Below are 57,671 nucleotides of genomic sequence, written 5' to 3'. Positions count from 1 at the left end.
GCCAGACCTTGAAGGCCTACGACGACAATCCGATCTGGAAGGCCGATCCAAACTATGCGCCCTATGCCAAGGCGTCAGCGACGCTGCGCAACAACGGCTACGCAGGGCCGCTCGGCTACGCGTCCGCCGCGACCATGGCCGACTATGTGCTGGTCGACATGTTCGCCAAGGCGGTGACTGGTCGGGCGACACCGCAGGAGGCAATGGAAGAGGCCGAAAAGCGCGCCAACAGGTATTACCGGGTGTAGTCTGGACGTGTTCTTCCATTCGCGGGGGAAGACGCTTGTTGTTTTCCGGTCGACCCCAGCAGGCGCCGCGACGTGCCGCCGAAAGGCACGCGCCCGCAAGGAGAGAGCGCGGACCAATGGGCCCGCGCGCCTGTAATCCACGAAGGTCGAAGGACTGCTGCAACTCGATACCCGCCACAGGAGCCTTTCATGGCCGTGACAACCGCCACCCCGCCCCGCCCTTCCTTCTTGTCGCGCATTGCCGAAAGCCGTGGCCTGCTCAGCTTTGGCTTTATGCTGCCGACAGTGGTGCTGCTGCTGGTCTTTCTGACCTATCCGCTCGGGCTGGGCGTCTGGCTCGGCTTTACCGACGCCCGCATCGGCAGGCCGGGCGTCTTCATCGGCCTGGAGAATTATGAATACCTCTGGGACGACAGCGTGTTCTGGCTGTCCGTGTTCAACACGCTTCTCTACACGGTGAGCGCGTCTATCCTGAAGTTCGCCCTCGGCCTTTGGCTGGCGTTGCTGCTCAACGAGAACCTGCAGTTCAAATCGTTTTTCCGCGCCGTGGTGCTTCTTCCCTGGGTGGTGCCGACGGTGCTATCGGCGATCGCCTTCTGGTGGATCTACGATTCGCAATTCTCGATCATCTCCTGGGCCCTCAAGCAGATGGGCCTCATCGACCACAACATCAACTTCCTTGGCGATCCGCAAAACGCGCGCGCTTCGGTGATCGCCGCTAATGTCTGGCGCGGCATTCCCTTCGTCGCCATAACGCTGCTTGCCGGCCTGCAGACGATCCCGCAATCACTCTACGAAGCCGCCACGCTGGACGGCGCCGGTCGATGGCAGCTGTTTCGTTATGTCACCTTGCCGCTGCTGACGCCGATCATCGCCATCACGATGACCTTTTCGGTACTGTTCACCTTCACCGATTTCCAGCTCATCTATGTGCTGACGCGCGGCGGCCCGGTGAACGCCACACATCTCATGGCGACGCTTTCTTTCCAACGTGGCATTTCGGGCGGGCAGCTCGGCGAAGGCGCAGCCATCGCCGTGGCGATGATCCCGTTCCTACTAGGCGCGATCCTGTTCAGCTATTTCGGCCTGCAGCGACGCAGATGGCAGCAAGGCGGCGGAGATTGAGATGGCTCTGACCGACCCCAAGGCCAACGCAGCCGGCGGCGACGAAGGTGGCATGAGCTATCTGCAAAGCATGCCGCGTCGCGTGGTCACGATCTATGTCCCGCTGGCCATATTTGTCATCGTGCTGCTCTTTCCCTTTTACTGGATGACGATCACCGCCATCAAACCCAACGCAGAAATGACGAGTTACGATACATCGAGCCCGTTCTGGGTCGTCCACCCGACCTTGCAGAACATCCGCTATCTGCTTTTCGAGACCTCCTATCCCGGCTGGCTGCTCAACACGACGATTATTGCGGTCGCCGCTACCGTGCTGTCGCTTGTCGCCGCGGTGTTGGCTGCGTATGCGATCGAGCGACTGCGTTTTTCCGGCTCGCGCCAGGTCGGGCTGGCCGTGTTCCTCGCCTATCTGGTCCCACCGTCCATCCTGTTCATTCCGCTGTCGGTGATGGTGTTTAATCTCGGGCTTTATGACACGCCCTTTGCCTTGATCCTGACTTATCCGACTTTCCTGGTGCCTTTCTGCACCTGGTTGCTGATGGGCTATTTCCGTTCCATTCCCTTCGAACTGGAGGAGTGCGCCCTCATCGACGGCGCCAGCCGCTGGCAAGTGCTAACCAAGATCGTGCTGCCGCTGTCGGTACCAGGGCTGATCTCGGCGGGTATCTTCGCCTTCACGCTGTCGTGGAATGAGTTCATCTACGCCCTCACCTTCATCCAGTCGTCCGAGAATAAGACCGTGCCGGTGGGCGTGCTGACCGAGCTGGTCCGCTCCGACGTTTACGAATGGGGTTCGCTTATGGCAGGCGCCCTGATAGGCTCGCTGCCGGTGGTGATCCTTTATTCCTTCTTCGTCGAGCACTACGTGTCGTCAATGACCGGCGCGGTCAAAGAGTAGCCCACGGCAGTGACCGGCGGCCATGGCACCTTATCGCGTGCGCCACGGCGCACCGGAAGCATTATATTCGCTTAAACTAACGCTTGCCGTTCGTGGCCCGCCGATTATGGTGAGGTTCCTGAGCCGGCACGGGATATGGACTTGCCTCGTCGATCAGTTCGATCGCATCTGCTTGCTTTGACCGCCGCCGCAGTTGTCCCGGTGTGGCTGTTTGCCGGCTATCTGCTAGGCCAATATGCCCTGCATGAACGATATCGTTTTGAGCAGGATGCCGTGCAAACGGCTCGCCAGGTGTCGCTCGTTGTAGAGGGCGAGCTGGCGAATCTCAAAACCATCCTCGACGGCCTGTCCAAATCCGCCGCGCTCGCCAGTGGCGATCTGCAAGCCTTTCACCGCGAGGCGCTCGATCTTGTCCACGGGACGGACCGGACGATCGTCCTGCGCGATCTTGGCGGCAATCAGCTGATGAACACCGAAATAGGCTACGGTGCCGCCTTGCCGTCAGTCGCACCTATAGCTTCTGTCGAGCGCGAGAAACTCAGCCGTTCCGGTGTTTTCGTCAGCGATGTCTTCAGCGGCAAAGGCTCGGGCGAATACCGCGTAGCTGTTGCCGTTCGGGTGCCCGCCCCGAAGGGGGAGGACCTGCTTCTTACGCTTTCTGTGCCGACTGCCCGGATCCGCGATGTTCTGATGCCGGCGGTCCCGCAAGGATGGACTGTGGGCGTGGGAGATCGCGACGGAAATTACGTTGCACGTTCCAGGTTCCACGACGAATGGACCGGGAAGCGCGGATTGCCCGAATACGTGGAAAAGATAGTCGGGCGCTCGGGCTCATTCACGTCACGCAATTTCGAAGGGGAGACGCTGCTGGCGGGCTACTACAGGTCTCCGGACTCTGATTGGTTTTACACAGCAAACGTGCCGCTTGCAGCAGCGCAGGCGCCGCTCTGGCGCTCGCTTGCGGCGATCTGCGGGATAGGTCTCCTGTCGCTTCTTGTCTCGGTTGCTCTGGCATATTTCGTCGGCAAAGGATTCACCCGGGCCACCGCTGAACTGGCGACACGGGCCGAAGCGCTGGGTCACGGCCGCAGCGTCGAAGCCTTGTCGACCTCGGTTACGGAGTTCGCTGCCATCGCCCAGGCGATGGTGGATGCGGAGCGGGCGATCGCCGAACGGCGCTACGAGCTGGAGGCGGTGTTGGAGACAGCGCCGGCGGCAGTCTGGTTTACCTATGATCCGAAGGCTCTTCAGGTCATCCGCAACCGCTTCGCGGCAGAACTCATGGGCCTGCCGACAGACGCGCACAAAACCTTCGGCAGCCCCGACCTTGTCATCGACACGGTGGCCGTCAAGGACGGGCACATAGTGAGCCGCGAAGACCGCCCTCTTAGCCGCGCCATGCGCGGGCAGCTGACGGATCACGAAGAGTTCGTCTACACGTTGCCGTCAGGTATCGAGCGCCTTCTACTTTCCAGCGCACGTCCAATTCGCAACCCCAGTGGCAGCATTATTGGCGCCGTTCAAATCAGCCTCGACATAACGGAACGCAAACGCGGCGAGGAGCAGCTCAAATTGCTGACCAATGAGCTGAACCATCGCGTGAAGAATATCCTTGCCGTGGTTCAGTCCATTGCCTCCCAGACACTTCGCAACGCCACAAGCCTGGCTGAAGCAGGACGCACGCTCTCCAGCCGTCTCGTCTCGCTGGCCAAGGCCAACGATCTGCTTATTCAGCAGAACTGGAGTGGCGCCGACGTCAGGGATCTGATTGCCACATCGGTCAGCTCACACGCACCGATCGACCGCTTCGGGATTAGCGGCGAGTCGGTCTGGCTATCACCGAACGTCGCTCTTTCGGCCGCTCTGGCTTTTCATGAGCTTACGACGAATGCGCTCAAGTATGGAGCACTGTCGAACGAAACCGGCACGGTGTCGATTCATTGGAAGCTCGTCGGTCAAAAACAGCATCGCTGGCTCAATTTAGAATGGCGCGAACGGGGAGGTCCGCCCGTCGAACCGATCGAGCGAAAGGGCTTCGGCACGCAGCTCCTCGAGCGCGTGTTTGCGTCCGGCACGTCCGGACGCGTCACTCTGAAGTTCCACAAATCGGGACTGATCTGCACCATGCGAATGAATGCTGCGTCTGAGGTCAATCCCGCGGTGGACAACGGCGACAGCCGCAGAGGCGAAATGTAGAGATCTTCCTAGCGAAGCTCTCCCGGCTGCGCAGGAACGCGAAAGATCAACCCGTCTTTCGCATAGTCGGTCGGCTGCCCAATCCGACGCATACACGATTGGTAAGGATGGGCCGGATTGAAATTAACGACCGCTTCGAGGCCAAGGTGTGCGGTCTTTCAGGTCGTGGACAAGTCAAACCACCCCGGCAAAGGCGCGAACGGATTAATGAGAGGGGGTCGATCACTGCTCCTCGTCTTCTTCCTGCGCACAGCTGTTCCAATCGAACGTTGCCCATTTCATGCATGTCGGTCGTGCACCGAACCGCCGCGATCACAGGCTTGCGCGCAGTGTGTGCCACCGTCGCCCGGCTCCCTGTCGAACGAATAGCCATACCGACTTCGATCTGGTCGCCAGGATTGGTCTTGAAAGCTTGCTCGATGGCGAGGTGCGAACCTAGCCACCCGAAGCGATTCGGTCGGCATCTATAGCGTTTCTTGCAATGATTTTGCCGCCTAAGTTTCGAGGCGTGACATTGACAAGCTGGTTTTGCGATCGCCGACTTCGCTGGTGGCCTGCTTTGCGGTCGCGCTCCTCGCCACGAGGCGCCCGTTGTCCGTCTCCGAGCCACCTTTCGGAACAGGAGCTCTGGGCGAACCCGGAGACGGTCCTTCTCGTCGGTGAAACTGGAGAATACCTGCTTTCCGCCCCCTCTTTGAAAAGCGCCCTTGCGTGATGTGATTTGGCGAAGGCGAGCAGCTGGCCAGACGTACCTGATGAATCGGTAAGCCGAAGGCGGCCGGCGCCGGGTGGGAGCTGGGTGGCGTGGTTGGCGCCGGCCGAGCGGAATCAGGTCCGCCGCCAAAGCAATATCGCCCATATCGAGGCCCCCGGCTATTACGTGAACGCGCAAGGCCACGCTATCGCCAACTGGGATGCTAGGGTGGAGCGTTCACCTGCATGCCAGCTAAGCGGCGCTGGCTGCCGACAATTTTTGCCAGTCGAATAGCACACCGACGCCCGCCTCGTCGGGTGCCACTGCTAGCCCGCCATGAAGCACCAAGGGCCTGGTTGTATAGGAGTCGATGTCGAAACTGTGCGCTTCGACCCACCCGGCATTCTCCTGGCCAGCGACGAGGCTGACGTGAAGTTCCTGCATGCCGTGGCTGCACACCGGCACCCCGGCCTTGCGTGAACGGTGAGCGACCCGCAGCCAGCCGGTGACGCCACCGCAATTCGAGGCATCCGGTTGGATATAGGACAGCCTCGACCACGCAAAGGCGTGCTCGAACTCCTCAATCACGTGCAGATTCTCTCCCATCGCGAGCGGCATGCCAGTTGCCTGCGCGATGGTCGCGTAACCTTCATAGTCGTCGGGAATGATAGGCTCCTCGAACCATAATATGTCATAGGGCGCGAAAGCCTTTGCCGCTTCGATCGCGCGCGGAACATCCAACGCGTAGTTCGCATCCACCATCAACGGCGTATCAGGTCCGATACGCTCCCGGACGGCTCTCACGCGGGCCACATCTTCGGCAAGGTTGTCCTTACCTACCTTGATCTTCACTGCCGTGAAGCCTGCCTGGAGATAAGATTCGATGTTGGAAAGGAGCTGATCAAGGGTGAGATTCAGGTCGATGCCGCCGCGATACACCTTCGCAGTTCGGCCTGCTCCGCCTGCCATCTTCCAGAGCGGAAGGCCCGTCCGCAGGCCCTTGAGATCCCATAAAGCTATATCGACCGCCGAAATTGCAAAGGAAGCGATGCCGCCGCGCCCGACATAGTGAATATGCCACAACATGCCGTCGTAGACGGCATCGATGTCAGCGGCGTCGCGCCCAAGCAAAAAGGGCGTCAGATCACGCTCGATGAGGGCGCGGATGGCATGGCCGCCCTTGCCGCCCGTGTAAGTATAGCCGGTACCCTCGCTGCCATCGGTAAGCCTGACAGTCACGGTCACCAGTTCGAAATGGGTGTGGGCGCCATGCTTGGCATCGCTCATCTCTTCGCGCAGTGGCACACGGAACAGCCGTGTCTCGACGCCCTGGATTGCCGTGCTGCTCACATCGGAGTCCTCTTGTGCGTGTGGATTTGGTACGACCATAATTGCATCAGAAATGGCCTAACTGCAACGTTAAAGCCGGGCAGCCGCCATTTTGGTCCGACGAAATATCGTAGCTGCTTGTGCTTTGGTCCGATTTGCGCCTTAATGGAGGTGCGACATGGAGATCAGGCTTGCTGCAGACGGAACAGCATCGGGGAGCGCCGGCGATGGTCGGATCTGCTCGCGCGGCCGACATCATGGTAGCGGGCATCGAGCGCGACATCATTTCCGGAAAGCTTGATGATGGCAGCTATCTGCCGGCTGAGCGGGAACTCATGGCGCTATACGGCGTGGGACGTGGCGTGGTGCGCGAAGCAATCGCCCGGCTGGCAAGCCGGGGGCTAGTCGAAGCGCGCCCCCGCTTTCGCCCGGTGGCCCGTCGTCCGGGGCTCGATACAGCTCTTGGCGCGCTGGAAGGCATCGTCGGCCACTTGTTGGTCGATAAGGCCGGCGTGAAAACCCTGTACGACATGCGCGTCTTCCTGGAAGCGGCCTTGGCTCGCAGTGCCGCCATCAGCGCCCGCAAGGACGATGTCGCAGCGCTCAGGGCGGCACTTGCGGTGAACGAGGCCGCGATACCGGACTCCGAGAACTTCTATGCCACCGATGTGGCGTTTCACGCGGTGCTTTACGACATCGCGCGCAACCCGGTGTTGCCCGCCGTGCATAAGGCGTTTACCGCCTGGCTCTCCCCGCATTGGCTGCGCATGCCGAGATCGCCTGAGCGCAATCGGGTGAATTTCCTCAGCCATCGTGACATCTGTGCCGCGATCATCGAGCGTGACCCCGATGGTGCCGAGCGGGCCCTGCTCAACCATCTTGCCTCGGCATGGGAATATGTCCGCGGAACCTTCGAAACACCTGACGGACAGGAAGGATGACGAGGTCCTACGATCATATTGTCGTGGGCGGCGGAGCGTCGGGCTGCGTTGTAGCGGCCAGACTGGCGAGAGCGGGCCGGCGGGTTCTCTTGCTGGAGGCTGGGCATTCGCACCGCCATCCGCTGCTCGACATGCCGCCCGGCATTTTTAAGATGATCAACGGCTCAAAATTCATGAGCTATCATCGCACCGAACCTCAGGCGCACCTCGACGGCCGCGTACACGAAATCTCGCAAGGCAACGTGCTGGGTGGCGGTACTTCGGTCAACGCCCAGGTCTACATGCGCGGCCGGCCCGCAGATTATGACGAATGGGATGAATTGCTGCGTGGCAACAATGCCGGTATCCGCTGGAACTGGCAGGCCGTGCTGCCGCATTTCACCGGCATGGAAGGTAACAACCGCCTTGGCGGCGAGTTGCACGGAACCGCCGGCCCCCTGCTTGTCTCCGACCCCGGTTATATTGACGATGTTTCGCGCTGGTTCGTGCAGGCGCTGCAAGGGCTGGGACTGCCCTACAACCATGATTTCAACGGAGCTTCGCAGCGCGGCGTAGGCTTCTACCAGTTCACGAACCGCGGTGGAAAACGCAGCAGTGCCGCCTATGCGTTCATCGAGCCTCTATTGCGTGATCCCAGGCTCACCCTGAGACTGAATTGTGCGGTCAGCCGCGTGATGATCGAAAACGAGCGCGCCAGAGGAGTCGCCTATGTGGATTCCTCTGGCACAGAACACACCGCCTATGCCGACGGCGACGTCATCATCTCATCAGGCGCGCTGATTTCGCCGAAACTTCTCATGCTGTCGGGCGTCGGCCCCGCCGATGCGCTTGCGCAGCATGGCATCGCCTGTACAGCCGACTTGCCAGGGGTCGGCGAGAACCTGATCGACCATCCTGAGGTGCCGATCATCGCCACCACCAACGGATCCTATGGCTACTTCAAGCAGGGCCAAGGCTGGCGAATGGTCAGAAACGGTCTGCAGTTCAAGCTTTTCGGCACCGGCACGATCCTGTCTGCTGGCGTCGAGGCGGGAGCTTTCGTCAATCCTGCCGATCCCGAAGGCGAGCCGACGATCCAAGCATTTTGCGTGCCGCACGTGTACCTGGACCGCGACATCCTCACGCTGGTCGCCAATACCTATGGGCTGACCGTAACGACGGTGGTTGTGAAGCCAAAGTCGCGCGGCTTTGTGAAGCTTCGTTCGGCAAATCCAAAGGACATGCCGGTCGTTTCTCCTCATTTGCTCGCACACCCAGAGGACATGAAGGAGATGATCTCGGGCCAGCGCTATTTCCTCGAGGCATTCCGAACGAAACCGCTGGCTGATCGCGTGAAGGCCATAGCCGTGCCGGCAGGCAATGAAGACAGTGACGAGGCTTTAGCGAAGCACTGCAAGCGGTTCGTCAAGACGAACTACCATCCGGCCGGGACCTGTCGGATGGGCCCCGACAGCGATCGGATGGCGGTGCTGGACGCTGCGATGCGCGTGCGCGGGATTGACAATCTGCGGGTCGCGGACATGTCGGCCTGTCCTAACATCAATGCCGGCAACACGGCCGCGCCGGCGATGATGCTGGGCGACCGCTGCGCCGACTTCATCCTGGAGGCGGCATAGCGGCCAAGGAAATCCAAAGGCAAAGCGGGCAGCCGCCAATGCAAGGATGGTGAGGAACATTCACAGTCGTCAAAAACGACAAATCAAGGAGGAAAGAGCATGATCATTACCCGTCGGAAATTGTTAATAGGCTCCGCCGTTGGCGCCGCGGCACTCACACTAGGATCGCGGGCCTTCGCGGCGCTTCCGCCACTTGCCAAAAAGGACAAGTACAAGGTCGGCTTCGCGCAGACGGAAAGCAACAATCCCTGGCGGCTGGCCGAGACCAAGAGCATGCACGACGAGGCCGCGAAGCTCGGCCATCAGTTGGTCTACACCGACGCAGCCGGGTCGTCTGCAAAGCAGGCCGCCGACGTAAACTCGATGATCGCACAGGGCGTCGACGCTATCTTCTTGCCTCCGCGCGAGGACAAACCGCTGGTGCCGGTCGTCCTAGCCGCCCGCGATGCCGGCATCCCGGTCTTCCTGATCGATCGGGACGTCGACCATACGATGGCAAAGCCCGGCGAGGACTATGTCTGCTTCATCGGTTCCGATTTCATCGAGGAGGCAACCCGCATCGGCGAATGGCTGGTCAAGAACGCCAACGGTAAATCGAAGATCATCGAACTCGAAGGCACGACTGGCGCGTCGGCAGCGACCGACCGAAAGAAGGGCTTCGACGATTTCATCGCGAAGCACTCGGAATTCAAGATTTTGGCGTCCCAGTCGGGCGACTTCGCCCGCGACAAGGGCCGCCAGGTGGCCGAGACGCTGCTCCAGGCGCATCCCGACGCCGACATTATTTATGCCCACAACGACGAGATGGCCCTGGGGGCCATTGCCGCCTTGGAAGCTGCCGGCAAGGCCCCGGGCAAGGACGTCCTGATCTTGTCGATCGACGGGGAAAAAGAAGGCGTGCAGGCGATCATCGACGGTAAAATCGGCGCTATTTGCGCATGCAGCCCACTGTTTGGGCCGAAGGCGTTCGCCACCATGGCCGACTACGCCGCCGGCAAGAAAATCCCGCCCTTCATCAAGAACGAAGATCACTTCTTTGACGCCACCAACGCCAAGAAGGATTTCGACATCGCGTTTTGATTGCACTTTCATGGCCTGCCCACATCCGCGGGCGGGCCATTCGGAGCTTGGCCCATGACCGCTCAGCCGGTTGAATCCGCTCGGTTGCTTTTGGATATGCGCGAAATCCAGAAGAAATTTGCCGGCATCCCGGCGCTGACCGAGGCCACGCTTCAGGTCCGTGCGGGTGAAGTCCACGCCCTCATCGGCCAGAACGGGGCGGGGAAATCCACCCTGATCAAGGTGCTTACGGGCTACCATCGCAAGGACGCCGGCGTGGCCCTTTTCCAAGGCCGTCCATTCGAGGCCGGCTCGCCGCACGAGGCGCAGCTCAGTGGCATCAGCACCATCTACCAGGAGGTCAATCTCGTCCCGCTGCGCTCGGTGGCCGAGAATATTTGCCTCGGTCGTGAGAAACGCCGCTACGGCCTCTTGGACTGGTCTGCCATGAACGCGGATGCGGAACGCCTGCTTAGCCGGTTCTCGATCCTCATTGACGTGCGCCGTCCGCTCGGCGATTTCAACACCGCCACCCAGCAGATGGTGGCGATCGCCCGAGCAATCGGCTTTTCGGCCCGGCTCGTCATTATGGACGAGCCGACCTCTTCCCTTGACGAGCGTGAGGTTGCGGTTCTGTTCAACGTGATCCGGCAGTTGAAGGCCGAGGGCGTCTCCGTCATTTTCGTCAGCCACAAGCTCGACGAGCTCTTCGAGGTTTGCGATCGGGTTACGATCATGCGCGATGGCCGGACGGTGCGAAGCGCTGAGATGGAGGACATCAGCAAGCTCGAGCTGGTGGCGGCGATGCTCGGCCGCGATGTCTCCGTGGTCGAGGGTCACGCAACAGCCTTCGGCGAGCGCGATCGCTCCAAGCTAGGCGATGTGTTGTTTTCCGCGCGCGGCCTTGCCGCCGGACAGTCGGTACGCCGTGTAAGCTTCGACGTACGTCGTGGCGAAATTGCAGGCTTTGCGGGCCTGCTTGGCGCCGGCCGCACCGAAACAGCGCGGCTTGTTTTTGGGGCCGACCCCCTCAGCGCCGGTGACATGACGATAGAGAACTCGCCTTACCGCCCTGCCGGCCCGGCCGATGCCATCGCCGCGGGCATGGGCTTCTGCACCGAGGACCGCAAGGCCGAGGGCATCGTGCCGGAAATGACGGTGGCGGAGAATGTCACACTTGCGCTGCTGCCGAAGATCAGCCGCAACGGTGTCCTGAACGAGACGCGGCAGCGTGAAATCGTCGAGCGGTTCATCCGCGAACTTGGCATCAAATGTTCCGGCCCGAACCAGAGGGTTCGCGAACTCTCCGGCGGAAATCAGCAGAAGGTCCTGCTTGCCCGCTGGTTGGCGATGAATCCGAAGCTGCTTATCCTTGACGAGCCGACGCGCGGCATCGACGTCGGTGCAAAGGGCGAGATCCAGCGTCTCATCCGACGGCTCGCCGATGAGGGATTGGGAGTTTTGATGATCTCCTCTGAACTGGAAGAAGTCATCGAGGGCGCGGACCGCATTTTCGTCTTGCGCGAAGGTATCAGCGTGGCCGAGCTAGAAGGCGATGCCGCCAACGAAAAGGACGTCATCGCAGCCATGGCGCATGGCGGTTCACCGGCGGAGGTGTAAGCGTGACCGAGCTGACGAGACCCTCAACGGCTAGCGACACCGGGACGCGCGGCTTCGATCTGTTCGGCTTTCTGGCACGCTACGGAATGGTGATCGTGCTGGCGCTGCTAATGGCCTTCAATCTTGCCTACACCCAGAACTTCGCGACGATGCAGACGCTCAACGTTAATCTCACGCAGGTCTGTACAATCGTCATCGTTGCGGTCGGAATGACGCTGGTGATCGCAACCGGCGGCATCGACCTCTCGGTCGGCTCGCTGATGGCCATTTCCGGCGCGCTGGCTCCGATGATCTTCATGGGCAAGATCTTTCCGATTGATAATATCGACGTAGCAGTGACGCTGGCTATGAGCGCGGCGATCCTTGTCGCCAGCTTGTTTGGTCTCTTCAACGGCTGGTTGGTCGCCCGCTTCCGCATCCAGCCTATAGTGGCAACGCTGGTGCTGTTCATCGCCGGGCGAGGGATCGCGCAAGTTATGACCAATGGCAACTTGCAGACATTTCGCGTGCCACAATTCCAATGGATTGGGCTTGCCCGCCCCTTCAATATACCTGCTCAGGTCATCATCATGATGATGCTTGTTGCGGGCGCGGCTTGGATCCTGAAACGCACCGTGTTCGGACGTAGTATCCTTGCGGTCGGCGGCAACGAAAAGGCTTCTGAACTCGCAGGCATTGACGTCCCCAAAATCAAGCTGTCCGTCTATGCCATTAGCGGGAGTTGCGCCGGGCTGGCCGGACTCATCGTCATCGCCATCAACTCCTCAAGTGACGCAAATCTTGTCGGGTCGGGCATGGAACTGGATGCCATCGCCGCGGTCGCCGTCGGCGGAACGTTGCTCAGCGGCGGCAAGGCAACCATTATCGGTACCCTGCTCGGCGCGCTCACCATCCAGCTCGTTCGATATACCCTGCTTGCCAACGGGGTGCCCGACGCTGCGGCGCTTGTGGTGAAGGCGATCATCATCGCACTTGCTGTCTGGCTACAGCAGCAGCATCGGACATAGGCCGTGAACCGCGCCCATCTTGTCCGCATCATCGGCACCTACGGTGTGCTGGTTGCCCTTGCGGGGCTCGTTCTGTTCGGATTCCTGCGCTACGATCGTTTCCTGGGCTTCTTCAACGTCATGAGCGTCATGCGCTATAACTCGATGTTCGCGCTCGTCGCCCTTGGGATGTGCTTCGTCATCATGACCGGCGGCATCGACCTGTCCGTTGGCTCCGTAGCCGCCTTGGGCAGTGTCGCCTCCGCATTGGCAAGTCCTTTTGGGATGCTCCCAGGGCTCGCGGCCGGCGTGGGCGTCGGGCTTGCCGCGGGCCTGATCAATGCCTTCCTCATAACCCGCGGCAAGCTGATGCCATTTATTGCAACCCTCGCCACGATGCTGGCAGCCAGCGGCTCGGCGCTGCTCCTTGCCGGCAATCAAACCGTCTCGGTATCTTACGCCTCAGGGTTCACCAGGATTGGTCAAGGAAATTTCTGGGTGTTTCCTGTCCCGGCGGTGATTGCGGTAACCGCCTATGTGATCGGCTCCGTCTGCTTGAACTATACCAGCGCAGGACGCACGGTGCTGGCAATTGGCGGTGGCGAGGACGCCTCACGCTTGATGGGACTGCGCACTGACCGGGTCAAGTTTCTCGTCTATGCCGCGAGCGGCGGCCTCGCGGGGTTGGCCGGCGTCATCCTTGCCTCGCAATTTGGCGCCGGCCAACCGATCGAGGGCGTCGGCTGGGAACTCTTCGCTATCGCGGCGGTGGTCGTGGGCGGGACGCTGCTCACCGGCGGCTCGGGCTCGGTGTTGACCACGCTTGCTGGCGTCCTCCTGCTGGGCATCCTTTTCAACATCCTGAACTTTGAGAACGGTATGGGCTGGATTTCGCTCTCAGCGTACTGGCAATCCGTAATCCGTGGACTATTCCTGCTTGTCGTCGTCCTTCTTCAAGCGAGGCTGGCGGGAAAGCGTGTTCGGGCGCCGTCGTGACAAGTTCCGCCATCGTGGATCCTCGTGTGGTTGCTAACTTACCCCTCGACCCTCTGAACGCGAGTCGGGGAGCCCCCCCCCGGACAGGAATTGCCTGTCGGGCCTCACGGCCGTGATCGCGGCTGTGCCTTGTACCCATAACTGGCTTTTGAGCTACCCATCTCTGCTGCGCGTTCCATCGTGCGACACGCCGACCCTCAAGCCAAGAGATCACTTCAGCTCTGACGACCAAGGAAAATTCACATACTCGTTGCGGCTGTCGTAACAGATATTTCCATACATCTTCAGGTAGTGATCACGGCGTGCTGGATCGGCGTAAACCGAGGCTGGATCCAGCAAGTCGGCATTGTACCACTCAAGGTTGGCGCGTGTCAGTGCAATGGGAAGGATATCCATAGCCTGCGGGATGCTTTTGCCGTCGAGCCAATCGGCCGCAAACTGCCCCATGGCATACCCGAAAACCGGTGATGACAAGGCGATGCTCGCCTTGTAGGGGCTGTCCGCTTTTCTGATTTCAGAAACCGCCTCTGGCTCGCCATCAATTCCGCCGAGAAATTGATCCGGCCTGTCTTTGCCGGCAGCGCGCAATGCTTCCAGCGCGCCCAGCACGACGGCATCGCCGCCAAGCACCACGTCGACATCGGGGTTGGCGACAAGGATCGTTTGCATCGTGGCGAACCCTCCTTCCTTGTTGACCGGCTTCGGTGCGATGTCGGCTACGATTGTCACGCCGGGAATGGCATTCAGGCCATCTCGCATTGCCGTGAACCGAGGGGCCAGGAACTCCATGGTGTCCTGGGTCAGCAGAACGACCTTGGCCTTCCCGCCGAGCTTGGCCTTGATGTGCTCGATCGCTGCGTCAGCTAGCACCTTGCCTGTACGATATTGCGGAGCATTGAGCAGCAACGTCGCGGGTGGAGGCACGATCGTGCCGACAAACGCTCCCGACCAGATCGCCTGCTGAAGCGAGGGGCCGAAAGCCACCGGATCCGAAGACGTGCCCACGATGGCGCCAACCCTCGCCGCGACGAGAGAGTGAACCTGGTCTATGGCCTTGCCGACGTCATTTTCAGCCAGAACTCTTCGATACCCCAAGCCGCGATTTACTGCCGCCAGGGATAGGCCGTGATCAACCCCCTGCAAAAAGTCCCGGTCGTTTTCCTGTACATAGGCCAAAACCTTGCTCAGGCCGACCGGGGCACTGCATGAGGGTGCATTTGGGTCGAAGACGGGAAACACCGCCCGCCTAGTGATGCCTGGGGCACCTTCCTGGGCGCGCGCCGAAGCAAGCCCGGCCATAGAGGAAATGAGCAGCAGAGCTATCGCTTGGCCGAGCAGCCGGGCAGTCCTCCTCTTTAGACCAAACACCGTTTCTCCTCTCGTCAACGCGCATTCGCTTGACGGTAACTTTCTACTGAGTGGCTCAGCTGTCTACAAAACCGCGGTAGCACGCCGTGGTTTTGTCGAAAACACCAAATGAGCCGCGGTCCCCGGTTGGAGATTGCGATACTCTATCTTGCCGCCAAGGCTGACACCCATGGCATTGATGATCCTGCTGCCCACCCCTGTACCTTTGGCGGGCAGGCCCTCGGCCCTCCCGATGCCGGCGTCCTCGACCAGCAGCTCCGCTTGTTCGCCCGGCAGTGCTGTGAGCCGTACCTGAATGTCTCCCGCCCCATCGGGGTAGGCATACTTGAACGCGTTTGTAACGAGTTCAGTGACCACCACCCCAAGGTTGATGCAGGCATCTGTCTCGAGTTTGATCGGATCTACCTCGTAGGAGAGCCTTACGCCATGTCCCTGGCTTCGAAGCGACGTTCGCAGGTGATCGAGCAGCCCAGCAAGGTATTCGTCGAGGGCAACCGAGCGGACATCGGAAGAACTGTAGAGCCTCCTGTGCACCAGCGAGATCGCGAAGATGCGGTCCTGGGTTTCGGCCAGTGCATCTTTTGACGCATTATCCCCGACTGCTTTTGACTGGAGAGTTACAAGCGATGAGAGCAGTGCCAGACTGTTCGCGACCCTGTGATTGACTTCCGATAGAAGCACCTCGGCCCGGTCGCGGGCCCTTGCCAGATCTTCAGTTCGGGTGCTGACACGTAGTTCCAAGTCGCTGTTGAGTGCATTGACCTCGTCGCGTGTCTTGCGAAGTTCTCTGGTGTAACGAGCGGCTGCATAGGCAGCCCCGGCAACGACGACGACGATGACAAGCCCGCCGACTGCAGAAACAAGCCGCAGCCATCCGCTGTTGGCACGCTGCTCGGCGACACCGGATGTAAGTCGGTCATCCGCCCGCCCGATAACACCCGAGAAGTACACATTGGCTTCGTCCGTCAGAGCCTTACCTCTGTTCGTTCGGAACAACGCTGAGATCTCTGCATCACGCTGGTCGCGCTTGAGTGCTATCGTCTGATCGAACTCTCCGAACTTGGCGGCAACGATTGCGGTGAGCCGGTGCAGCGTCGATTGGGAGTCGGGATAGGAAGTCAGCAACGTCTGCAGCGCTTCGAGGTGGCGCTGCGCTTGGGCTTTGGCTGTTTGATATGGTCCCAAATAGATTTCGTTGCCGGTGATCACGAAACCGCGTTCGGACGCCTCAGCCGTCTGCATTGCATTTCTCAATTCAACCGCCGCGACCCGGGTGTCGCGCGCCGCGATCGCATCATCGAAGTAGGATTGCGCTCTCTGGCCAAGCCAGAAATTTGTGACCACGATGGCCATGAGCGCAGCAAACCCTATGAGCAGGGAGGCGGACGTTAATCGGACAAGGTTACGGCTGGGAACTGACATCAGCACATTCCTGCCCGATTTCGCCTCCATGCGCCATCATGTAGTAACAGCCAATGAGGCGCTCGGCGAGCAAGCGATATCTCCCTCACCACACTGGGTAAGCCGCCTGTTCCGGGAGCCGACAAAAGGAGGACGAGGGCAGCATCATCGAGCCGCCCTCGCCGATTGGAAGAACAGTAATCGAGGTCTGCGCAGTTCACCTCAGTTGCTCGGTTGCAATTCTTCCGTCAGAACGCGCTCGTTCGGATCGATCGGACCCAGCTTCCTGACAACCCGGAATCGACCGCGCTCCGCCTGCGCAATGTACATGTTCATGCGAACATGGTGCTGACCGGGAACCATTTCGGCCGGTCCACCCGGTCCCTCGCTGATCCGAGCGTGATTGAGCGCCGCGATGACGGCGCCCTGCTGGAGGGTACCGGCTTCGGTCACTGCTGCTTCCCACATCTTGATCGCCCGGTAATGGCCGGTGCAGCCGCTGCCTGCTGTCAACATGGCGCTCCCGGCGAAGCGCGCTGTGTAGCGGTTCAAAAGCGCGCGGCCATATGGATCGTCGAGTTCCTGATAGTAGTCGAGGCAGCTGTAGAGGCCTTCGATCTGCTCGGACGGGACGAGGTTGAGAAAGTTCTCGTCAAAATAGGTACAGACGATCCTGCCGCCGCGTTTGCCGAACCCAGCTTTATGCAACTCATCTAGGAACGGCGTCAGCCCCGGCGGAACAATGGTGTTGAACACGACATCGGCGCCGCTGACCATGATCTGCTGCACCGTCCGTTGGAAATCGACGGTATCGAGCGGGAAGTACTCCTCGCCGACGATCTCGCCGCCATTGGCGCGCACGACCCGGCTTGCCGCCTTATTTAGAATGTGGGGCCAGATATAGTCGGCCGACGGCAAATAGAACCTCATTGCCCCGGTGCTCTTCATCAGCCATGGAATCAGCGGTTCCACCTGCTGCGCCGGCACCGGGCCCGTGCAGAAGATCAAGGGATCGTTTTCCTGTCCCTCATACTGCTCGGTGTAGATGTAGAGCGTTTTGCCGCGGGTGACCGCCTCGCTCTTGATGGCGAGGCGGGTCGAGCTGTAGATGCCGCCAACGACCAAGTCGACCCTGTCGACATCCACAAGTTTGGCGGCGCTTGCCTTGGCCGCGCTGTCGGTGGTCTCGCCATCCTCTATGATGAGCTTCACCGGCCGGCCGAGGAGGCCGCCTTTTGCGTTGATGTCGTCGACAAGCATGGTGGTGAGATTGGCATTGGCGATGCCCATGAAGGACAAGGGGCCGGTGAGTTCGGCGATGAGGCCGATCTTAATAGGATTCTGGTTCATCTAATCTCTCCGATATTGTAGGGTTCATCTCCGGGTCTTCGTCGGGCGCCGCCGTGCATGGCCGACGGCGCGTAGCGCGAAGATCAGGCCTCGTAGTGGCCCAGCAGCAGTGCCGCCTGCGGCTTGCCGACATGGCCGGCTTCCTGCAGGATCGCGGGAACCTCCGGATCCGACACGAAATTCTTCCAACCCTCGGCGTCCCAGTCGAAGATGGCCCAGATGCGGTCGGCCTCGCTTGGGTCGCGGAACACGGTTGCGCCGTTCGAGCCGTGCAGTCGGCGCTTGTCGGCGCCCTTGGTGGAAAAGATGTGGATGAAGCGGTCGACGTCCGCCACCTTCGTCGTTGCAAGAAGCATTGAATTTCCTCCTGTCGGTCGCGGCCACCATTGGTCCGTCGACAGGATTAGGATGCGCGCGCCGCAGGGGGCGCACATGGGGTGTATTCCCTATGGCTGCGTTTCGCCTGGCCTGACCAGCCCGTGCTCGACCGCGTAGAGCGCCGCGGCCGCACGGGTAGCCACGCCGATCTTGGAATAGACGCTCTGGATATGGTGATCCGCGGTCTTGGGTGAGATAAGCAGCTTGCGCGCGGCCTCCTTCGCGGTCAGGCCGGCGGCGATCAGACGCAGCACCTCGATCTCGCGCGGCGTCATGCCGGCCAGCGAGCGCGGGGCCGGGCGTCGCGACGGCTGTCCGGCGAAGGACAGTACAGCCTCGGCGGCGTCGGGGCAGATACAGCCCTCTCGAACAGCGATGCGCAGCTGCGCCGCCGCCGCCTCGCTGGACAACGCCTTGCGGTGTGGGCGCTCCTCCCGCGAAGTTTGGTACGCTTCGGCGGCGGCCAGGGTCCTCGCCGCCGGAGAGAGGTCGGAGCCGCCAACTTTGCGGTGATAGCCCGAGCCGTCCAGGCGCTCGTGATGGCGAAGCACGAGCCCAGCAATAGCATCGCCCTGGGGACCGAACGAGGCCAGCGCCCGCTCGCCGTAATAGGCGTGCAACTGTGCGGCGTCCCGCTCGCGGACGGATAGCGGCCCGTTCCGCATCCAGGTTGCCACCGGCACCACCAGTTCGCCAATGTCATGGATGCAGCCAGACCAGCGCAGTGCGCGGACATCGGGCTCGGGCAGCCCGAGGCGTCGTGCTCCACCCTCGGCCAGTTCCGCCACCATCCGCGAATGACCTTGTGTGAACGGCATGCGCATGTCGATCATGTCGGCGACGACAAGGAAAGCCTCGTCGCAAGCCGCCTCGTCCAGCGTCACCGGCGGATCGGGCTCCAGCGCCAGGATCGTCTCGCGGTCGACCGTCGCGCCGATGCCCTCCATCAGCACGGCGGCGTTGGCGGCGACGAGCCGGGCCAGCTCCGCCTCGTAGGCACCATCGCCACGACTGGCGATGGTCTCGGCCATCGCGTCGATGCCGGCCGCGTCGCTGAGCGCAATAGCATCCTGCGCCAAAGTAATCAGGCGCACGGCGGGCAAGACGTCTTCGCCGCTCAGCCCACGCGGTAGGCCCTTTCCATCCCAGCGTTCGTAGATTTGTCCAAGATTGCGCCGGATCTCGTCGGACAGGCCGAGGCGCACGCCGATCCGTTGCGCAACCTCGCAATGGGCGGTGAGTACCGGGCGGGCCACGGCGAGAGCCTGCGACATCGCGGCCTCGATCGCCTTGGCCTGCGCATCTGGGTCGAGATCATAGTAAAGCCGCTTGAAGGCCTGTACGAAGACCCTGCCTAGTTCCGCGCGGTTGCCCATGTCGAGACCGACGAGATCCTGGCGCAACGCAATTTCATCGCCGAAGGTGGCCGACAGAAGGTCCGTGTCGGCATTGCAGCCGACATAGCGCAGCATCGACTGGTGATACGCATTGCGCCGGATCTGCTCCGAAAGGCCGGCAAGCTCGGCGATCCGCATCGCAAGCACGCAGGATTTCAGGGCGAAGTCGCGGGAATGGCCTGTCGCGAGGTCCGATGCATAAGCGAGGACCATCATGAAGTCCGCTCGGCGTATCGAGACTTCTGGCATCGCATACCCCAATCCGCAGATATGCTATCCTAGCGCGCCCCTAACACCAAGGGCAAAAGTCTGAGCCGGATGTGCATGCTGGAGAGGGCGGGGCAGCGACCGTTTGGGGCCCGTCCGCGGCGGTCTGGGTCGTCGTTATCGGGTCAGTGAAATTTGACTTCGAATGTTCCGCCCATTGGGTATTTTCATGCGTAACGCCACGGACGTCTTGACGGACTCGCCGGTAGGTCTAATTTGCGCATTCTCATGTGCCTAGCCCGTCCTTCCCTGTGGCTTGGGTGCATCAACGGCGGTGATTGGGGAAAATCACCGCCGTTTGTATTGGAACCCCAAACAAAACAGGGTTAGCAACCCCTCTTGCCGGTCATGCTGTGCAGCGATTGGTCGGTGTAGAGCGTCGATTGCGGTTGGCATTGCGCAGCAGGATACCGCGCACAACGGCCTTGGTGGCGTGCTGGACGCGAACACGCGGGCTTTGCTACCACGCTCGACCAGACCGACAACAGCGCCCTTCGGCTTCATCTTGCGCTTCAAGCGGGCTGGCCGTTGCGCTGTGGCGAAAGGTAATCGCGGTCCCCGCGCCCCGATGTGGGTTTCGTTCTACGATCTTGCCTTCGCCGTCAAGCGGGCCACGGCTTAACCTTGTCCGACATCGGGTCGCGAATGCCGTGTATAGATGACGCCGAGTAGCTGGGGCGCGGACACGGCTTTCTTGGACGAGGCATTGAGGTGCCAACCCAGCATCCATTTGTGCGGGCCGATCTCGCTCAAACACCGTTCCGACCCTGATAGGGAATGGCAGGCCATTCGTTGCACTTGTAGACGCCGGGGATTTGGGGTCAAGCTTGGTGAGGCGCTCCGATGGCATTGGCGCATCTGGGAAAAACGGACATTGTGGCCAATGAACGGCCACCAAATGGTCGCGAGCCATCTCGGCGGCATGGTCAATTGGGTTGGTCTTGGTGGAACATTGCGAGATAAATGGAGGCCTTGGCGATCGACAAGCACAGGTCTTGCACACCCCACCTGCGGGCGGTGTGTTGCCAGCGATGGCATCCACTCGATTCTTACTGAAATTCCGGCTAGCTTGGGCGGCAGATGACTCAGTTCTGGTCGGTGAATCACAATCAGACCGCCCCTCAAGAGGTTGATGGGCAGCACCTTTGGTCCCCCCAGACCAAGGGCAATGGCGCGCGAAGTGAGTTCCACAACAGATTTGGGCCGTGCGACGCCTGGCGACCAATCAATCGGCTATACGGGCAGGATTGCGGAATTCGCCTTCACCGTTCCGATCCAATCGAGTTTGGAGACACCGAAACTTATTGGAATCAAGAGGGATGATTTCTGCCGATCTTTTGGATACCACGCCCCCTTCGATCCCTCCTCAAACTTCAACAGGGAGTCTCGGCCCGCTCCCGCAAGGCGACATTCCCTACCCGGCAGGTTTCGAAGTCAGACAATCGGGAGGCCTGTCTGACAGGCGTTCCACAGAAGCGATACATTTGAGAATGGCGACCTCATTTTTCACAGCCACGATGGTTTCGAAGCGGCGCGTCGCTCACGGTCCCTCAAGTCGAGAATTCTAAGAGACTTTCAACAATGACCCAGCACACAGAAAACGCTCGAATTCTCATGTACAGCCACGACACGTTCGGGCTTGGCCACTTGCAGCGCTGCCGGACCATCGCGCATTCGCTGGTGGAGGATTTCCGCGGACTTCAGGTGCTTATCATTTCGGGTGCGACTATCGCTGGCGCCTTCGACTACAGAGCCCGTGTCGACTTCGTGAAGATCCCCAGCGTCATCAAGTTGCGCAACGGCGAATACACCTCGCTGGAAAAGGATATTGATCTGCATGAGACGCTGAGGATGCGCCAGTCGATCATCCGCCACACCGCTGAGACCTTCCGGCCGGATATCTTCATTGTCGACAAGGAACCGCTCGGCCTGCGCGGTGAGATTGAGGATACTCTGTCCTACCTCAAGACGCGTGGCACCACGCTGGTGCTTGGCCTGCGCGAGGTGATGGATGCGCCGCACCTGCTCGAGGCAGAGTGGGCGCGCAGGGATGTGATGCGCAAGATTGGCCTGTTCTACGACAAGGTCTGGGTCTACGGGCCGCCGGATTTCTACGATCCGCTGACCGGCCTGGATGTGCCGCCGGCTGTCAGGGCAAAGATGAGTTTCGTCGGTTTCCTGCAACGAAGCTTGCAGCGGAACGAGTTGCCCGGCCACCGGCCCGAGGGCGATTATATCCTGGTCACCACCGGCGGCGGCGGCGACGGTGCCGAATTGATTCACGACGTCATCGATGTCTATCAGCAGGATCCGCAACTGCAGCACAGGGCGCTGATCGTGCTTGGGCCTTACATGCCGGCCCGCAAGCGCAACAAGCTGCTCAAAAAGGGGGCCAAGATCCCCTACATCAAGATGATCGAGTTCGACAACCGCATGGAAGACCTGATTGCCGGCGCTAAGGCGGTGGTGGCCATGGGTGGTTACAACACCTATTGCGAGATATTGTCTTTCGACAAGCCGGCGTTGATCGTGCCGCGCATCGAGCCACGTCAGGAACAACTAATTCGCGCTCGGCGCGCAGCCGAACTCGGCCTCATCGAGCTGCTTTTGCCGCACGAAGCCAAGGACTCCCAGCGATTCGCCGATGCACTCGTGGCGCTGCCGGATCGGCCCCGCCCCTCACAGAGTAATCCGCATCTGACGCTAGAAGGGCTGCCTCACATTTCCGAGATTGTCGCGGAATTGCTCGACCGGCGGGCCGGCCATCACCTTTCGGTCGTTGAAGGAACCAACTGACTTGCAACGTCGCAAGATCGTCGTGGTCCTGAAGGGCTATCCGCGGCTGTCGGAAACTTTTATCGCACAGGAACTGCTCGGTCTGGAACGCGCGGGGTTCGATTTGATACTCGTCGCACTCAGGCGGCCCACCGACGCAAAACGGCACCCCGTCCATGACGAGATCAAAGCGCCGGTCCACTACCTGCCGGAATATCTGCATGATGAGCCGCTACGCGTGCTTCGCTCGCTTTGTGCCTATTTGCCGCGGCCGAGCTTCTGGCGCGCGCTCGGTTCGCTGGTAGCCGATATCTCCCGCGACTTTACGCGCAATCGCGCACGCCGCTTCGGGCAAGCGCTCGTGCTGGCGGCCGAATGGCCGGAAGAAGCGGGATGGTTGCATGCGCATTTCGTGCACACGCCGGCATCGGTGACGCGCTACGCCAGCCAGCTTCGTAGCCTGCCCTGGAGCTGCTCAGCCCATGCCAAGGACATCTGGACTTCGGCGGACTGGGATTTGGCTGGCAAACTTTCCTCGGCCCGCTGGACAGTCACCTGCACGAAAACCGGCTTCGATCGTCTGAAAAAACTCGCCAAAGGCAACTCGTCTGTGCATCTGAGCTATCATGGGCTCGACCTTGATCGCTTCGGAAGTTTTGGCGACGCGCGACAACAGTATGACGGCTCGGAGCGCGGCGGAGCGGTTGTCGTTCTGAGTGTCGGACGGGCCGTCGAAAAGAAAGGTTACGATACCTTGCTGGAGGCCCTTGCCCTCTTGCCTGGCGATTTGGCCTGGCGTTTCGAGCATATCGGCGACGGCGAAGAACTGGAACGGCTCAAGGCGCTGGCGCAAAAACTCGGCCTGGATGATCGCGTCGCCTGGAAAGGGGCGCTTGCGCAGGAGCAGGTGCTTGAGCACTACCGCTGCGCCGACATCTTCGCCCTGGCCTGCAGGATCACCGCGAATGGGGACCGGGACGGCTTGCCAAATGTTCTTGTCGAGGCAGCTAGCCAGCGGCTCGCATGCGTGTCCACCGATGTTTCTGGTGTGCCGGAGCTTATATCGCCCGATGAAACCGGGCTGCTGGTACCGACAAACAGCCCAATCGCCCTGGCACAGGCGCTGGAGCGCCTGATCCGGGATCCCGTCCTGCGCGCCCGCCTGGGCGACGCCGCAGAGCGGCACGTGCGCGGCAATTTCGATCATACGGCGAGCATTGGACAACTCAAGGAATTGTTCGAGCGCGAGTGGCGGGCCATCGATTGAAGCAGCTCCGTGCCTTCCTCTATGTCCAGCACCTGCTCGGTATCGGACATCTCGCTCGCACCAGCCGCGTCGCGGCGGCTCTGGTCGATGACGGGTTTGACGTAACGATCGTGACCGGCGGAGCGCCGGTCGCAGGGTTTCCGGGACCGGGGGTAAAATCTGTAACCCTGCCACCTGTCACCTCCGGTGATGAAACATTTTCCGGACTTGTCGATCTGCAGGGCATACCCGTCGACGATGATTTCAAGAAACGCCGTTCAGAGATGCTGCTCCAAGCATTCCGGGATTGCAGGCCTGATGTCGTGATTGTCGAGGCGTTTCCATTTGGACGCCGGCAGATGCGATTCGAACTCTTGCCGCTGATCGAGGCGATCAACGCGACGTCGCCCAAACCGCTGCTGGCGACGTCCATCCGTGACATCCTTCAGGAGCGCGTGAAGCCGGGCCGAAATGAGGAAACGGTTGATCTCGTCAATACGCACTTCGACCTTGTTATGGTCCACGGCGACCCGGCTTTTGCAACCGTCGACAAGACATTTCCACTGGCCGGGGCGATCAAGGCCGAGGTCACCTACACGGGGCTCGTTGCCGCGCCGCCCTCGCCCCCGGCCTCCGAGCGCTTCGACGTTCTGGTGTCAGTTGGCGGCGGAGCTGCCGGAAGCAGCCTTGTAAGCTCCACCATCGCAGCGGCGCGGAATGCCAAGAACGGTTGGAAATGGTGTTTGATCACCGGCCCAAACCTGCCGAAAGACCAGTTTGACGCGATCGCACACGACGTCACGCCGGGCCTGTCCATCTTCCGGTTCCGCGAGGATTTCGCGAGCCTGCTGACAGCTGCCCGCCTGTCCGTCTCGCAGGCGGGTTACAACACGGTCTGCGATGTCCTGCGCGCGGGTTGTCGCTCCCTGCTCGTCCCATTTGCAGCCGGCGGTGAAACAGAACAAACGGTTCGCGCCCTGCTGCTTGAAGAACTCGGTCTTGCGACGGTTGTTATGGAAAGGGACCTAACGCCTGAAGGTTTGGCGAAAGCGATCGAAGCTGCGCTTGTGGCACCTAGACCATCCGCGCATCGCCTCAATCTGGACGGCGCCCGTCACTCGGCGCAAATCCTGCGCGACCGGCATCGAACATGGTCCCTAAAACAGGGCCCCGGCTTCAAGAAAAGCTCATGATCAACAGACGATGGATCCTAACGCGGTTCCTCGTTTCGCGTAAACCTTTGAACCGCTCTACCTCCTTGTTCTGCCGCAAGTCCGAACGGAGAGCCGTTCACATGTTCCTGGAATTTGCTCTAACGCGTGTCGCTTCTGGTGAGCTTCGTGCAAGGCGCTTCAAGGACGTGTATTAATGCCCCAAACCGCTACGCAATTTTGGGCGAAAAGCTAGACAGTTCCGATCAGCATGAAGCGCGTATAATTTTTGGTCGGCAGCTCGCCGGAGAAGCGCACCTCCCGCAGTGCCGCCATTGCTTCGAAGGCTGCCAGCGAAGCCACGCAGTTGACGTGCGTCGGCTCGCTGAAATAATCATTCGATTGCAGCAGAACATTCGTGCCCTGCGGAAGCAGCGCAAGCCAGGCGCGCAGATCGGCTATGTGTTCGCAGCTCGTATTGACGGTCAGGTCGGGACGCCCGGCCGCATAGTCGAGTGCGTACATATCTGCCGTCATGGCCCGGAACCGGTCGCCGGCGTCCCGGTTTAGCGTCAGGGCGACGGGCGCGACTTCGGGATCGATGTCAATGCTGTCGACCGCCGCAATGTCGAAGCGGACATCGTTGAAAAGCATCGCCGACAACACGCCATACCAACCACCCAGAACCCATATGCGCCCGAAGCGCCCGCCGCAGCTGTCGAACAGCCGATCGAGCGCCCACATCTTGCAGGCGACCTGTTTGTGGTTGAACGCGTTGCCCATATCGGCGTTCGGATGCTGGGCGATGACGCGCGCCAGCCCTGCCACGAGAGGTCGGTCGACATAGGCCCCAATTCCGCGCGTGAGGTCCAAGGCTTGCTCGCGCCAGTCCATGCCGGCATTGCGTGGTTGCGTGACATCCATCATATTCGTCTTGTATGGTGGGATTTCGGGCGACACAACGCAATCTTGCCCCCCGCAAGGCCGTTTTGATCCGCGGATTTGATTATGCTGTTAGCCGCTTCGCCATTGCCCGGTGCCGGAGAGAGCCGGCTGCATCTGTCGGGACCATCGGCGTCGTTCGTGCACTGCATCTTCGAGCTTGTCATTGGCGACGCAGAAATTGCCGATACGCCATGCGCCGGTAGCCGCTTCTTCGTCCCGCATCCTTCCAACTAAAGGGTCCACGGTCGCATATGGAACCCAGCCTAGCCCGCTATATCTGGACCCACACGAAAAAGCAGCAGCTTTGGATATTGATGATCGTCGTGCTTTCGATGGTCCCTTATTTCATGTCCTTCGACCTGCCGAAGCTGATCGTCAACGGCCCGATCCAAGGTAAAGGCTTCGACCAAGTGGGCGCGACCCAGCCATTCATGAGGCTGCATTATAGCCTGCCGTTCATTGGCGAGGTCCTGTTCTTCTCCGGTTTTCAGCTCGGCCGCAAGGCGACGCTGTTTGCCCTGAGCCTTGTGTTCCTCCTGCTGGTCGTCATCAACGGCCTATTTAAACTCTACATCAACACCTACAAGGGCCGTCTGGGCGAACGCATGCTGCGGCGTATCCGTTTCGATCTGGTCGATCGTGTGCTGCGGTTTCCGCCGATATATTTCAAGCGGGTGAAATCGGCCGAAGTGGCGACCATGGTGAAGGACGAGGTGGAGCCGCTGGGCGGCTTTATCGGCGATGCCTTTCTGCAGCCGGTACTGCTCGGCGGTCAGGCGCTGACCGCCATGCTCTTCATCATGGTCCAGAACGTCTGGCTCGGACTGATAGCGGTCGTGATCGTGACGATCCAGATCGTGCTCATCCCGCGAATGCGCCGGCGGCTGCTCGTGCTCGGGCGCCAACGGCAATTGACGGCGCGCGCACTTTCGGGCCGGGTTGGCGAAATCGTCGACGGTATCGGCGCGGTTCACGTCCACGATACATCAAACTACGAGCGCGCCGACATAGCTGCCCGGCTCGGGCTCATATTCAAGATCCGCTTCGATCTTTACCAATGGAAATTCATGGTAAAGTTCCTCAACAATTTTCTCGCGCAGCTCACGCCCTTTCTGTTCTACATGATCGGCGGTTACCTAGCCATTGAGGGTCGGCTGGACGTCGGCCAGCTCGTGGCCGTGATCGGCGCCTACAAGGACCTGCCCGGACCGATGAAGGAACTGATCGACTGGGACCAGGATCGGCAGGATGTCCAGGTCAAATATCAGCAGGTGGTTGAACAGTTCACTGTGGAGGGTCTCATTTCGCCTACAATCGGGGCGTTGGCGATCGACGATCCCGATCCGATGACCGCCCCCCTGTCGGCAATCGGTCTGTCCATAGCAGACGATGGCGGTGCGATCCTTCTCAACCGTGTCTCCCTCCAGGTCAAGCCGGGTGAGACGGTGGCGCTGGTCAGCACTGCAACAGGGGGAGCCGAAGCGCTTGCAGAGGCCTTTGCGCGGCTGAACTGGCCCGACAGCGGAAGGATCGTTTCGGGCACCCACGACCTGCTTGAACTCCCCGAAGCGGTGACCGGACGGCGCATGTCGTATGCCTCGTCGGATGTTTTCCTGTTCCAGGCAAGCCTCCGCGATAACTTGCTCTACGGGTTGAAACATGCGCCGCTGACACCGGTGACTTACGACGGTGCAGCGGCAGACCAACACCGCTGGAACATCGAAGAGGCGCGCCGGTCGGGCAATCCGGATCTTGATATCCGCAGCGACTGGATCAACTATGCTTCCGCCGGCGCCACCGGCCCGCACGACCTCTTTGAAGCCGTGCGCCGGGTGCTCGACGCGGTTGTTCTGTCGCGCGACATTCTGGACCTTGGCTTGCGCTCTTCGGCCGACCTCAAGCGTCACACGGAACTTGCCAAGCGCATCGTCGAACTGCGTGCGGCGTTGCGAACCCGGCTTGAACAGGAAGGGCTGAGCGGACTGGTGGTTCCTTTCGAACCGGGCGCCTACAACAAGGAAGCGACAATCGGCCAGAACCTGCTCTTCGGCGCTGCGGCCGGCCCTGAACTGGCGGATAGGGCGCTGGCTGCCAACCCCTATTTTGCTTCTGTGCTCAATGAAGCCGGTCTCGACCGCACGCTGTACGAAATGGGCATGGAGATCGCCGAACAGGCGATCGAGCTGTTTGCCGACCTGCCAGCCGATCACCAGTTTTTCCAGCAGCTCGCCTTCATGAGCGCCGAGGAGATACCGGCCTACGAAACCTTGCTGCAACGGCTCAAGAACCGTCCCTACGAGGCGGTTTCGGAGACCGACCGCGCCATGATCGTTAGCTTGAGCTTTGCCTATATCGAGCCCCGGCACCGCTTCGGCCTTTTGAGCGATGAGCTGATGAGCAAGATCGTCACTGCCCGCAACCGGTTCTATGAAAACCTGCCGACCGAGCTGCATGACGCGATCGAACGGTACGATCCGGGCAAATACATTGCCGCCGCTACTGTCATGGATAATGTGCTGTTCGGGCGTGTGGGCAACAATCACCCCGACGCGCCGGACCGCATACGCTCCATCCTCTATGACCTTCTTGACGAGCTGGGGCTTTATGGCGAGCTTCTCAATGTCGGCCTGGATTTCAACGTCGGCGCCGGCGGCAGGCGGCTGACCGGTGGACAGCGACAGAAGCTCGACGTTGCCCGAGCGCTGCTCAAGCGTCCCGATTTTCTCATTCTCAACCGGCCGCTGTCGGCGCTCGATCAGCGCATGCAAGATAAGGTGTTGCGGAACGTTCTCGAGGAAGCCAGACGCGACGACCATTCGCCGGCAATTGTCTGGGTGGTGACGAATCCGTCCATGGCGATGATGTTCGATCGCGTCATCGTGTTCGACTCGGGTGAATTGGTGGAAGACGGAACACACGAGACACTTTTGGCAGGCGACGGCGTCTTCAAGGAACTGGTGTCGTAGAGCGACGTCCCGGATACGGAACCAATTCCATCTGGGCGCGCGTTGCTCTAATCTGGCAAACGCGAATTTTGAGGTTTGCGACAATGCTGCTCAAGGATGAAGTTGGAATGCTGCAACGCGTTCCCTTGTTTTCTGGCATTGAGTTGACAAAGCTCAAACTGCTTGCGTTCACCTCCGATCGCGTCAGCTACGGCGCGGGCCAGATCCTTTTCCGGCAGGGCGACGAGGGAGATGCCGCCTATGTCATCCTTTCAGGCAAGGCAGATATTCTGGTCGATTCCGACAAAGGGCCGTTAAAAGTAGCCGAAATGGCGCCAAATTCGATTGTTGGCGAGATCGCCATACTGTGCAACAGCTCGCGCACAGCCACCGTCAGAGCGGCAAGTCAGCTGGAAGCCTTGAGAATTCGCAAGGATCATTTCCTGAGACTCATGAAGGAGTCCCCGGAAATGACCATCGAGATATTGCGGGTTCTTGCCGATCGCCTAAGCCACACCACCGCCGATCTGATCGATGCACGAAGTGCCAAATAGCCAATGAGATGCGGTCGACGCTCCCCGTCATTATAGCGCAAGCCTTTGGCTGAGAAGGTCACTGGAGGACATCGGCAAACGGAAAACGGTTCACACTTTTCCTGGTGCTAGCGGCAGTTGTTTGGCTACGATGAGTGACGGGACTGCGAAGGGGCTACCATGGACGACGACGTTTTCCTGGTCAGGTTTTGGGGAGTGCGCGGCAGCATCCCGGTATCGGGGCCAGAATTCTCTCGCTATGGCGGCAACACAAGCTGCATTGAAATGCGCTGTGGTAAGCATACGCTTCTGTTCGACGCGGGCTCTGGCCTGCGGCCTGCCGGCGGGGCGCTTCGGACGTTGGGCGTGACCGATTTCGACCTACTTTTCACGCATTGCCACTACGATCACATTATCGGGCTGCCATTCTTTGCGCCGATCTACGACCGGAGCGTCACGGTTACGCTTTGGTCCGGGCACCTTGCCGGGCGCATGACGACCCGGCAGATGGTCGATGCATTCATCCGGCCGCCTTGGTTTCCGGTGAAGCTGGAGGCCTGCAAGGCAAGCCTCGACTGCCGCGACTTCGTGGCCGGAGACGTGCTTCGGCCCCGCGAAGGGGTGGTGGTCCGGACGGGCAGTCTTGTTCACCCAGGCGGCTGCATCGGCTACCGGGTCGAATGGGGTGGCCGTGTGGTGTCGGTGATCACCGACACTGAGCACGAGCCCGACAAACTCGATCCCGCAGTGCTCGGCCTGATCCAAGATGCCGACCTCGTCATCTACGATTGCACCTACACCGATGAGGAAATGGAACGCCGCCGCGGTAACGGGCACTCGACATGGCAACAGGGGATCAAACTCTGTGGCGCCGCCGGTGCGCGAGGGCTTGCGCTGTTTCATCACGATGCGACACGCACCGACGAGGAACTGGATGAGATCGAGAAACTGGCCAAAGACAGGTTTACCGGCGCATTTGCGGCGCGGGATGGGCATACCCTCGAATTTCCAGTCTCCTTGCCCAAAAAGCGGTGAGCGAGCTATCTTCCCTTACCTGCGCAGCGCCCGATCAATGTCCTGATTGGAAGCCATACGCAGGAGTCAATCTGTGCAGTGACCGTGAACAGCCGTTCAAGGAAAAGCCAGGCCGATTCATCGTGTACGAGATGATGAGTGAGCAGGCCGACCGGTTCGTCGTCGAATGCATCCTGCAAGCGCGCGACGATTGCCTGGATCAATAGACCGTGGTCGCGGCAGCCGCGCGTGCCATGCCAATCCATGATGTCGACATTGCAGTTGATGACCGCCAGTGAAGCCGGGTCCGGGGGCCCGAAGACCGACAATGCCGCAAATCCTATCGATCCAAGGTCGGAGACCAGGCCGGCGTCGATCCTGTTCCAGGGGGGCACGAGCATCGGGACGGTTCGCGCGCCGTGCAGGCCCGTTAGGTGCGACAGCCCGCCAGCCAGTTCTTCAAGAACGGCCTCCCCTGGCCGATGGGCGCCGAGCTCCTGCTTTTTGTGACCCTCGGGAGCATGATTTCGATGCACCCAGCCATGCATGGCCACTGTGGCATGCGGCGCCTCGTCTAGCCGGGCAGCAAGCTTCTCATCCGTGAGGGCCGGAATGACGGCCAGAGTGACCGGAACGGTGAACTCACCCGTGAGGTCGAGCAGCCGATCAAGCGCCGGCGTCGGATCCACGGCATCATCGTCGCGCAGCCAGAACTCTGCCTTGCGACCGGCCCGTTGCCGGCCCGCCAATTCTTCCACCAAGGGCTGCCAGACTCGATCGCAGGATGTCATGAAACCGAGACCTTCGAAAGAAGTTCGACCAGGCGCGCCGCTGCAATGCCGAGGGAACGTTCTTCAAGGATGAAACGTCTGGCTTCTGCTGCCATGATGGTTCTCTCGTCTTTACGGGCCAGAAGCCTTTCAATGGCAGAAGCGAAGGCGGCCACATCTCGCGGCGGGGTGAGAAACCCGGTCTGGCCGTCTCGCACGACTTCCGGCACGCCGGCGATGTCCTGAGCCACCACCGGAAGACCGGCGGCTTGTGCTTCAAGATAGGCAACGCCATAGGCCTCCCCGTAACCCGGCCAGACGTAAATTCCTCCCCCATAGAGGACATCCGGCACGGCGGCTGGATCGATCGCGCCGAGCCATTCGATACGCTCGGCGGCGAAGCCGGCAAATTGCGCCTTGACCTCGTCACGGGCAGGCCCGTCGCCGACGACCGACATCGTCCAGGGCAAATGGCCAATCTGACCCAGCGCTTGCGCCAGCATGCGATAGCTTTCGACTTTGTCGCCCTGGCGCATCATGGCAACAGCAACGAGGCGCGTCGGGCAACCTCGTGCCGGCAGTTCATGGAAGACCGATGTGTCGATGAAGGGTGACAGCATATCAAGAGCGACCTCGGGTATCGCATCTGCCAGTCCCCGACGATCTCTTTGCGTGAAGCAGATGTTCAGCGCCGCCTGTTGGACCGCTTGGACGACCAGCGCTTGTGTATCAGCCCACAAACCGGCATTGCGGCGCCTCGAATAGGAAGCTTCCGCTGTCACATATGGGACAGCAAAGGTCGACGCCAGCCCGGGCCCGATCAGGTCGGGCGCCTTGTAATAAGGATGATAGCAGAACCATAGATCGGGCTTGCCATCACGATCCCAAAGCCGCGTCAGCCGCGCGGCTTCCTCTTTGGCCTCTATCTTGAGCGCATCGAAACGTTCCGGCTCCGGTTCGCGTAGATAGAAGCGCAATTCGGATGCCAGTTCGACGCTATGTCCTCCATGCTCCAGCGCCTTGACCAGCGTGCGTGCCATCTGGCGGTCGCCGGAGGCAACGGAATGATTGGGTGACTTCAGCGGCGCGTAGAAGGCAATTCGCATTGCGCGACCCTATCATCGGAAAGCATGCGCAAGTCAAATTCCAAGCACCATCGACTGCACCTCCAAGCAGTGGAATGTGCTATCTGATACTCATGGAAACAGCTGCCGCCTCGGACCCGTTTGTCGCTTCTTTGCCGGTCTTCGCAAAATTCGAAAGCGTTGCCGACATCGACAACTATCGGCCCCTCCCCGATGGTTGGGCGCTGGCCACCGCCGACATTGTCGGCTCGACCAAGGCGATCGAGACGGGACGCTATAAAACGGTCAATATGGCCGGCGCCAGTGTCATTTCGGCCCTCCTCAACGCGCTGGGTCGGCAAGACCTTCCCTTTGTCTTCGGCGGCGATGGGGCGCTCGTCGCCTTTCCCGGCTCTGCGATGGAGCCCACCCGCAAGGCGCTGGCGGCTGTCCAGAGATGGGTGGCGGACGAACTGGACCTAACCCTGCGTGCCGCAATCGTGCCGATAAAGGATATTCGAGCGCAAGGCCTCGACGTTCGCGTGGCAAGGTTCCAAGCATCCGATGCCATCTTCTATACCATGTTCGCCGGCGGTGGCGGCAGTTGGGCGGAAGCCGAGATGAAAGCGGGGCGCTACCGCATCGATCCTGCTCCGGCTGGCGCACGGCCGGACCTGACCGGCCTGTCCTGCCGCTGGAACCCGATCGGAACCCGTCATGGCGAAATCGTCTCGATCATAGCCACTCCGGGGTCGTCGCGCGATCTGCGCGGTTTTCAGTTTCTGGCGTCCGACATCATCGCCATTGCCAGCAGACAGGAACGCGATGGCCACCCGGTGCCGGTGAATGGGCCGAGTTACAGCTTGCTGCCCGCCGGCCTCGATATCGAGGCGCGAGCCACGGCGCCGGTGGGACGGCGATGGCTGTCGAAGCTGTGGATAGTGTTCCTGATGGCGCTTACGGCCGTCGCCGATAGATATGGCTGGACCGTCGGCGGTTTCGATCCGAAGATCTACAAACGCAACGTGGCCAGCAATTCGGATTTCCGGAAATTCGACGACGGCTTGAAGATGACCATCGACGTTGATGCTGATGTGTTGCAACGGATAGAGAACCGGCTGAAACAGGCGGAAGAGGCCGGCATCTGCAATTATGGCCTGCACCGCCAGAAATCGGCCTTGATGACATGCCTCGTCGCCTCGCCGCTGCACCGCGATCATGTTCATTTCATAGACGGTGCGGCTGGCGGCTATGCGATGGCTGCTGCAGACCTGAAGGCAAAGTTGCCGGTCGGATGACGGCTTGCGAGAATCCACTTTCCGCAATATGCCTCGGCCATGGTTCTGTGGGACTGGTAAGCCGCGCCTGACACCGGCCATCCTGTCCCAACTAACGGGAAAGCAGATTTGGACGCTTCACGATCTTCGGCATATGACCGTCTGCTGAACCGTATCTCGGCGCACACCGCGCATGTCGGCGTGATCGGATTGGGCTATGTCGGGTTGCCGCTCGCGATTGCGGTCGCACGCGCCGGCTTCCCGGTTTTCGGCTTCGACATTGAAGCCCAGAAGGTCGAGAGCCTGAACAACGGCCAATCCTACATTGAGGCGGTGACGTCGACAGCCCTCGCCGGCCACGTGGCGAGTGGACGGTTCCGCGCCACAGCGGATTTTGCCGAACTGTCGACCTGCGACATCATCATCATCTGCGTTCCGACACCGCTGACAAAAAACCGTGAGCCGGACCTCTCCTTTGTCAGGAACACGACTGGCATCATCGCAAAGCATCTGCGTCTCGGCCACCTCGTCGTGCTGGAATCTACCACCTATCCCGGCACCACCGACGATGTGATCAAGCCCATACTGGAAGAAACCGGCTTGCAGTCGAAGATAGACTTCTTCCTCGGCTTCTCGCCCGAACGCGAGGATCCCGGCAACCGCAACTTTGAAGTCGCGACGATCCCAAAGGTCGTGGCAGGTGACGGCATTGAAGCGGCGACGCTCGTGCAGGCTTTCTACCAAGGGGTCGTCAAAACCGTCGTTCCGGTTTCCAGCACGGCAACCGCAGAGGCAGTCAAGCTGACGGAAAACATATTCCGGTCAGTCAACATAGCCCTCGTCAACGAATTGAAGGTCGTGCTCGGCGCGATGGGCATCGACATCTGGGAGGTGGTCGAGGCGGCCAGGAGCAAGCCCTTCGGCTACATGCCTTTTTATCCAGGCCCCGGATTGGGCGGGCACTGTGTTCCAATCGATCCCTTCTACCTGACGTGGAAGGCGCGCGAATACGAACTGCCGACCCGCTTCATCGAGCTGGCGGCAGAGATCAACACTGCTATGCCGCGTCACGTGGTCGATGAACTGGCCAAAGCACTGGACCGGCGCTGCGGCAAGGCGCTCAGCCGCTCGCGCATTCTCATCATCGGGCTCGCCTACAAGAAGAATGTGCCCGACATCCGCGAAAGCCCCTCATTGCGGCTCATCGAACTTATCGAGGAATGGGGCGGCAAGGCGGAATTCCACGATCCGCATGTTCCCGAGATCCCGACCACACGGGAGCATATGGCCCTCAGGGGGCGCCGCTCGCTCGAGTTGACCGAGGCGGTGGTGAAGGATTTCGATGCTGTCGTCGTTGCAACCGACCATGACGCGATCGACTATAAGGCTGTCGCTGATCACGCCCTTCTGATCGTCGACACACGCAATGTTTTTGGCCGTCTCGGGCTGCTCCGAGAGACGGTGGTGAAGGCCTGACAAGCGCCCCGGTGGCGACTTTGCCGATGTCAGGAACGTGATTGCACTCCGGCCGCAGCTTCGCCACATAAGGCCGCAAGGCATGAATGCAGTTAAGCCTGTACCTTGGTTGCAACGACAGTCACTCGGGAATTCCTTCGCCTTTGCCGCCGCACGCGACCGTTGACTTGGGGTATCTTTGGGTCGCTGGCGGACTGTGTTATGGCGGATCGCAGTCGACGGGTTTCGAGGTGGTATGAGCATGGCGCGAGCAGAAATTTCCACAATTCTCATGGATAAGGTTGCCGACTGGCTTACTCAGTCGGCGCTGGCAGGCAACGAGCTGGAAACACTGGTAAAGGGGTTTTGCGAGCGGCTGGCTGCTGCCGGCCTGCCGTTGAAGCGGGTGCATTTGAGCTTTTCGATGCTTCATCCGCTCTATGACGCGCTCGGCTTCACCTGGCTTCGCGGCCAAGGCATGGAAGTGGAAGGCTTCCGCAAAAAGGACGGCGTTCATTCCGACACGTTCCTGACCAGCCCATACTACCATCTGCTCAGCAACAAGCTCGACCATCTGCGGCGTCGTCTCGACCCGTCGGTCCCGTCGGAATTTCCTGTCTTCGATGAACTCAGGCTTATGGGCGTGACCGACTACATGGCTTTCGTCCATCCCTTCAACGGCAATACCAGTCAGGGCATGATCGGGTCCTGGTCGACCGACAGTGCTTCAGGTTTCAGCGACAGCATGATTTCGGCGCTGCTGCGTATCCAAAACCATCTCGCCATCGCAACCAAAATGGCGGTGCTCACCAAGCTGGCCGACAACATGATGACCACTTATCTCGGCGGCGACGCCGGCAGACGCGTGCTGGACGGCCAGATCAAGCGCGGCGAGGGCGATACAATCCGGGCCGCACTGGTCATGGCCGACATGCGCGGGTCGACACGGCTTGCCGAAACGTCGGGCCGCGAAATCTACATCGATACGCTGAACCAATTTTTCGACGCCATTGCCGCACCTTTCAATCGCAAAGGCGGGCAGATCATGAGTTTCATAGGTGATGGCTTCATTGCCGTCTATCCTTGCGAAAGGCATCGCTCGCAGTCCGAGATCGCCTGCCAGGCTGCTCTGGCGGCAGCGCACAAGGCCACTGCGCGCATGATGGAGCTCAATCTGCGAAGAAAGGAAAAAGGGTTGTCCGACATAAAATTTGGCATCGGCCTGCATGTCGGCAACGTGATGTTCGGCAATGTCGGGCTTACCGACCGGCTCACATTCTCCGTGTTTGGCTCGGCTGTAAACGAGGTCCAGCGTCTCCAGACCCTGACCAAGAAATACCCGCACCGCGTTCTCGCCAGCAAGGACTTCGCCAGCTATTGCGGCGCCAACAGCTGGCTGACGCTCGGCAGCGAGGAACTGGCGGGGCTCAAGCAGAAGCTGACGGTGCTTTCACCAGATCTGTCGGGCGCTCTCGCGCTCGATGAAGAGAGTGCGCTGGAGGCGATCTACGACCGGAGATCGGAGGCAGAGCAGGTCATGCTGCTTCATCGCGATGCCGCACGGCTGTCGCCGGGCGACCCGAGGAAGCTCCAGTAGCCTGGCCCAATCTGATCCGAACACCTTGTTATGTCGGTCGCCCGGTTCGCCGCTGGCAACCCTTTCGAATCCAAGTTGCTCTAAGCCTGCAATACGCTAGTCTCACTTTCTGGTTTGCCGCCCGGCAGGCCGGCAAAGTGGGCTGGTGAGAATGAATTCGGGCGTTGATCTGCTGCGGGTCGAAGATGTTGGCATCTCTTTTGCCATTATCGGGGGACCCTTGCATGCAGTCAGGCGGGCAAATCTTCGCGTCCTTCCAGGCAAGGTTACCGCGCTTGTCGGCGAGTCCGGTTCCGGAAAATCAGTTCTCAGCCAGGCAGTGATGGGCATTTTGCCGAACACAGCCCATGTTCGTGGCCGTATCCTATTTTCCGATCCTGAAAAGCCCGGCACGACACAGGATATCCTGCAGATGCCGCGCGATGGACCCGAAATCCGGGCCTTGAGAGGCAGCCGCATCGGCAAGATCTTTCAGGAGCCGATGACATCGCTTTCGCCGCTGCACACGATCGGCAACCAGGTCAGCGAATCGCTGCAGATCCATACGCCCATGGCTCGGGCAGAGCGCAAGGCGCGGACCGAGGAAATGCTCAGCCTTGTCGGCTTTCCCAATCCCAAGCGCGCCTATGACATGTATCCATTTGAACTTTCGGGAGGATTGCGTCAGCGCGCCATGATCGCCATGGCGCTTATCTGCCGGCCCGCCCTGTTGATCGCCGACGAGCCGACGACGGCGTTGGACGTCACCATCCAGGCGCAAATCCTGCAACTGCTGCGCGAGCTTCAGAGCAAGCTGAATATGGCGATGCTGCTGATCACCCACGATCTGGGCGTGGTCGCCAATGTCGCCGACGAGGTGGTCGTCATTTACCATGGCGAGATCATGGAAGCGGGACCTGTCGAGGCGATATTCCGCCGGCCAGGTCACCCTTACCTGAAGGGCCTGATGGCAGCCGTTCCGCATTTCGACCTGAAGCCTGGTGAACGGCTAAAGGCGCTGCGCGAGGTGCCGGTGAATGTCGAGAACCTGCTTGGCAAACAGACGGCGCCGGCATCGAAGGGGCCGCACGACATCCTGCTATCGGTCAGGGACCTGACAAAAACCTTCACCATCCGCAAGTCGGGATGGTTCGGCGGCGATCATCAAACCTCAGTTCGCGCCGTGGACGGCGTGAGCTTCGATATCATCCGGGGTGAGTGCCTGGGTCTGGTCGGCGAAAGCGGCTCCGGCAAAACCACCGTCAGCAAGATGCTCATGCGAGCTGTCACGCCTAGCGGCGGCTCTGTGCTTTTCAATGGCCGCGATGGACCGATCGATGTGTTGGGAGGCGACAGAGCCGCCCTGCGCCTGCTGCGCGCGAAGATCCAGATGGTATTTCAGGATCCGGTTTCATCGCTTTCACCTCGCATGACGGTGGAGAACATCTTGAGCGAGCCGTTGGAAATCCATCAACGAGGTAATGCCGCGTCCCGACTAGCCACGGTGAAGAGCCTTATGCAGGCAATCGGGCTCGATCCGCGCTTCATCAAGCGCTATCCGCACAGTTTCTCCGGTGGGCAGCGTCAGCGTATCGGCATCGCGCGCGCGTTGGCGCTGGGGCCTGAACTGCTGATTTGCGACGAGCCGGTTTCGGCGCTCGATGTCTCTGTCCAGGCGCAGATTCTGAACCTCCTGAAGGACCTGCAGAAGGAACTGGGCCTGACTTACCTATTCATATCCCACAACCTAGCGGTGGTGGACTACATGGCAGACCGCATCGCGGTGATGTGCGGGGGGCGTATCGTCGAGCTTGCGCCGCGCGAAATTCTGCTTAGGAAACCGGTCCATCCCTACACGCGCTCGCTGGTCGCCGCAGTACCGTTTCCCGATCTCGACAGGCCAATGGATTTCAAGACGCTGAAGCTCAGCGGTGCTTCCGACAAGAGCGCATGGGGACCGCAATTCCGCGACGAGGGCGACGAGGATGTGCTGTCGCCGCTCGACCTTGGCGGCGGCCACCTAGTGCTGGCCCGACGTTCGGCCAATGTCAGCGAGCTACGATCTTGATCAGCCGGCGCACTGCCCTTGGGCTCATGGCTTCGGCATTTGTGCCGGGCAAGTTACGCGCAGGCGATCTGGAGCCGGAGTTTCTTCAGCCGCAGCTCACGGCCAGGGCGCTGCCGGCACTCGCCGAACGCCTGCCCAAGAGCCCGCGCGTATTGAATCTGGCTGCGATGGGCCGGCAACCCGGCCAGTATGGCGGCACGCTGCGCACGATCATCGGCAGCCAGAAAGATATCCGGATAATGACGATCTATGGGTATGCTCGCCTGGTCGGCTATGACGAAAAGCTTAACATGCAACCCGACATCCTCGAAAGTTTCGACGTCGCGCATGATCGTGTCTTCACATTCAAGCTGCGGGAAGGACATAAATGGTCTGACGGCAGCCTGTTGACGTCGGAAGATTTCCGCTATTGCTGGGAAGATGTCTGGCTGAACGATGAGCTGTCGCCAGGCGGGCTTGCTCCGGGCCTGGTGGCAGATGGCAAGCCGCCACGCTTCGAGATCGTCGACCCGTTGACGGTCCGCTACAGTTGGGAGACGCCAAATCCCGACTTCCTGCCCAAGCTCGCTGCTGCCTCGCCGCTATCGCTTGTTCTGCCGGCCGCCTATCTCAAGCAGTTCCACAAGAAATACCAAGATCCGTTCCGGCTCGCCGGCCTAATGACGGAGAACCGGGTCCAGAAATGGACGCTCCTGCATATCCGCATGTCGCGGCAGTATCGCCCGGAGAACCCGGAGTTGCCGACGCTCGATCCCTGGCAGAACCGGACCAAGCCGCCGGCTGAGCAGTTCATTTTCGAGCGAAATCCGTTCTTTCATAGAATAGACGAGAATGGCAGGCAGTTACCCTATGTTGACCGGTTTGTCTTGAATGTCAGCTCATCGGCGATCATTTCCGCCAAGACCGGTGCGGGTGAGAGCGACCTGCAATGCATGGGCATCGACTTCGCCGATTACTCTTTCCTGAAGGATACGGAGAAGCGTTACCCGGTGAAGATGCATCTGTGGAAACGCACACAGGGTTCCCGGCTGGCGCTGCTGCCCAATCTGAATTGTGCCGACCAGGTATGGCGCAGCCTTTTTCGTGACGTGCGCGTGCGCCGCGCCCTTTCCCTCGCTGTGGACAGGCGCGAGATCAATTTGGCAGTATTCTACGGATTAGCGCGGGAAAGTGCCGATACGGTCCTGCCGGAGAGCCCGCTCTACCGGCCGGAATTCGCGAAGGCCTGGGTCGCCCATGATCCCGACCAAGCCAACGCGCTGCTCGACGAGGTCGGGCTTCAAAAACGCGACGATGATGGCCTGCGTGTACTTCCCGATGGACGCCCGGCGCAGATCATAGTGGAAACGGCCGGCGAAAGCACGCTGGAAACCGACGCGCTCGAACTCATCACCGATCACTGGCGTCAGATCGGCATCGCCCTGTTCGTCCGCACTTCGCAGCGCGACATCTTCCGCAGCCGCGCGCTTGGCGGCCAGATCATGATGTCGATGTGGTCGGGCATCGACAATGGCGTGCCGACCTCCGACATGAATCCGTACCAGTTGGCCCCCACCATCGACGACCAGCTGCAATGGCCGCTGTGGGGCGCTCACTACCTGTCTCGTGGCACGCTCGGTGAGGCGCCCGATCTTCCGCCTGTGGTCGAGTTGATGGCTCTGCTCAAGCGCTGGAACGCATCGACCGAGGCCGCGGAGCGCGCCGAGATCTGGAATTCAATGCTGTCGATCTATACCGATCAGGTGTTTTCGATCGGCACGGTGAACGGAACGCATCAGCCGGTTCTGGCGTCCTCACGGCTGCGCAATCTGCCTGACAAGGCGCTCTACGGCTATGACCCGACCGCCTATTTCGGTGTCTACATGCCCGATACATTCTGGCTTGGAGAGTCCTGAGCGTGTTTCGATATATTGTCTGGCGCATCGCTGTGATGGTTCCAACGCTGCTGATCATATCGGCGCTGGTGTTCACGATCATCGAGCTTCCCCCAGGCGACTATTTCGACAGTTACATTTCCGAGCTTCGGGCCCAGGGCGAAGCGGTAGATTCCGACCGCATCCAAATGATGCGGAAGGAATATGGTTTCGACCAGCCGCCGGTCATTCGCTACTTCTACTGGGTCGGCGGGATGCTGCACGGCGATTTCGGCTATTCTTTCGAATATGAGCTGCCGGTTCGCGACGTCGTCGGGGACCGAATGTGGCTGACCGTGCTGGTTTCCTTCGTCACGATCATCTTCACCTGGCTCATCGCCTTTCCGATCGGCATGTACTCCGCCACACATCAATACAGTTGGGGCGACTACGGCCTTACTCTGTTCGGGCTTCTCGGCCTGGCCATTCCGAATTTCATGCTGGCGCTGATCCTGATGTATTTCGCCAATATCTGGTTCGGCACCTCCATCGGTCATCTCATGGACCCGCAATATCTCAGTGAGCCAATGAGCTGGGCCAAGGCGAAGTCGATCCTCGCCCATCTGTGGATCCCGGTCTTGATCATCGGCACCGGCGGCACGGCAAGCATGATCCGGCGCCTGCGCGCCAATCTGCTCGATGAGCTTCACAAGCAATATGTCGTGACCGCGCGCGCCAAAGGCCTTCATCCCTTCAGGGCGCTCGTCAAATATCCGCTGCGCATGGCGCTAAATTTCTTCATTTCCGACATCGGCTCTATCCTGCCGGCCATCATCTCCGGTGCTGAAATCACCGCGATAGTGCTGTCTTTGGAAACGACGGGGCCGATGCTGATCAGAGCGCTGCAAAGCCAGGACATGTATCTGGCAGGGTCTTTCCTGATGTTCCTTGCCTTTCTGACCGTGATCGGTGTCCTGATTTCCGACCTGGCGCTGGCGCTGCTTGATCCACGAATTCGTTTGCAGGGCGGCAGCACCAAATGAACAAGCAATCGCCCCTGCCCGCTCCGGGTGCCCCACTGCAACACTATGTTTCCATCGCGCCCTTTGACCTGCAATCGGTCGAGGCGATGACGGCCGAGCAGTCGAAGGTCTTTCAGGCGTCGCAGTTGCGGCTGATGTGGTGGAAATTCCGACGGCACCGGCTTGCTCTTGTATCCGGCATATTTCTGGCAGCGCTCTATTTCGGGATACTGCTCTGCGAATTCATAGCGCCCTACAATCTGCACACGCGCAACATGGACTACATTTATTCGCCGCCGCAGCGGGTACACCTGTTCCACAACGGCCAGCTTGTCGGGCCCTTCGTCTATGGTCGCCAGATGACGCTGGATATGGACACACTCAAGCGCAACTACATCGACGAACAGGATGACGTTCAGCGGATTCGCTTCTTCTGCAAAGGCGACAGGTACCGGTTCTGGGGCCTCCTCGAAGGTGACAGGCATTTCTTCTGTCCTGCCGAAAATGGCCAGCTCTTTCTGGCCGGCACGGACAGGCTGGGGCGCGACGTGCTCTCGCGTATCATCTATGGCGCACGCATTTCACTAACAATCGGCCTGGTCGGCATCAGTTTCAGCTTCCTGCTTGGCATTGTCATAGGCGGACTGGCTGGGTATCACGGCGGTATCTTCGACCTGATCGTTCAACGGATAATCGAAGTTCTGCAATCGATCCCCAGCATTCCGCTATGGCTGGCTCTGGCGGCGATCATGCCGATAACTTGGAGCCCAATCCTGATCTATTTCGGCATCACCGTCATCCTCGGGCTGCTCCACTGGACCGGACTGGCGCGGGCCGTGCGTTCAAAGCTTCTGGCCTTGCGCGAGGAGGATTACGTTCTGGCGGCACAATTGATGGGCGCCAGCAGCAGCCGCATTATCCGGCGGCACCTCATCCCCGGCTTCATGTCGCATCTGATCGCGACCGCCACGATCTCCATACCCGGCATGATCCTGGGCGAGACGGCGCTGAGCTTCCTTGGGCTGGGCTTGAGGCCACCGACAACCAGCTGGGGCATCCTGCTAACCGAGGCGCGCAGCGTCAGCGTGATCGCGTTCTATCCATGGCTACTTTTGCCGATGCTCCCGGTCGTTCTCGTCATCTTGGCGTTCAACTTCCTCGGCGACGGCCTGCGGGACGCCGCAGACCCCTACAAGTGAGATCGCTATTCAGGCGGCACGCTGTGCCGCCTGTTCCACCCGTTATAATCCCTGCGGCCGTACTTGTTGCAGTGTTCATCGTCCGCCCTTATATGTGCCGACACTCAATCGAGCTTAGCGCGTCGCCTTGGGGATGCACTCGTGAACAGGTCGTGTCGCGGGCATAGCCGATCTCTTGATCTGGTTCAGGATACAAAAAGCATATGAGTCGTCTCGAGAATTTCATCAGCAGGATGACAGCACAGCGTGACATTCTCGATCACGTCTGCCCCGAGGTGGCGAAGATGGAAGGGCTGGTGCTCGAGCTCGGCCTCGGCAATGGCCGGACGTTCCACCATCTGCGCGAGCGCCTGCCCGGGCGCCGGATCGTGGTGTTCGACCGCGAAGTCGGCGCACACGCCAGCTCAATTCCCGAAGCTGAAAACCTCGTGCTCGGCGAAATACGCGAAACCGGCCGCAAGTTCATTGGCATCGAGGCCGCCCTTGTTCATGCCGACATCGGGACCGGCTATGATGATCGCGATGCAGTGACCGCTACCTGGCTTCCCGATCTGATTGCGAGCCTGCTTCGCGTTGGCGGCTTCGCCGTCAGCGGCACGCCGCTCGATCACCCGCTGCTGCAACGCCTTCCGGCGCCGACGTCGGAGCCTGCCGATCGTTATTTCCTCTGCAAGCGCTTGTGAGCGGCCGAGAGCGCTCTACCATAACGCTGCTCCAGCTCTTTGTTTTAACGCAGTTCCCAAGCGAGAGCGCTACGCCCGCCTTTCCCCCGGAAACGTTTCGCACTCATCCTGCAATTCCTCAGGGGATTGTATACACCGCGATCTCCCGCTCAATGCCGCGCAGCGAGACTTCGTGAGGCACGGGCGTCAGCGCGTTCCTGTGCAACAGATCGGCGGTGAGATTGTCGTCAACCACCGCGCGGGTGGCGAAGATCGCCTGTGCGTTGGCCAGGTTCTGGACCCGTGAAGCAATATTGACTGTCTGGCCAAAATAGTCCTGCCGCTCGTTCATGGACACGGCGATGCAAGGGCCGGCATGGACTCCGATCTTGAGCAGCAGGTCCTCGCGCCCGCTTTTTCCATTGAGCCCACGCATGGCATCGCGCATCCTGAGGGCCGCGGCCACCGCACGATCAGGCGTCGCGAAGGTCGCCATCACCGCATCACCGATCGTCTTCACCACCGCGCCCGCCTCCGCCGCGACGATCTCGTGCAGCACCTGGAAATGCTCGCGCACCAGATCGAAGGCTGACAGATCGCCGACCCGCTCGTAAAGCTCGGTCGATCCGCGCAGGTCGGTGAACAGGAAGGTCAGGCTGGTGATCTTCAGCCGCTGGTTGATATCGAGCGTGTCCGTGCGATAGAGATCGCGAAACGTCTGGTTGGTGAGCAAGCGCTTGGCGGTCAGGAAGGGCCGGCGCTTGCCCAGGAAATCGTGCAATGCGTGGCCGGCGATGAAGACCGTCGGCAGCACGCGGGTTTCGGTCCTGTTTTCCAGGGAAATGCGCAAAGGGCCTGGTTGCATCTCCAACGTCTGGTTCTGGACATGGTCGCGGTCGAAAACCAAGGAGAGGCTTCGGCGCTCTTTTGTTGGTTCGCCCTTAGCGTCGATGAACTGCGCTGAATGCGTGACCGGCTCGAACACGATGACGAATTCAGGCGGAAGCTGTATGGGCAGAACCGCCTTTTCACCGGGCGCAAGCTCGATATCCTCCAGCGAGAACGCTTCCATCTTCTCCGCCAAATCTTCTTCCGGCAGGTCGGCGCCGGACGCCAAGTAGATCTGGCGGAAATATTCCACCAACGGCAGTTCGTGTGGAGTGTGGGCGGCAATCTTGCGTATGCGTGGACTGACGGTGAATGTCACCTCGACCATCTCGTCGAGGGTTGGCGAATAGCCCTCGGAGCAAAGCGCGCAGGTGTATTCGTCCTTTTGCATGGTTTTCAGCGTGGCGTTGGTGTCGAGCACGCCGCCGCAGCCCGGGCATAGAACATTCCAGGAAATGTCGAAGATGCCCACCCGCGCCGCATGGAGAAAGGCGCTGATGGTGCGTTCCTCGTCGAGGCCATTCTTGCTGGCGAAGGCCAGCCCATTGATGCGGCAAAGCTCGCGGTCCTTGCCCTCGGCGATGGTTCGCCGGATCGCATCGATTGCCTGCGGTTCGACATCGGTCGATTGCCGCAGAAGTGAGAACAGATCCTGAGCTTCGGTCATGGTGCAGGCTCCGGAAAATTGCGCCCCGAGGCGTATTGGCCGGACTGGGCTTCGGTCCGCGCACCGCATCTTACGTCGAAAGGGATCGAACGGCCATTCGAATGGATAGATCTGATGACAGCTCAATTTGCATGCGGCGGATTTTCACCGGCCGCAAGCGGCACTATGATGGGTGCATGGGGCATTCATCTTTGGGGCTTTCTCCCGTGCCGACATCCAACAACCCGCCACTTCCCGCGGCGCTACGGCTTTTCTCGGCTGGGGTCATTATTGTCCTCATCGTCGGCGCCGGCCTGTTTTTCGCGCCTGCGCTGGTCAAGCCGCGCTGGCCCTGGCCCGTCACGCCGTTCAGTGCCCGCTTTCTCGGCGGCTTCTACACCGCCGAAATGGCAGTGATGGCGGCGCTCTTATTCTGGAATCGCTGGTCGCCGGGCAGGCTCGTGCTGGTCATGGCGTTCATCTTCACCCTCATAGTGTCGGTGGTTTCGTTGATCAATCTCGGCTATTTCGACTTCGAGCGAAAAGCGGCCTGGCTCTGGTTTCTGGTCTATCTTGGTTCGGTCGCCGTATCGGGGCTGTTCCTGTGGCGGGCCAGGGCCCGTCAGCCAGCAAGTGGCGTGACCCCAAGCCCGGCATGGCGCAGCTACATGTTGGCGGAAACGGCGGTCCTTTGCCTCTATGGCTTGGGCATGTTGCTGTTTCCCGCTATGGTCAGCAGCACCTGGCCATGGACGGTCGATCCCTTCCACGCCCAGGTCTACAGCGCCATCTTGCTCGCCGGCGCTGGCGGCACCTACCTTATTTGGAAAAGCGCGCCGCGCGAAGAATTGCTGGTGCTAGGCCTGGCGCAATTTCTGGTCGGCCTGCTTTCCATCCTTGGCCTCGTCATCACCGACGGCGCGGTGCACCGGATCGACTGGACGGCGGCCGCTACATTGAGCTGGCTCGCCCTTTTCGGCTGGATCGGCATCAGCGGCGCCTTAAAACTCTACACTGGCTTTCGGTATTTTGGTTTGCATTCGACAGCATAGGCGGCAGAGACGGCTGGATTTTCAGGTGACGTCCGGTGCATCGTGAGGGGCCGATACATTTCGCCAGGAAGCCATGACCAGCACGACCTCGCCATCCGAGAAGATCCAGCCGCAGCTCCGGGCCGTCCGGCGAAGCGATGCGGAGGCGCTTTGCGCGATCTTCAACATGCCGGGCTTCCGCTGGGGCACGTTCAGGATGCCCTTCGAGACGGTGGACCAGGTTGAGCGGCGCATCGCCAAGTCCGGCCAGGAAGACACCTGGATTGTCGCCGAATTGGACGGCAAGGTCGTCGGCCATGGCAGCCTGGTCGTGCAAAGCTCGCCGCGCCGTTCACATATCGGCGAAATCAATATCGGCCTAGACGACGGCTTTGTCGGCAAAGGTATCGGCTCTGCCATCCTTGGCGCGCTGCTTGACGTGGCCGACAACTGGCGCGCCCTGAAGCGGGTCGAATTGAGCGTCTATGTCGACAACGAACCGGCCATCCACCTCTACACCAGCCACGGCTTCGAGGTCGAAGGCCGGCATGTGAAGGCCGGTTTTACCGACGGCCAGTACCGCGACCTCCTGAGTATGGCCCGGCTGCGGTTCTAAGATCCGCTTTTATCAACGCTGCTGGCGACACGAGCGCGGTCGACAGCAGGTATCCTCGGAGTGCCGGGACCGCGACAACACGCAATCTGAGGCTCATTGCATCGTCCCCGACAGCCTAGTTTATGGCGTTGACGTAGACAATTCGTGCCGGATCCGGGTAGTGGGTCAGTTTGAAATTCAAGTATGTCAGCACGTCATTTGCCGAACGCCAGAACCTCACCGTGCGGATGCACATGCGCCGCTTTACGGGCCTAACCAATGGCTTTTCCAAAACGGTTGAGGCTCACGCCAACGCGGTCGGGCTGCATTTTATGTATTACAATTTTGTGCGCATCCATGCCACTTTGCGCGTGACGCCTGCGATGGCCGCTCGCGTGACTGACCAGCTTTGGGAGATTAGCGACATAGTTGCGCTTATCGAGGCGAAGGAAGCCGAGAAGCCAATGGTTCGCGGCCCGTACAAGACGCGCCCCGCATGAACATTGTGGTTCCATGACTGTCTATCGTCGGCCCGATCTATTTCGCCATTCGGGGCTTTCCCGTTGAATTCGTTTTGGTGTGGGCCGCTATATGGACGGGGCTCGCGCCATCGCTACTTGGAAACCGATTTTCGCTGCTATCAAAGGCGACTGCGACCAGCCACCGTCATGGCTCGACCGGCATCCTTCCGTCACTTTGGTCGGAGTCTTTGCAGCTACACTGGCAATGGTCGAAGCGACGCATGTAGCAGTCTACTATTGGACGATCTGGCGGTTGATTTCAAACTGACCCACTACCCGGATCCGCTCTCACTTGGCGTTTGCCCCGCAAGCGGCTAGACGGGACCGATGACCGACGGCTTTGATCCAACCCCTGCGCCTCCGGCGGAAATTCTGGCTGTACTGTCGCTGCTCTGCCCGGAAGTCGTGCGTGACATCGAGCAGAACTGGAATGCTCCCGTTTCCGACTACGCCCGCCATCTGTGGCGGCCGGTGGCAAGGCCAGTATCAAGCCCGGCGATCGCTGCCCGCTCGATCCTGCGCGAAGTCTTGCATCAGCGCCTCGGTGTAATTATGCAGCCTCAGCAGATCGGCAAGGCCCTCGATGAGTTTGAGTACAGACCGGTGATTCAGTCCGGTCTGCACTGCCTGCTTCTGATGGACCGGACCACCTTCGATGCCCTCCTGTTTGCCTGGCTCGGCGCGGTCGAAAACGGGCTGTCAGCCTTCGTCGGCTTCATGGGAACGACGATGACCATGGAGACAATTGGCCGGGAGGGGCCCGGGTGGCTCGATGTCGGTGACGACAAGGTCAACCTGTTTGGCATGGGGCGCCACAAGCTGTGCCGCAAAAGCGCCTGCGCAGCCGGTCCCGTCTCCCTCAACAAGCGCGCGCTCGAAGCGGTGGGCGATGAGACGGATGCCAGCCGCTGGCTAGGTACGCTGCTTGCCCGCCAGGATAAGGTCTTTGGAACCGCCGCCGATGCCATGACAGCGCTGAACGAGGATCTGGTCGCCAACTGGGATCGCTCCGGCATGGCCCTGCCGGTTTTCATCGATGATCGCCTCGCCGCGGCTGCCATGGCGCGGCATCTACAATATGACGGCGGTCTTCTTTCCAGGCTGCTCATCGAACCCGCAAGACGCCGGCGTCTCGAACATGCCTTGCAAGAGGCCGCATCGGGCCCATTCGGCAGGTTCCTCCCCAATGCCACGGACTATTTCTGGGGCATCCGCGAGGAGCGCGTGCGCAAGCTCGTTCTTGAGGACGGGACCCTGATCGAGCTTGATAAGCCGCATGGTCTGTCCATCCCCTTCGAGCGGCCGCATCTCAAGCAGGCGCTGCTTGACGGCGTGCTGCTGCCGAACTTGTTCCTGACGTTCCTGGTTCTCGCCATCTTGCCGCGGGTGCGGGTTGTCGGCGGCCTGAGACAGATTGGCTATGTAGCGCTTTTCCACTCGATCCTCCTAGCTGCGTTGGACGAAACCGCACCGGAAGAGCGTGATCTGGCTGCGGAGCTGCAGGTAAGGGAAAATGCTTGGGGCACCCGGGTCATCGATGAAAAGATTTCGGTCCGCGAGCAGCTTGCCGGCCTACCGGAAGGGGCGCTCTTCGCGGACCTGCTCCGGCAATACCGTTCGCGGACATTTGCCGAGGCCACCGACAACCTGAAGCTCGTCCGCGAAAACGCGCGATGGCGCAAGATCGGCCAAGCCTACAGCGTCTGATCCGGACGCCTGGCCTCACTTGTTATTGCTCAATACCGGCCTTGCGGAGCCCCTCCACCATGAGTTCGAAATCGGCAGGGTTCTTGTAGGGCAGGATTTTGCGACGGTATTCCAGCGAATAGTCGGGATTGACGCGAAGCACGTCCCGCCATGCCGCTTGGGCCTCGGCGAAACGGCCCAGCTGGCCGTAGCTGGCGGCCAGAAGCGCCCGCGATACGTCGGTGACAGCGTTGCGAGCCAGCCGTTGCAGCAAGAGGTCAGCGGCCTCTTCGTACCTTCCAAGTTGAAACAAGGCCAAAGCTTGAAAGTGGAGAAGCACATCCGGGAAATATGGATTCAAGAATTTCCCCCGGGCAAAACTCTCGAGGGCGTCTTCGGATCTGCCCGAATAGTACAACGCCTCGCCGAGGGCAACGTGCGCTTCGGCGAAGTTCGGATTGAGGACGAGCGCGCGCTCGGCCTCGTCGACGGCCCCATCGTGTCGCCGTGTGTACAGCTTGACAATAGCAAGCGCCCAGTGCGCCCAGGGATCGCTGCCATCCAGCATTACCGCTCGCGTTGCGGCCTCGTCCGCTTGCGCCATCGATTCGGGCGGCGACGCACCCCAGCGGTTCAGGTAATCGATGCCGTGGGTAAGGGCCAGGAATGCGTGGGCAGAGGCAAATTTCGGGTCCAGTTCGATGGCACGTTGCAAGAGGTCGCGAGCCGCGACGTTCGTCTCCCTCGTCAGCCGGTGCCACAGCTCCCTGCCCCGCAGGAAATAGTCATACGCCTCCGTATTGCGCGGGTACTCGGGCGCCAGCCGCTGCCGATCGCCCGCGGTCAGATTAAGCGACAGCGCGCCGACGATCTGTTGCGTCACGTCGTCCTGCACGGCGAATATGTCGGTCAGGTCGCGATCGAACCGCTCCGCCCAAAGATGGCCGCCCGAAGTTGCGTCGATGAGCTGCGCGGTGATGCGCACCCGGTTCCCTGACTTGCGTACGCTACCCTCAAGAACATACCGCACGCCGAGTTTCGTGCCCACCTCCTGCACATGGACGTTCTGGCCCTTGAAGGTGAACGACGAATTGCGTGCGATGACGAAGAGCTGCGACAGTTTGGACAGGGCAGTGATGATATCCTCGGAGATGCCGTCGGCGAAGTAGTCCTGTTCGGCGTCACCGCTCATGTTGGCGAACGGCAGCACGGCGATCGACAGCTTCGGCGGCACTGCCGTAGCCGGCCGGCTAGTTGCGCTTTCCGGGATCGCGGTCCCAGCGCTGCCAACTTGTAGCGAATAGACCCGGATCGGCTCGGCGATGTTCTTGAGCTGTGTGCTGCCGAGATCGCTGACGGAGAGGTCGAGCCTGGCCTTGACCTGGCGATAGGCATCCTCGGACAGGCAGATGGCGCCGGCCGCCGCCAGTCCCTCCAAACGCGAAGCGATGTTGACGCCGTCGCCCATCAGGTCGCCGTCGCTTTCTTCGACCACATCTCCCAGATGGATGCCGATCCTGAACTCAATACGGCGGTCTTGCGGCACGCCGGCATTGCGCTCAACCATACCATTCTGAACCTCTATGGCGCAGCGCACGGCATCCACCACACTGCGGAACTCAACCAGGGCCCCATCGCCAGTGCGCTTGATCACCCGGCCGTGGTGCACTGCGATGATCGGATCGATCAGGTCGCTGCGCAGTGCCCGCAACCTCGCCAATGTACGATCTTCGTCCGCGCTCGCGAGCCGGCTATATCCGACCACATCCGCAGCTAGAATTGCGGCTAGCTTACGATTCTCGCTCAAGGGTCCGTCTCCTTATCTTCACGATAGCAGGAAGACCGAACCAAGAGGGAACTTTTGCAACCGACAGCCACGCAGAACCGAATTGGCTGCGCGCGCTGTCACAGGCCCACCCGATCGCCCGATGCCCATTTGCGCTGCCACTTGCCCATCCACCGCTATGGGTTCATGCTTGTGAATACACCGGCCGGGAAATGCGTAGGGAGAACACGCCGTCGCGGCCCCTAGTGAGGTCTGGCTCGATGGACTGCGCAGGCTGCGGTTTCGAGGTTGAGGGCGGTTACGCTTTCTGTCCGAGGTGTGGCAAGCGCCAGCCCGTGCCATGCGCCAGTTGCGGTTATCCCTGCGCATCTGATTTCGGGTTCTGTCCGAAATGTGGGGCAAGCGTCGGTGCGCCGGCAAAAGCCGTCGAACGGCTTGCTCCGACACCAAGCCGAACCATTGTGCCGCCCTCTCGAACTCCGTCGCTGCTTGCGAACACTGATAGCGACGAAGGGCTGCAGCCCATCTCTGACGCCGATCGCCGCACGGTAACCGTCCTCTTTGCCGACCTTTGCGGCTTCACGACACTCAGCGAGCAGCTCGACCCTGAGGTCATGCAAACGCTGCAGAACGAGCTGTTCAAGGAATTGACGGCGGCGGTGCAAAATTTTGGTGGGTTCGTCGACAAATTCATCGGCGATGCACTGCTCGCTTTGTTCGGTGCGCCGGTCGCGCATGAGGACGATCCGGAACGCGCGCTTCGCGCCGCTCTCGACATGATCGCCCGGACGGCGCGGCTCGGCGAAAGCACCCCCCATTCCGGCTCGCCTCTATTACTTCATATTGGCATAAACACTGGCCCCGTCGTTACTGGACGATTAGGCATCGGCATCGCCAAATCCTATTCGGTGACCGGCGACACGGTGAATACAGCACAACGCCTGCAATCGCTGGCCGCACCGGGAGAAGTGCTGGTAGGCGAACTCACTCACAGGCTGACCCGGCATGCCTTCTCTTACGAGTCGATGGGTGATGTCGTGCTTCGCGGCAAGGCCGGCAGTGTGCTCGTCCATCGATTGGATGCACCGCTTGCGGAGCCGCGTGCAGCGCGTGGGCTCGAGGCGCTCGGCCTCAGCGCGCCGATGATAGGTCGCGGTGCGGAGCTCAACAGAACGCTGGCGAGCCTTGACCAGGCGTGCGGCGGCACGGCCCAACTTGTCCGCCTCGTCGGAGAAGCCGGTATCGGGAAATCGCGGCTGGTGAAGGAGTTCGTCGCCCGTGTCGGCGACGAGGACCGTTTTCGCAACGTCGCCGTGCGACAGACCACGTGCTCACCACTGGGCGAACAATCATTTGGCGCCCTGGGGGCAGTGGTGCGCAGTGCTGCCGGGATGATGCAAAACAACGATGGGAACGATATGCGGGGGAAGCTCTCAGGCTTGCTTGCCGATCTCGGCCTGCAGGGCGAGGAGGCGAAGCGGCTGATGCCTTTGCTCTACCATGTGGTTGGGCTTGGCGACCCGGATGCCACCTTGCAGCATGTCGAACCCGAGCAGCTACGGCGGCAAATCTTCTACGCGGTCCGCACCATCATCGAACGGCGGCTTGCGTTGTCGCCGCTGTTGATTGTCGTCGAAGATCTGCACTGGGCCGACGCCGTTTCGCTCGAGGCACTACGTTTCGTGATGGACAGGTTGGAACGCACGCGGTTAATGGTGCTGGTCACGCATCGCTCGGCACCGGAGAGCGGCCAGCTCGACTCAGGTCGGGTCAGTCACACGGCGCTCAGGCTTTCGCCGCTCAACGGCGATGAAGGGCGCAGCCTGCTGGTGGCGCTTTTCGGCGAGAGCTGGGTAAGCTCCGCAGCAGGGCTCGTCGATCAGATCCTCGACCGAGCGGGTGGCAACCCTCTTTTTGTAGAGGAGATTGTTCGCGGCCTTGTTGATCGCGGTGTACTGGTGCGCGAGGGGCAACGATGGCGGACCGTAGCAGGCGAAGTCGCAACCGACATTCCCGCCACTATCCAGGCAATGTTGCTTGCTCGCGTCGACCGGCTGCCACAAGAGGTGCGCCGGTTGGCCCAGGAAGCCGCGGTAATCGGCGCGCGCTTCGATGCCACCCTTCTGAAGACCGTGACAGCCGACCCCGCCCGGCTAGAAGCAGGCTGCGAACTGCTTTGCGATGCGGAAATCATCGAGGAAGTTGCCGGATTAGGCTCCATCTCGTCGCAAAGCTACCGCTTTACGCAAAGCTTGTTGCAGGACGTGATCTACCAGAATCTGCTCCGGCAACGCCGGACCGAAATCCACGGGCGGATAGGTGCTGCCTTGGAGCAACTGTGCGGCGATAATCCGGAACGGCTCGAGGACTTGACCGTGCTCGGTCACCAGTTCGCACAAAGCGCCGAGCGGGAGAAGGGCGCGCATTACCTGCAGGCGGCCGGCGATCGCGCCCGCATGATTTACGCCAACGACGACGCCCTTCGTTTCTACGAGCGAGCACTGACTGCGTTGGAGGCGACCGGGCAAACACCGCTCAAACTGAAAATTGCCGAGCGCATTGCCGATTTGAGCGGCTCGGCGGGCCGCCGCGAGATCGCGCACCACCACTACGAGGCGGCCTTGCAGGCATACCGTGAGTCGGCTGATCGCGTAGCCTCTGCGCGCGTTTTGCGTAAAATCGGTCGGCTGCTCTGGGACGTCGGCAAGCGGGACAAAGCAGAATTCCGCTACGCTGAAGCGGCAGCGCTCCTCGAAGGAGCGGATGCTCCGGTCGAGCAGGCGCATCTCTGGCAAGAACGTGGCCGACAGGCGTTCCGTAGCGGAGATCACGCCCTCGCGGCAAAATGGGCAGACGCGGCGTTGGATTGCGTACGCACTCGCACCACGGAGCATGTCTCCGAGGTGGGGCGTGATGCCACTCTTGTGACCGCCGAGGCACTCAATACCAAGGCTGTCGCACTGGCTCGCCTTGGACGAAACCGTGAAGCCGTGCGTCAGGTCGAGCATAGCATTGAATTGGCCGAAGCCGCCGGTCTGCTGGGCGCGGCCTGTCGCGGCTACACCAATCTAGGCGTGCTTTACACGACCATCGATCCCGCACAGGCGATGGAGGTCTGTCGGCGCGGTCTTGAAGTCGCGCGCCATATTGGGGATTTGGGCTTCCAGGCGCGCCTTCTCGCCAATCTGGCGGTCGCTTGTTGTACTTTCACGGATCGCTGTCCAACAGAGGGCGTGCCTGCTGCCGAGAAAGCTATCGAGATCGACCGCGCACTCGACCAGCGAGAGCACCTGCCGGTGCCGTTGCTTGTGCTTGGGCAAATCCACCAGTGCAACGGCCGTCCGGAACTGGCCCTTGGCTTATTCCACGAGGCACTGGAGGTAGCGCGCGAAACGGGCGAACCCCAACTGCTGTTTCCGTGCTATGATGGTCTGGCAACGCTTAATCTCGACCTCGACAATCTTGCCGAGGCAGAACGCTACTTTTCCTTGGCGCAGGGTATATGCGCCCAGCACGGGCTCGACCCGGAAGCGCTTGTGGTGCTGCCCTTTCTCGATTAGCCGGGGTTGGAGGTTGGAAATGTCCGCGCGTAGTGACTTGGTACCGCTTCAACTGGGCGACCGTGCGCCGAACTTGGTCCTCGACGCCATTACCCAGGATGGCAAGATCGCGCTTGACGACTTTCGCGGACAAAAACCGGTGCTGGTTGGTCTGTTTCGAGGTCTGCATTGTGCGTTTTGCCGGCGCCATATCGCCGCTCAGGCGCGGCTTGACCCGGAGCTGCGCGAAAAGGGCGTGGAGAGCCTGACCGTGGTCAACACACCGATCGAACGGGCGCGTCTTTATTTCCGCTACCACCCGATGCCGACTCTGCTTGCGGCCTCGGATCCTGAACGCGCTTCGCATCGTGCTTTTGGGCTGCCCAATCTCGAATTCACCCAAAACGAGACCAACTGGCCGTACAAGGTTTCGATCGCAGCGGCGAAGGATATGCTGGTCGACATGCCAAGCGAGTTGCCCGGTCCAATGGATCCTTTTGCGGCCACCGAAATCCTCAACAAGAGCGATAATTATGAAGTGACCGAAGCCGACGAGCAGATGATGGCGACGGGACACGGACAACTGATAGGCCAGTTCCTACTGGACCGGCAAGGGATTGTCCGCTGGAGCTTCACGGAGGTGCCAGAAGGTGGGCGATACATGTTTGGGGCGCCCAACCCGCAAGAGCTGATGTCAGCCGTGTCCCAAGTCGCCCAATAAGTTTTTCGGGAGACTGCATTGCTGCCATCTGCAATGCGGACAAGAAGGCCACTATCGGTCAAAACTTCGCGTTACAGCTTGGGGCTTGAGATGAATGGGCTCACGATCGGCACTGCTGCGCGGCAATCAGGCCGGGAGCCGCCACATTCGCACACGACCGGTACCACGCAATTCCGTTTCCTCGAGTGGGTCGCAAGCAAAATTTGGTCCAAGCATTTGGCGAGTTGCATCCGAAATGCGGATTTCATCGGGCTCCGCCGAGGTTTGAATACGCGAGGCAAGATTGACCGTCTCGCCCCACAAATCATAGGCGAACCGCCTCTTGCCTATGACGCCGGCGACGATTGGCCCTGAGTGAATTCCAATTCTGAGTCTCAGCGGTTCTCCTGCGAAGCGTTCGCGCTTGACCGCCTTACGCAGCTCAAGTGCATAGCGCGCGAGTGCCTTCGCATGATCGGCACGCGCGGTGGGCAGGCCAGCGACCACCATCACACAATCGCCGATTGTCTTGATCTTTTCGCAGCCGTATCGTTCCGAGAGCCGATCCGCCGCCTTGAAGAAGTAATTCAAAATTGCGAGTGTCGTTACGGCTCCGACGCTCCGCGCTCGTTCTGTGAAACCGACTATGTCGGCAAAAAGCACACTCACTTCTGCATGGTTGTCAGCAATTTTTTTGTGCGCCTTTAGCCGCTCCGCGATCGACGCCGGAAGAATGTTGAGGAGCAGGGTTTCGGCGCGATGGTATTCACGCGCCAATCCTTCCTGGCTCTTCCTCAACGCCTCGTTCGTCGATTGTAATTCCTTGTTGAGTTGACGCTCCCTCTCTTGCAGGAGGGTCATTTCATAAGCCTTTTGTTGAAGCCGCTGCCTATTGTCGCGTTCGGCAGTGGCGTCAAGAAAGAGCAGCCACACGCAGCCATTGTCAGCAAAAAAATGAAGGTCAGCGACACGCCCGCTGGGCAGTTCGACCATGGCAATGTGAAACGGAAGCTCCGGGCAAGGCAGCAAACCTTCCATGAATTCAAGCTGCTCGGCAACACGCTCGCCAATGCGAAGCGAGGAGAGCCCGTAATGCTCAACATTACCGCCCTTCGCAGCCACGCAAAGCTTTGGGTCGATTTTCAGATACGCGACGGAGTTCCCATTGTAGAAGAAATTGAAAATCCAACTGCTAACTTCTTTGGGCAATCCGTGCATGGTCTACTTGGTTACCATCAAGGCAAGTTGACGAAACGCATCATCGACATTCTCACCCGAGAGTGCACTCGTGAGATAGATTTGCCATCCACGCTGCCTGAGTTCGTTGATATCACCATCCGATATTGCCCACCGATCGGCCAGGTCGGATTTGTTGATCAGCACTACGAACGGCATTGCGCCGAATTCGGCCTCGGCCCGTTCGCGCAGCGTGAGCGCCACGGCAAGTGTCGCAGCGCGGGTTCCATCGACGACTAGCACAAGCCCGGTTGCACCTCGAACATAGCTGACGCGGAATGAGCCGATGTCGTCTTCGCCGGCCAAGTCCCACAAAATCAGATCGACGGTTTTATCCGGGAGTGCGACATTCTTCTTGTCGATTTTCACTCCCACCGTGGTCAGGTAGGTTTCTGAAAAAATGCTTTGCACAAACCTGCGAACCAGGCTCGTCTTTCCGACGGCGAACCCGCCCAGCATGCAGATCTTTTTTTGCACCATCTTGGGCTCCCCTAGTCCAGGTTTACCGTAATCGAAACCCGGCGATTGGTGGAGCTCCCGGCTTGACTGTTTTCAGGCACCAGCGGCTCAAAAGTGCCCGCGCCCCGAACCAGCAGCAGTTCCGGAGCGACGCCGCGTTTGTTGAGAAGCGCACGAACGGTCTCGGCGCGGGCTGCACTGATCGACGCGTTGGCCGTCTCACGGCCAGTGGCGTCCGAATGCCCGGTCAGCATGAAGCGCGCAGCTACGCCTGACTTGCGGGCATTTTGGGCGAATTCCTTTATCTGATCCGCCAGCCTGTCGAGAACCGGCAGCTGCTCTGGTCCCGGCACAACTTTGCCGGAAGAGAAGAAAATGTCGGTCGTCTGGATGGCCTCTCTCAAATAATTAAGTTCTGCAAGGTTCAGCTCGCGCAGCTGCGAGACATCCAGAACCACTCCGTCGGCCGAAAGCTGTTCAGCGGCGGCCTGCGCCCGGTTGATCCACGCAGCAGTCGCCTCCCCCACGACTAGGATGCGACCTTGGATGATCGAAAGCTGAACCGATTTCGGCGGGGACAGCGACGCCGTCAGCCGCTTCACCACGAACTTTGGATCAAGGCTCTGAAAGAATTGCCACTGTGAATGAACGCGGGCAGGATCAACCTGCGTTCCAGACAGCAGAGCTTGCGGGTCGGCGGCAAGCGGGTCTCTCAGGCCAGAAATGTAGAACTGGCCGCCCCTAACCGTTTGCTGAGCGACGATGATCCCCGGTTGGGCCTCAAGTCGCGACACATAATACTGCCAGTGCTCGGCCTCGCGTGCTTCGGGGCTCACATCACGAACCCTGGAGATGTCGAATTCCGGTCCGCCTACCGAAAGCTGTCGGGCCGCGGCGCGCGCCCGATCTATCCAAGTGTCGGGAGCCTCACCCTCGGCAACGATGCGATTGTCGACGATCGAAAGCCGAACCGATTTCAGCGGATACAGCGACACCGTCAGCCGCTTCAACACGAACTCCGGTTCAAGGCTCTGATAGGATTGCCATTGCGAATGGACCTTGCCGGGATCGAGCTGCGTTCCAGACAGCAGGGCTTGCGGGTCGACGGCAAGCGGGTCCCGCAGGCCGGCAATATAGAATTCGCCATCGCGTATTTTTTG

The 57,671-nt window shown here is 60.3% G+C and carries 43 protein-coding genes and 1 pseudogene (1 of these 44 running past the window's edge); 30 read left to right on the top strand and 14 right to left on the bottom strand.

The window, feature by feature from the left end; all coding sequences use genetic code 11:
- From FJ527_RS21170 to FJ527_RS21155, 4 genes are all read left to right on the top strand, one after another.
- A protein-coding gene (locus FJ527_RS21170; RefSeq protein WP_140619094.1) for an ABC transporter substrate-binding protein crosses the window boundary here: on the top strand, positions 1-248 show its final stretch. 1,081 nt of this gene lie to the left of the window's left edge; 248 of the gene's 1,329 nt are visible here — the last part of the coding sequence; the start codon falls outside the window, past its left edge; its stop codon occupies positions 246-248.
- Positions 249-437: 189 nt separating this feature from the next.
- On the top strand, positions 438-1,373 hold the full coding sequence (locus FJ527_RS21165; RefSeq protein WP_140824020.1) for a sugar ABC transporter permease: 936 nt from the start codon (positions 438-440) through the stop codon (positions 1,371-1,373).
- 1 nt (position 1,374) lies between these two features.
- Positions 1,375-2,271 carry a carbohydrate ABC transporter permease gene (locus FJ527_RS21160; RefSeq protein ID WP_140619090.1) on the top strand — a complete coding sequence of 299 codons (897 nt, stop codon included), beginning with the start codon at positions 1,375-1,377 and terminating at the stop codon, positions 2,269-2,271.
- A 135-nt stretch (positions 2,272-2,406) separates the two neighbouring features.
- Positions 2,407-4,467, top strand: a complete 2,061-nt coding sequence (locus FJ527_RS21155) for an HWE histidine kinase domain-containing protein (protein ID WP_140619088.1) — start codon at positions 2,407-2,409, stop codon at positions 4,465-4,467.
- A gap of 946 nt (positions 4,468-5,413) precedes the next feature.
- Here FJ527_RS21155 and FJ527_RS21150 read toward each other — a convergent pair.
- A complete protein-coding gene (locus FJ527_RS21150; protein WP_140619085.1) occupies positions 5,414-6,511 on the bottom strand; it encodes a mandelate racemase/muconate lactonizing enzyme family protein in 1,098 nt (365 codons plus the stop codon).
- Positions 6,512-6,681: 170 nt separating this feature from the next.
- Between FJ527_RS21150 and FJ527_RS21145 the strand changes: the two genes are divergently transcribed.
- From FJ527_RS21145 to FJ527_RS21120, 6 genes are all read left to right on the top strand, one after another.
- A complete protein-coding gene (locus tag FJ527_RS21145) occupies positions 6,682-7,431 on the top strand; it encodes an FCD domain-containing protein (protein ID WP_246677752.1) in 750 nt (249 codons plus the stop codon).
- On the top strand, positions 7,428-9,047 hold the full coding sequence (locus FJ527_RS21140) for a GMC family oxidoreductase (RefSeq protein ID WP_140619083.1): 1,620 nt from the start codon (positions 7,428-7,430) through the stop codon (positions 9,045-9,047). The genes FJ527_RS21145 and FJ527_RS21140 overlap by 4 nt, the downstream gene beginning before the upstream one ends.
- Before the next feature lie 99 nt (positions 9,048-9,146).
- Positions 9,147-10,127, top strand: coding sequence for an ABC transporter substrate-binding protein (locus tag FJ527_RS21135; protein WP_140619081.1), 981 nt, complete (start codon positions 9,147-9,149; stop codon positions 10,125-10,127).
- 54 nt (positions 10,128-10,181) lie between these two features.
- Positions 10,182-11,726, top strand: coding sequence for a sugar ABC transporter ATP-binding protein (locus FJ527_RS21130; RefSeq protein ID WP_140619079.1), 1,545 nt, complete (start codon positions 10,182-10,184; stop codon positions 11,724-11,726).
- A gap of 2 nt (positions 11,727-11,728) precedes the next feature.
- Positions 11,729-12,733, top strand: coding sequence for an ABC transporter permease (locus FJ527_RS21125; protein WP_140824019.1), 1,005 nt, complete (start codon positions 11,729-11,731; stop codon positions 12,731-12,733).
- A 3-nt stretch (positions 12,734-12,736) separates the two neighbouring features.
- Positions 12,737-13,708, top strand: a complete 972-nt coding sequence (locus FJ527_RS21120) for an ABC transporter permease (RefSeq protein ID WP_140619075.1) — start codon at positions 12,737-12,739, stop codon at positions 13,706-13,708.
- A gap of 210 nt (positions 13,709-13,918) precedes the next feature.
- On the opposite strand, the gene FJ527_RS21115 is transcribed toward FJ527_RS21120, so the two are convergent.
- From FJ527_RS21115 to FJ527_RS21095, 5 genes are all read right to left on the bottom strand, one after another.
- On the bottom strand, positions 13,919-15,076 hold the full coding sequence (locus tag FJ527_RS21115; protein ID WP_246673918.1) for a sugar ABC transporter substrate-binding protein: 1,158 nt from the start codon (positions 15,074-15,076) through the stop codon (positions 13,919-13,921).
- Between the two features lie 63 nt (positions 15,077-15,139).
- The gene (locus FJ527_RS21110) at positions 15,140-16,498 is read right to left on the bottom strand and encodes a CHASE3 domain-containing protein (RefSeq protein ID WP_246677751.1); all 1,359 of its coding nucleotides are present in this window, start codon (positions 16,496-16,498) and stop codon (positions 15,140-15,142) included.
- 201 nt (positions 16,499-16,699) lie between these two features.
- Entirely contained in the window at positions 16,700-17,827 is a 1,128-nt protein-coding gene (locus FJ527_RS21105; RefSeq protein WP_140619071.1) for a substrate-binding protein, read from the bottom strand.
- A gap of 83 nt (positions 17,828-17,910) precedes the next feature.
- Entirely contained in the window at positions 17,911-18,183 is a 273-nt protein-coding gene (locus FJ527_RS21100; RefSeq protein ID WP_140619068.1) for a hypothetical protein, read from the bottom strand.
- 90 nt (positions 18,184-18,273) lie between these two features.
- Entirely contained in the window at positions 18,274-19,818 is a 1,545-nt protein-coding gene (locus FJ527_RS21095; protein WP_246677749.1) for an HD domain-containing phosphohydrolase, read from the bottom strand.
- Between the two features lie 1,632 nt (positions 19,819-21,450).
- Here FJ527_RS21095 and FJ527_RS21090 point away from each other — a divergent pair.
- From FJ527_RS21090 to FJ527_RS21080, 3 genes are read left to right on the top strand one after another with little or no spacing between them, the layout of a single operon-like run.
- Positions 21,451-22,665 carry a glycosyltransferase family protein gene (locus tag FJ527_RS21090; RefSeq protein WP_140619064.1) on the top strand — a complete coding sequence of 405 codons (1,215 nt, stop codon included), beginning with the start codon at positions 21,451-21,453 and terminating at the stop codon, positions 22,663-22,665.
- Position 22,666: 1 nt separating this feature from the next.
- Positions 22,667-23,911, top strand: coding sequence for a glycosyltransferase family 4 protein (locus tag FJ527_RS21085; protein WP_140619062.1), 1,245 nt, complete (start codon positions 22,667-22,669; stop codon positions 23,909-23,911).
- Positions 23,908-25,083, top strand: coding sequence for a glycosyltransferase family protein (locus tag FJ527_RS21080; RefSeq protein ID WP_140619060.1), 1,176 nt, complete (start codon positions 23,908-23,910; stop codon positions 25,081-25,083). Before FJ527_RS21085 ends, FJ527_RS21080 begins: the two co-directional genes overlap by 4 nt.
- Before the next feature lie 210 nt (positions 25,084-25,293).
- Here the strand turns inward: FJ527_RS21080 and FJ527_RS21075 are convergent, their stop codons facing one another.
- Positions 25,294-25,965: a class I SAM-dependent methyltransferase gene (locus tag FJ527_RS21075; RefSeq protein WP_140619282.1), complete on the bottom strand. Its 672-nt coding sequence runs from the start codon at positions 25,963-25,965 to the stop codon at positions 25,294-25,296.
- 272 nt (positions 25,966-26,237) lie between these two features.
- Here FJ527_RS21075 and FJ527_RS21070 point away from each other — a divergent pair, with 272 nt between their 5' ends.
- The 3 genes from FJ527_RS21070 to FJ527_RS21060 all read left to right on the top strand — a co-directional run bounded on the left by FJ527_RS21070 (position 26,238) and on the right by FJ527_RS21060 (position 30,499).
- On the top strand, positions 26,238-28,952 hold the full coding sequence (locus FJ527_RS21070) for an ABC transporter ATP-binding protein (protein ID WP_140619057.1): 2,715 nt from the start codon (positions 26,238-26,240) through the stop codon (positions 28,950-28,952).
- An 83-nt stretch (positions 28,953-29,035) separates the two neighbouring features.
- Positions 29,036-29,485, top strand: a complete 450-nt coding sequence (locus tag FJ527_RS21065; RefSeq protein WP_140619055.1) for a cyclic nucleotide-binding domain-containing protein — start codon at positions 29,036-29,038, stop codon at positions 29,483-29,485.
- Between the two features lie 159 nt (positions 29,486-29,644).
- Complete coding sequence (locus FJ527_RS21060; protein ID WP_140619053.1) at positions 29,645-30,499, top strand: MBL fold metallo-hydrolase; 855 nt, start codon at positions 29,645-29,647, stop codon at positions 30,497-30,499.
- 5 nt (positions 30,500-30,504) lie between these two features.
- Here FJ527_RS21060 and FJ527_RS21055 read toward each other — a convergent pair whose 3' ends face one another.
- The gene (locus FJ527_RS21055; RefSeq protein WP_140619051.1) at positions 30,505-31,269 is read right to left on the bottom strand and encodes a polysaccharide deacetylase family protein; all 765 of its coding nucleotides are present in this window, start codon (positions 31,267-31,269) and stop codon (positions 30,505-30,507) included.
- Positions 31,266-32,354, bottom strand: coding sequence for a glycosyltransferase family 4 protein (locus FJ527_RS21050; protein WP_140619049.1), 1,089 nt, complete (start codon positions 32,352-32,354; stop codon positions 31,266-31,268). The genes FJ527_RS21055 and FJ527_RS21050 overlap by 4 nt, the downstream gene beginning before the upstream one ends.
- A gap of 92 nt (positions 32,355-32,446) precedes the next feature.
- On the opposite strand from FJ527_RS21050, the gene FJ527_RS21045 reads away from it, so the two are divergent.
- The 8 genes from FJ527_RS21045 to FJ527_RS21010 all read left to right on the top strand — a co-directional run bounded on the left by FJ527_RS21045 (position 32,447) and on the right by FJ527_RS21010 (position 43,445).
- Positions 32,447-33,610, top strand: coding sequence for a DUF3095 domain-containing protein (locus FJ527_RS21045; protein ID WP_140824018.1), 1,164 nt, complete (start codon positions 32,447-32,449; stop codon positions 33,608-33,610).
- Positions 33,611-33,718: 108 nt separating this feature from the next.
- Positions 33,719-35,065: a nucleotide sugar dehydrogenase gene (locus tag FJ527_RS21040; protein ID WP_140619047.1), complete on the top strand. Its 1,347-nt coding sequence runs from the start codon at positions 33,719-33,721 to the stop codon at positions 35,063-35,065.
- Between the two features lie 235 nt (positions 35,066-35,300).
- The gene (locus FJ527_RS21035) at positions 35,301-36,641 is read left to right on the top strand and encodes an adenylate/guanylate cyclase domain-containing protein (protein ID WP_140619044.1); all 1,341 of its coding nucleotides are present in this window, start codon (positions 35,301-35,303) and stop codon (positions 36,639-36,641) included.
- A gap of 151 nt (positions 36,642-36,792) precedes the next feature.
- On the top strand, positions 36,793-38,688 hold the full coding sequence (locus FJ527_RS21030) for an ABC transporter ATP-binding protein (RefSeq protein ID WP_140619042.1): 1,896 nt from the start codon (positions 36,793-36,795) through the stop codon (positions 38,686-38,688).
- Positions 38,685-40,583, top strand: a complete 1,899-nt coding sequence (locus FJ527_RS21025; RefSeq protein ID WP_140619278.1) for an ABC transporter substrate-binding protein — start codon at positions 38,685-38,687, stop codon at positions 40,581-40,583. The genes FJ527_RS21030 and FJ527_RS21025 overlap by 4 nt, the downstream gene beginning before the upstream one ends.
- Before the next feature lie 2 nt (positions 40,584-40,585).
- Positions 40,586-41,584 carry an ABC transporter permease gene (locus FJ527_RS21020; RefSeq protein WP_140619040.1) on the top strand — a complete coding sequence of 333 codons (999 nt, stop codon included), beginning with the start codon at positions 40,586-40,588 and terminating at the stop codon, positions 41,582-41,584.
- A complete protein-coding gene (locus tag FJ527_RS21015) occupies positions 41,581-42,762 on the top strand; it encodes an ABC transporter permease (protein ID WP_140619038.1) in 1,182 nt (393 codons plus the stop codon). The genes FJ527_RS21020 and FJ527_RS21015 overlap by 4 nt, the downstream gene beginning before the upstream one ends.
- A gap of 203 nt (positions 42,763-42,965) precedes the next feature.
- Complete coding sequence (locus FJ527_RS21010) at positions 42,966-43,445, top strand: class I SAM-dependent methyltransferase (RefSeq protein WP_140619036.1); 480 nt, start codon at positions 42,966-42,968, stop codon at positions 43,443-43,445.
- Between the two features lie 118 nt (positions 43,446-43,563).
- On the opposite strand, the gene FJ527_RS21005 is transcribed toward FJ527_RS21010, so the two are convergent.
- The gene (locus FJ527_RS21005; RefSeq protein WP_140619034.1) at positions 43,564-44,979 is read right to left on the bottom strand and encodes an adenylate/guanylate cyclase domain-containing protein; all 1,416 of its coding nucleotides are present in this window, start codon (positions 44,977-44,979) and stop codon (positions 43,564-43,566) included.
- Positions 44,980-45,080: 101 nt separating this feature from the next.
- Here FJ527_RS21005 and FJ527_RS21000 point away from each other — a divergent pair, with 101 nt between their 5' ends.
- From FJ527_RS21000 to FJ527_RS20985, 4 genes and pseudogenes are all read left to right on the top strand, one after another.
- Positions 45,081-46,010, top strand: a complete 930-nt coding sequence (locus FJ527_RS21000) for a hypothetical protein (RefSeq protein ID WP_246677748.1) — start codon at positions 45,081-45,083, stop codon at positions 46,008-46,010.
- Positions 46,011-46,083: 73 nt separating this feature from the next.
- Positions 46,084-46,605, top strand: a complete 522-nt coding sequence (locus FJ527_RS20995; protein WP_140619032.1) for a GNAT family N-acetyltransferase — start codon at positions 46,084-46,086, stop codon at positions 46,603-46,605.
- 185 nt (positions 46,606-46,790) lie between these two features.
- Positions 46,791-47,084 (top strand): annotated as a pseudogene (locus FJ527_RS20990) (IS1 family transposase); the annotation flags it as partial.
- Between the two features lie 348 nt (positions 47,085-47,432).
- Positions 47,433-48,812 carry a hypothetical protein gene (locus tag FJ527_RS20985; protein WP_140619030.1) on the top strand — a complete coding sequence of 460 codons (1,380 nt, stop codon included), beginning with the start codon at positions 47,433-47,435 and terminating at the stop codon, positions 48,810-48,812.
- Positions 48,813-48,834: 22 nt separating this feature from the next.
- Here FJ527_RS20985 and FJ527_RS20980 read toward each other — a convergent pair whose 3' ends face one another.
- A complete protein-coding gene (locus FJ527_RS20980; protein ID WP_140619028.1) occupies positions 48,835-50,598 on the bottom strand; it encodes an adenylate/guanylate cyclase domain-containing protein in 1,764 nt (587 codons plus the stop codon).
- Between the two features lie 239 nt (positions 50,599-50,837).
- On the opposite strand from FJ527_RS20980, the gene FJ527_RS20975 reads away from it, so the two are divergent.
- Both FJ527_RS20975 and FJ527_RS20970 read left to right on the top strand, forming a co-directional pair.
- Positions 50,838-54,137, top strand: a complete 3,300-nt coding sequence (locus FJ527_RS20975) for an adenylate/guanylate cyclase domain-containing protein (protein ID WP_181166422.1) — start codon at positions 50,838-50,840, stop codon at positions 54,135-54,137.
- 19 nt (positions 54,138-54,156) lie between these two features.
- Positions 54,157-54,837 (top strand): redoxin domain-containing protein, encoded by a 681-nt coding sequence (locus FJ527_RS20970; RefSeq protein ID WP_140619026.1) that lies wholly within the window; start codon positions 54,157-54,159, stop codon positions 54,835-54,837.
- A gap of 126 nt (positions 54,838-54,963) precedes the next feature.
- Here the strand turns inward: FJ527_RS20970 and FJ527_RS20965 are convergent, their stop codons facing one another.
- The 3 genes from FJ527_RS20965 to FJ527_RS20955 all read right to left on the bottom strand — a co-directional run.
- Complete coding sequence (locus FJ527_RS20965; protein WP_140619025.1) at positions 54,964-56,034, bottom strand: adenylate/guanylate cyclase domain-containing protein; 1,071 nt, start codon at positions 56,032-56,034, stop codon at positions 54,964-54,966.
- Between the two features lie 3 nt (positions 56,035-56,037).
- Positions 56,038-56,532, bottom strand: coding sequence for a Rab family GTPase (locus FJ527_RS20960; RefSeq protein WP_140619023.1), 495 nt, complete (start codon positions 56,530-56,532; stop codon positions 56,038-56,040).
- Positions 56,533-56,543: 11 nt separating this feature from the next.
- Positions 56,544-57,671: OmpA family protein (locus FJ527_RS20955; RefSeq protein WP_140824017.1), on the bottom strand; the 1,128-nt coding region annotated here is incomplete at its 5' end.

It is taken from the genome of Mesorhizobium sp. B2-4-18 (genome assembly GCF_006441385.1).
Classification (GTDB): Bacteria; Pseudomonadota; Alphaproteobacteria; order Rhizobiales; family Rhizobiaceae; genus Mesorhizobium; species Mesorhizobium australicum.
The sequence above is the reverse complement of the archived record's forward strand: the minus strand, read 5'-3'. Positions and strand labels throughout refer to the sequence as shown.

What these genes read in the sequence shown, in the direction of transcription:
- FJ527_RS20975 (WP_181166422.1), top strand. Translation starts at nt 50,838, where the DNA reads ATGGACTGCGCAGGCTGCGGTTTCGAGGTTGAGGGCGGTTACGCTTTC.
- FJ527_RS21140 (WP_140619083.1), top strand. Translation starts at nt 7,428, where the DNA reads ATGACGAGGTCCTACGATCATATTGTCGTGGGCGGCGGAGCGTCGGGC.
- FJ527_RS21070 (WP_140619057.1), top strand. Translation starts at nt 26,238, where the DNA reads ATGGAACCCAGCCTAGCCCGCTATATCTGGACCCACACGAAAAAGCAG.
- FJ527_RS21110 (WP_246677751.1), bottom strand. Translation starts at nt 16,498, where the DNA reads ATGTCAGTTCCCAGCCGTAACCTTGTCCGATTAACGTCCGCCTCCCTG.
- FJ527_RS21100 (WP_140619068.1), bottom strand. Translation starts at nt 18,183, where the DNA reads ATGCTTCTTGCAACGACGAAGGTGGCGGACGTCGACCGCTTCATCCAC.
- FJ527_RS21000 (WP_246677748.1), top strand. Translation starts at nt 45,081, where the DNA reads ATGGATAGATCTGATGACAGCTCAATTTGCATGCGGCGGATTTTCACC.
- FJ527_RS21065 (WP_140619055.1), top strand. Translation starts at nt 29,036, where the DNA reads ATGCTGCTCAAGGATGAAGTTGGAATGCTGCAACGCGTTCCCTTGTTT.
- FJ527_RS21135 (WP_140619081.1), top strand. Translation starts at nt 9,147, where the DNA reads ATGATCATTACCCGTCGGAAATTGTTAATAGGCTCCGCCGTTGGCGCC.
- FJ527_RS20960 (WP_140619023.1), bottom strand. Translation starts at nt 56,532, where the DNA reads ATGGTGCAAAAAAAGATCTGCATGCTGGGCGGGTTCGCCGTCGGAAAG.
- FJ527_RS21035 (WP_140619044.1), top strand. Translation starts at nt 35,301, where the DNA reads ATGAGCATGGCGCGAGCAGAAATTTCCACAATTCTCATGGATAAGGTT.
- FJ527_RS21105 (WP_140619071.1), bottom strand. Translation starts at nt 17,827, where the DNA reads ATGAACCAGAATCCTATTAAGATCGGCCTCATCGCCGAACTCACCGGC.
- FJ527_RS21165 (WP_140824020.1), top strand. Translation starts at nt 438, where the DNA reads ATGGCCGTGACAACCGCCACCCCGCCCCGCCCTTCCTTCTTGTCGCGC.
- FJ527_RS21075 (WP_140619282.1), bottom strand. Translation starts at nt 25,965, where the DNA reads ATGGATGTCACGCAACCACGCAATGCCGGCATGGACTGGCGCGAGCAA.
- FJ527_RS21130 (WP_140619079.1), top strand. Translation starts at nt 10,182, where the DNA reads ATGACCGCTCAGCCGGTTGAATCCGCTCGGTTGCTTTTGGATATGCGC.
- FJ527_RS20995 (WP_140619032.1), top strand. Translation starts at nt 46,084, where the DNA reads ATGACCAGCACGACCTCGCCATCCGAGAAGATCCAGCCGCAGCTCCGG.
- FJ527_RS21030 (WP_140619042.1), top strand. Translation starts at nt 36,793, where the DNA reads ATGAATTCGGGCGTTGATCTGCTGCGGGTCGAAGATGTTGGCATCTCT.
- FJ527_RS21155 (WP_140619088.1), top strand. Translation starts at nt 2,407, where the DNA reads ATGGACTTGCCTCGTCGATCAGTTCGATCGCATCTGCTTGCTTTGACC.
- FJ527_RS21055 (WP_140619051.1), bottom strand. Translation starts at nt 31,269, where the DNA reads ATGACATCCTGCGATCGAGTCTGGCAGCCCTTGGTGGAAGAATTGGCG.
- FJ527_RS21160 (WP_140619090.1), top strand. Translation starts at nt 1,375, where the DNA reads ATGGCTCTGACCGACCCCAAGGCCAACGCAGCCGGCGGCGACGAAGGT.
- FJ527_RS21095 (WP_246677749.1), bottom strand. Translation starts at nt 19,818, where the DNA reads ATGATGGTCCTCGCTTATGCATCGGACCTCGCGACAGGCCATTCCCGC.
- FJ527_RS21005 (WP_140619034.1), bottom strand. Translation starts at nt 44,979, where the DNA reads ATGACCGAAGCTCAGGATCTGTTCTCACTTCTGCGGCAATCGACCGAT.
- FJ527_RS21010 (WP_140619036.1), top strand. Translation starts at nt 42,966, where the DNA reads ATGAGTCGTCTCGAGAATTTCATCAGCAGGATGACAGCACAGCGTGAC.
- FJ527_RS21090 (WP_140619064.1), top strand. Translation starts at nt 21,451, where the DNA reads ATGACCCAGCACACAGAAAACGCTCGAATTCTCATGTACAGCCACGAC.
- FJ527_RS21060 (WP_140619053.1), top strand. Translation starts at nt 29,645, where the DNA reads ATGGACGACGACGTTTTCCTGGTCAGGTTTTGGGGAGTGCGCGGCAGC.
- FJ527_RS21050 (WP_140619049.1), bottom strand. Translation starts at nt 32,354, where the DNA reads ATGCGAATTGCCTTCTACGCGCCGCTGAAGTCACCCAATCATTCCGTT.
- FJ527_RS20970 (WP_140619026.1), top strand. Translation starts at nt 54,157, where the DNA reads ATGTCCGCGCGTAGTGACTTGGTACCGCTTCAACTGGGCGACCGTGCG.
- FJ527_RS21015 (WP_140619038.1), top strand. Translation starts at nt 41,581, where the DNA reads ATGAACAAGCAATCGCCCCTGCCCGCTCCGGGTGCCCCACTGCAACAC.
- FJ527_RS20965 (WP_140619025.1), bottom strand. Translation starts at nt 56,034, where the DNA reads ATGCACGGATTGCCCAAAGAAGTTAGCAGTTGGATTTTCAATTTCTTC.
- FJ527_RS21045 (WP_140824018.1), top strand. Translation starts at nt 32,447, where the DNA reads ATGGAAACAGCTGCCGCCTCGGACCCGTTTGTCGCTTCTTTGCCGGTC.
- FJ527_RS20985 (WP_140619030.1), top strand. Translation starts at nt 47,433, where the DNA reads ATGACCGACGGCTTTGATCCAACCCCTGCGCCTCCGGCGGAAATTCTG.